This window comes from Tenacibaculum sp. M341 (genome assembly GCF_004337695.1).
GTDB lineage: Bacteria > Bacteroidota > Bacteroidia > Flavobacteriales > Flavobacteriaceae > Polaribacter.
This window is the reverse complement of sequence record NZ_SJXJ01000024.1, coordinates 1-57,671: the sequence shown is the minus strand read 5'-3', so window position 1 is coordinate 57,671 and position 57,671 is coordinate 1. Positions and strand designations below refer to the sequence as shown.

The 57,671-nt window shown below is 28.7% G+C and carries 62 protein-coding genes and 1 pseudogene (1 of these 63 running past the window's edge); 16 read left to right on the top strand and 47 right to left on the bottom strand.

The window, feature by feature from the left end; genetic code table 11:
* Together EYW44_RS19425 and EYW44_RS19420 are read left to right on the top strand one after the other, a co-directional pair.
* Positions 1–89 carry the 3' portion of a 2-hydroxyacid dehydrogenase gene (locus EYW44_RS19425; protein WP_132726671.1) on the top strand. 868 nt of this gene lie to the left of the window's left edge, so 89 of the gene's 957 nt are visible here — the last part of the coding sequence; its start codon lies beyond the left edge, outside the window; it ends in the stop codon at positions 87–89.
* A 45-nt stretch (positions 90–134) separates the two neighbouring features.
* On the top strand, positions 135–1,229 hold the full coding sequence (locus EYW44_RS19420) for a hypothetical protein (RefSeq protein WP_132726669.1): 1,095 nt from the start codon (positions 135–137) through the stop codon (positions 1,227–1,229).
* A gap of 57 nt (positions 1,230–1,286) precedes the next feature.
* On the opposite strand, the gene EYW44_RS19415 is transcribed toward EYW44_RS19420, so the two are convergent.
* A complete protein-coding gene (locus tag EYW44_RS19415; protein WP_132726666.1) occupies positions 1,287–1,469 on the bottom strand; it encodes a hypothetical protein in 183 nt (60 codons plus the stop codon).
* Positions 1,470–1,749: 280 nt separating this feature from the next.
* Between EYW44_RS19415 and EYW44_RS19410 the strand changes: the two genes are divergently transcribed.
* From EYW44_RS19410 to EYW44_RS19390, 5 genes are all read left to right on the top strand, one after another.
* On the top strand, positions 1,750–2,160 hold the full coding sequence (locus tag EYW44_RS19410) for a hypothetical protein (protein ID WP_132726663.1): 411 nt from the start codon (positions 1,750–1,752) through the stop codon (positions 2,158–2,160).
* A gap of 31 nt (positions 2,161–2,191) precedes the next feature.
* Positions 2,192–2,836 (top strand): hypothetical protein, encoded by a 645-nt coding sequence (locus EYW44_RS19405; protein ID WP_132726660.1) that lies wholly within the window; start codon positions 2,192–2,194, stop codon positions 2,834–2,836.
* Between the two features lie 43 nt (positions 2,837–2,879).
* Positions 2,880–3,356, top strand: a complete 477-nt coding sequence (locus EYW44_RS19400) for an OsmC family protein (RefSeq protein ID WP_132726657.1) — start codon at positions 2,880–2,882, stop codon at positions 3,354–3,356.
* A gap of 118 nt (positions 3,357–3,474) precedes the next feature.
* On the top strand, positions 3,475–4,875 hold the full coding sequence (locus EYW44_RS19395; RefSeq protein ID WP_132726654.1) for a right-handed parallel beta-helix repeat-containing protein: 1,401 nt from the start codon (positions 3,475–3,477) through the stop codon (positions 4,873–4,875).
* Between the two features lie 17 nt (positions 4,876–4,892).
* Positions 4,893–5,348, top strand: a complete 456-nt coding sequence (locus EYW44_RS19390; RefSeq protein ID WP_132726651.1) for a DUF1801 domain-containing protein — start codon at positions 4,893–4,895, stop codon at positions 5,346–5,348.
* A gap of 101 nt (positions 5,349–5,449) precedes the next feature.
* Here the strand turns inward: EYW44_RS19390 and EYW44_RS19385 are convergent, their stop codons facing one another.
* Positions 5,450–5,785 (bottom strand): single-stranded DNA-binding protein, encoded by a 336-nt coding sequence (locus tag EYW44_RS19385; protein WP_132726649.1) that lies wholly within the window; start codon positions 5,783–5,785, stop codon positions 5,450–5,452.
* Between the two features lie 165 nt (positions 5,786–5,950).
* On the opposite strand from EYW44_RS19385, the gene EYW44_RS19380 reads away from it, so the two are divergent.
* Genes EYW44_RS19380 through EYW44_RS19370 form a run of 3 tightly spaced genes read left to right on the top strand, consistent with a single transcriptional unit; the run spans position 5,951 to position 7,564 of the window.
* Positions 5,951–6,493 (top strand): GNAT family N-acetyltransferase, encoded by a 543-nt coding sequence (locus tag EYW44_RS19380; protein ID WP_132726646.1) that lies wholly within the window; start codon positions 5,951–5,953, stop codon positions 6,491–6,493.
* Positions 6,483–6,833 carry a hypothetical protein gene (locus EYW44_RS19375; protein ID WP_132726643.1) on the top strand — a complete coding sequence of 117 codons (351 nt, stop codon included), beginning with the start codon at positions 6,483–6,485 and terminating at the stop codon, positions 6,831–6,833. Before EYW44_RS19380 ends, EYW44_RS19375 begins: the two co-directional genes overlap by 11 nt.
* A 50-nt stretch (positions 6,834–6,883) precedes the next feature.
* Positions 6,884–7,564, top strand: coding sequence for a hypothetical protein (locus EYW44_RS19370; protein ID WP_132726640.1), 681 nt, complete (start codon positions 6,884–6,886; stop codon positions 7,562–7,564).
* A gap of 101 nt (positions 7,565–7,665) precedes the next feature.
* Here the strand turns inward: EYW44_RS19370 and EYW44_RS19365 are convergent, their stop codons facing one another.
* The 7 genes from EYW44_RS19365 to EYW44_RS19335 form a co-directional block, all read right to left on the bottom strand.
* A complete protein-coding gene (locus tag EYW44_RS19365; protein ID WP_132726638.1) occupies positions 7,666–8,133 on the bottom strand; it encodes a CBS domain-containing protein in 468 nt (155 codons plus the stop codon).
* A gap of 196 nt (positions 8,134–8,329) precedes the next feature.
* Positions 8,330–8,998, bottom strand: a complete 669-nt coding sequence (locus EYW44_RS19360) for a response regulator (protein ID WP_132726635.1) — start codon at positions 8,996–8,998, stop codon at positions 8,330–8,332.
* Between the two features lie 57 nt (positions 8,999–9,055).
* Positions 9,056–10,873: an ATP-binding protein gene (locus EYW44_RS19355; RefSeq protein WP_132726632.1), complete on the bottom strand. Its 1,818-nt coding sequence runs from the start codon at positions 10,871–10,873 to the stop codon at positions 9,056–9,058.
* Positions 10,874–10,888: 15 nt separating this feature from the next.
* A complete protein-coding gene (locus EYW44_RS19350; RefSeq protein ID WP_132726630.1) occupies positions 10,889–11,473 on the bottom strand; it encodes a DUF4202 domain-containing protein in 585 nt (194 codons plus the stop codon).
* 9 nt (positions 11,474–11,482) lie between these two features.
* A complete protein-coding gene (gene nirD, locus EYW44_RS19345; RefSeq protein WP_132726627.1) occupies positions 11,483–11,860 on the bottom strand; it encodes a nitrite reductase small subunit NirD in 378 nt (125 codons plus the stop codon).
* A gap of 192 nt (positions 11,861–12,052) precedes the next feature.
* The gene (nirB, locus tag EYW44_RS19340; RefSeq protein WP_132726624.1) at positions 12,053–14,572 is read right to left on the bottom strand and encodes a nitrite reductase large subunit NirB; all 2,520 of its coding nucleotides are present in this window, start codon (positions 14,570–14,572) and stop codon (positions 12,053–12,055) included.
* Between the two features lie 733 nt (positions 14,573–15,305).
* Positions 15,306–18,092 (bottom strand): Ig-like domain-containing protein, encoded by a 2,787-nt coding sequence (locus EYW44_RS19335; protein WP_132726621.1) that lies wholly within the window; start codon positions 18,090–18,092, stop codon positions 15,306–15,308.
* Between the two features lie 418 nt (positions 18,093–18,510).
* Between EYW44_RS19335 and EYW44_RS19330 the strand changes: the two genes are divergently transcribed.
* Genes EYW44_RS19330 through EYW44_RS19315 form a run of 4 tightly spaced genes read left to right on the top strand, consistent with a single transcriptional unit; the run spans position 18,511 to position 22,512 of the window.
* On the top strand, positions 18,511–19,743 hold the full coding sequence (locus EYW44_RS19330) for an FG-GAP repeat domain-containing protein (protein WP_132726618.1): 1,233 nt from the start codon (positions 18,511–18,513) through the stop codon (positions 19,741–19,743).
* Between the two features lie 3 nt (positions 19,744–19,746).
* Positions 19,747–20,952 (top strand): hypothetical protein, encoded by a 1,206-nt coding sequence (locus EYW44_RS19325; protein WP_132726614.1) that lies wholly within the window; start codon positions 19,747–19,749, stop codon positions 20,950–20,952.
* 8 nt (positions 20,953–20,960) lie between these two features.
* Positions 20,961–21,749 carry an alpha-ketoglutarate-dependent dioxygenase AlkB gene (locus EYW44_RS19320; RefSeq protein ID WP_132726611.1) on the top strand — a complete coding sequence of 263 codons (789 nt, stop codon included), beginning with the start codon at positions 20,961–20,963 and terminating at the stop codon, positions 21,747–21,749.
* 1 nt (position 21,750) lies between these two features.
* Positions 21,751–22,512: a hypothetical protein gene (locus tag EYW44_RS19315; protein ID WP_132726608.1), complete on the top strand. Its 762-nt coding sequence runs from the start codon at positions 21,751–21,753 to the stop codon at positions 22,510–22,512.
* 37 nt (positions 22,513–22,549) lie between these two features.
* Here the strand turns inward: EYW44_RS19315 and EYW44_RS19310 are convergent, their stop codons facing one another.
* The 21 genes from EYW44_RS19310 to EYW44_RS19215 all read right to left on the bottom strand — a co-directional run bounded on the left by EYW44_RS19310 (position 22,550) and on the right by EYW44_RS19215 (position 43,941).
* Positions 22,550–23,572 carry a cytochrome d ubiquinol oxidase subunit II gene (locus EYW44_RS19310; RefSeq protein WP_132726605.1) on the bottom strand — a complete coding sequence of 341 codons (1,023 nt, stop codon included), beginning with the start codon at positions 23,570–23,572 and terminating at the stop codon, positions 22,550–22,552.
* A complete protein-coding gene (locus EYW44_RS19305) occupies positions 23,569–24,882 on the bottom strand; it encodes a cytochrome ubiquinol oxidase subunit I (RefSeq protein ID WP_132726602.1) in 1,314 nt (437 codons plus the stop codon). Before EYW44_RS19305 ends, EYW44_RS19310 begins: the two co-directional genes overlap by 4 nt.
* Before the next feature lie 166 nt (positions 24,883–25,048).
* Positions 25,049–27,340, bottom strand: coding sequence for a T9SS type A sorting domain-containing protein (locus tag EYW44_RS19300; protein WP_132726599.1), 2,292 nt, complete (start codon positions 27,338–27,340; stop codon positions 25,049–25,051).
* A 16-nt stretch (positions 27,341–27,356) separates the two neighbouring features.
* A complete protein-coding gene (locus EYW44_RS19295) occupies positions 27,357–28,406 on the bottom strand; it encodes a T9SS type A sorting domain-containing protein (RefSeq protein WP_132726596.1) in 1,050 nt (349 codons plus the stop codon).
* 127 nt (positions 28,407–28,533) lie between these two features.
* Entirely contained in the window at positions 28,534–28,734 is a 201-nt protein-coding gene (locus tag EYW44_RS19290; protein ID WP_132726593.1) for a hypothetical protein, read from the bottom strand.
* 165 nt (positions 28,735–28,899) lie between these two features.
* A complete protein-coding gene (locus tag EYW44_RS19285) occupies positions 28,900–29,655 on the bottom strand; it encodes a LytR/AlgR family response regulator transcription factor (RefSeq protein ID WP_132726590.1) in 756 nt (251 codons plus the stop codon).
* Positions 29,652–32,552: a sensor histidine kinase gene (locus tag EYW44_RS19280; RefSeq protein ID WP_165872277.1), complete on the bottom strand. Its 2,901-nt coding sequence runs from the start codon at positions 32,550–32,552 to the stop codon at positions 29,652–29,654. The genes EYW44_RS19285 and EYW44_RS19280 overlap by 4 nt, the downstream gene beginning before the upstream one ends.
* A 222-nt stretch (positions 32,553–32,774) precedes the next feature.
* Positions 32,775–33,173: a hypothetical protein gene (locus EYW44_RS19275; RefSeq protein WP_132726584.1), complete on the bottom strand. Its 399-nt coding sequence runs from the start codon at positions 33,171–33,173 to the stop codon at positions 32,775–32,777.
* A gap of 15 nt (positions 33,174–33,188) precedes the next feature.
* The gene (locus EYW44_RS19270; protein ID WP_132726580.1) at positions 33,189–33,635 is read right to left on the bottom strand and encodes a DinB family protein; all 447 of its coding nucleotides are present in this window, start codon (positions 33,633–33,635) and stop codon (positions 33,189–33,191) included.
* Positions 33,636–33,659: 24 nt separating this feature from the next.
* Positions 33,660–34,184, bottom strand: a complete 525-nt coding sequence (locus EYW44_RS19265) for a hypothetical protein (protein ID WP_132726577.1) — start codon at positions 34,182–34,184, stop codon at positions 33,660–33,662.
* Positions 34,185–34,311: 127 nt separating this feature from the next.
* Positions 34,312–35,517 carry an IPT/TIG domain-containing protein gene (locus EYW44_RS19260; RefSeq protein ID WP_132726574.1) on the bottom strand — a complete coding sequence of 402 codons (1,206 nt, stop codon included), beginning with the start codon at positions 35,515–35,517 and terminating at the stop codon, positions 34,312–34,314.
* Positions 35,518–35,701: 184 nt separating this feature from the next.
* Positions 35,702–36,187: a DUF2938 domain-containing protein gene (locus tag EYW44_RS19255; RefSeq protein WP_132726571.1), complete on the bottom strand. Its 486-nt coding sequence runs from the start codon at positions 36,185–36,187 to the stop codon at positions 35,702–35,704.
* A gap of 80 nt (positions 36,188–36,267) precedes the next feature.
* A complete protein-coding gene (locus EYW44_RS19250) occupies positions 36,268–37,119 on the bottom strand; it encodes a helix-turn-helix domain-containing protein (protein ID WP_132726568.1) in 852 nt (283 codons plus the stop codon).
* The gene (locus EYW44_RS19245; protein ID WP_132726566.1) at positions 37,116–37,529 is read right to left on the bottom strand and encodes a MafI family immunity protein; all 414 of its coding nucleotides are present in this window, start codon (positions 37,527–37,529) and stop codon (positions 37,116–37,118) included. Before EYW44_RS19245 ends, EYW44_RS19250 begins: the two co-directional genes overlap by 4 nt.
* A gap of 46 nt (positions 37,530–37,575) precedes the next feature.
* Positions 37,576–37,713, bottom strand: a complete 138-nt coding sequence (locus EYW44_RS22345) for a hypothetical protein (RefSeq protein ID WP_165872276.1) — start codon at positions 37,711–37,713, stop codon at positions 37,576–37,578.
* 807 nt (positions 37,714–38,520) lie between these two features.
* Positions 38,521–39,399, bottom strand: coding sequence for an SH3 domain-containing protein (locus tag EYW44_RS19240; RefSeq protein ID WP_132726563.1), 879 nt, complete (start codon positions 39,397–39,399; stop codon positions 38,521–38,523).
* A gap of 51 nt (positions 39,400–39,450) precedes the next feature.
* The gene (locus EYW44_RS19235; protein WP_132726560.1) at positions 39,451–40,098 is read right to left on the bottom strand and encodes a DUF2306 domain-containing protein; all 648 of its coding nucleotides are present in this window, start codon (positions 40,096–40,098) and stop codon (positions 39,451–39,453) included.
* Positions 40,099–40,663: 565 nt separating this feature from the next.
* Entirely contained in the window at positions 40,664–40,957 is a 294-nt protein-coding gene (locus EYW44_RS19230) for a hypothetical protein (protein ID WP_132726557.1), read from the bottom strand.
* Positions 40,958–41,148: 191 nt separating this feature from the next.
* Positions 41,149–42,318 (bottom strand): alpha/beta hydrolase-fold protein, encoded by a 1,170-nt coding sequence (locus EYW44_RS19225; protein WP_132726555.1) that lies wholly within the window; start codon positions 42,316–42,318, stop codon positions 41,149–41,151.
* A 283-nt stretch (positions 42,319–42,601) separates the two neighbouring features.
* A complete protein-coding gene (locus EYW44_RS19220; RefSeq protein ID WP_132726552.1) occupies positions 42,602–43,009 on the bottom strand; it encodes a VOC family protein in 408 nt (135 codons plus the stop codon).
* Positions 43,010–43,011: 2 nt separating this feature from the next.
* Positions 43,012–43,941, bottom strand: a complete 930-nt coding sequence (locus EYW44_RS19215; protein ID WP_132726549.1) for a 2-hydroxyacid dehydrogenase — start codon at positions 43,939–43,941, stop codon at positions 43,012–43,014.
* Between the two features lie 106 nt (positions 43,942–44,047).
* Between EYW44_RS19215 and EYW44_RS19210 the strand changes: the two genes are divergently transcribed.
* On the top strand, positions 44,048–44,476 hold the full coding sequence (locus EYW44_RS19210; RefSeq protein WP_132726546.1) for an Lrp/AsnC family transcriptional regulator: 429 nt from the start codon (positions 44,048–44,050) through the stop codon (positions 44,474–44,476).
* Between the two features lie 15 nt (positions 44,477–44,491).
* Here EYW44_RS19210 and EYW44_RS19205 read toward each other — a convergent pair whose 3' ends face one another.
* The 5 genes from EYW44_RS19205 to EYW44_RS19185 form a co-directional block, all read right to left on the bottom strand.
* A complete protein-coding gene (locus tag EYW44_RS19205; RefSeq protein ID WP_132726544.1) occupies positions 44,492–44,857 on the bottom strand; it encodes a hypothetical protein in 366 nt (121 codons plus the stop codon).
* Between the two features lie 20 nt (positions 44,858–44,877).
* Positions 44,878–45,345: an ASCH domain-containing protein gene (locus tag EYW44_RS19200; protein WP_132726541.1), complete on the bottom strand. Its 468-nt coding sequence runs from the start codon at positions 45,343–45,345 to the stop codon at positions 44,878–44,880.
* A 45-nt stretch (positions 45,346–45,390) separates the two neighbouring features.
* Positions 45,391–46,299, bottom strand: a complete 909-nt coding sequence (locus tag EYW44_RS19195) for a hypothetical protein (RefSeq protein WP_132726539.1) — start codon at positions 46,297–46,299, stop codon at positions 45,391–45,393.
* Positions 46,299–47,249 (bottom strand): hypothetical protein, encoded by a 951-nt coding sequence (locus EYW44_RS19190; protein ID WP_165872275.1) that lies wholly within the window; start codon positions 47,247–47,249, stop codon positions 46,299–46,301. The genes EYW44_RS19195 and EYW44_RS19190 overlap by 1 nt, the downstream gene beginning before the upstream one ends.
* Before the next feature lie 74 nt (positions 47,250–47,323).
* On the bottom strand, positions 47,324–47,707 hold the full coding sequence (locus EYW44_RS19185; RefSeq protein WP_132726534.1) for a nuclear transport factor 2 family protein: 384 nt from the start codon (positions 47,705–47,707) through the stop codon (positions 47,324–47,326).
* 132 nt (positions 47,708–47,839) lie between these two features.
* Here EYW44_RS19185 and EYW44_RS19180 point away from each other — a divergent pair, with 132 nt between their 5' ends.
* Positions 47,840–48,730: a LysR family transcriptional regulator gene (locus EYW44_RS19180; RefSeq protein ID WP_132726531.1), complete on the top strand. Its 891-nt coding sequence runs from the start codon at positions 47,840–47,842 to the stop codon at positions 48,728–48,730.
* A gap of 16 nt (positions 48,731–48,746) precedes the next feature.
* Here the strand turns inward: EYW44_RS19180 and EYW44_RS19175 are convergent, their stop codons facing one another.
* From EYW44_RS19175 to EYW44_RS22810, 12 genes and pseudogenes are all read right to left on the bottom strand, one after another.
* Positions 48,747–49,529, bottom strand: a complete 783-nt coding sequence (locus tag EYW44_RS19175; RefSeq protein WP_132726529.1) for a hypothetical protein — start codon at positions 49,527–49,529, stop codon at positions 48,747–48,749.
* Between the two features lie 72 nt (positions 49,530–49,601).
* Positions 49,602–50,186 carry a hypothetical protein gene (locus tag EYW44_RS19170; RefSeq protein WP_132726526.1) on the bottom strand — a complete coding sequence of 195 codons (585 nt, stop codon included), beginning with the start codon at positions 50,184–50,186 and terminating at the stop codon, positions 49,602–49,604.
* 17 nt (positions 50,187–50,203) lie between these two features.
* Positions 50,204–50,761 carry a hypothetical protein gene (locus EYW44_RS19165; protein ID WP_132726524.1) on the bottom strand — a complete coding sequence of 186 codons (558 nt, stop codon included), beginning with the start codon at positions 50,759–50,761 and terminating at the stop codon, positions 50,204–50,206.
* The gene (locus EYW44_RS19160; protein ID WP_132726521.1) at positions 50,761–51,195 is read right to left on the bottom strand and encodes a hypothetical protein; all 435 of its coding nucleotides are present in this window, start codon (positions 51,193–51,195) and stop codon (positions 50,761–50,763) included. The genes EYW44_RS19165 and EYW44_RS19160 overlap by 1 nt, the downstream gene beginning before the upstream one ends.
* Positions 51,180–52,955, bottom strand: coding sequence for a TPR end-of-group domain-containing protein (locus EYW44_RS19155; protein WP_132726518.1), 1,776 nt, complete (start codon positions 52,953–52,955; stop codon positions 51,180–51,182). The genes EYW44_RS19160 and EYW44_RS19155 overlap by 16 nt, the downstream gene beginning before the upstream one ends.
* 4 nt (positions 52,956–52,959) lie before the next feature.
* On the bottom strand, positions 52,960–53,973 hold the full coding sequence (locus EYW44_RS19150) for a hypothetical protein (protein ID WP_132726516.1): 1,014 nt from the start codon (positions 53,971–53,973) through the stop codon (positions 52,960–52,962).
* A gap of 34 nt (positions 53,974–54,007) precedes the next feature.
* Positions 54,008–55,633 (bottom strand): HEAT repeat domain-containing protein, encoded by a 1,626-nt coding sequence (locus tag EYW44_RS19145; RefSeq protein ID WP_132726513.1) that lies wholly within the window; start codon positions 55,631–55,633, stop codon positions 54,008–54,010.
* Positions 55,634–55,655: 22 nt separating this feature from the next.
* Complete coding sequence (locus tag EYW44_RS19140) at positions 55,656–55,931, bottom strand: hypothetical protein (RefSeq protein WP_132726511.1); 276 nt, start codon at positions 55,929–55,931, stop codon at positions 55,656–55,658.
* A 288-nt stretch (positions 55,932–56,219) separates the two neighbouring features.
* Positions 56,220–56,594 (bottom strand): hypothetical protein, encoded by a 375-nt coding sequence (locus tag EYW44_RS19135; RefSeq protein WP_132726508.1) that lies wholly within the window; start codon positions 56,592–56,594, stop codon positions 56,220–56,222.
* Positions 56,595–56,702: 108 nt separating this feature from the next.
* Complete coding sequence (locus EYW44_RS19130) at positions 56,703–56,981, bottom strand: hypothetical protein (protein WP_132726505.1); 279 nt, start codon at positions 56,979–56,981, stop codon at positions 56,703–56,705.
* Between the two features lie 37 nt (positions 56,982–57,018).
* On the bottom strand, positions 57,019–57,387 hold the full coding sequence (locus tag EYW44_RS19125; protein ID WP_132726503.1) for a hypothetical protein: 369 nt from the start codon (positions 57,385–57,387) through the stop codon (positions 57,019–57,021).
* A gap of 167 nt (positions 57,388–57,554) precedes the next feature.
* Positions 57,555–57,671: pseudogene (locus EYW44_RS22810) on the bottom strand (IS5/IS1182 family transposase); the annotation flags it as partial.

The window sequence follows — 57,671 nt, the reverse complement described above, 5'->3', positions numbered from 1 at the left end:
TATCTCCGCACGTTGCTGGTTGGACGGTTGAGAGTAAAGAAAAATTAGCACAAACTATTGTTGATAAAGTAAAAGCTGCTTTTAGTTAAGTAATTTGTCTATATTGTAACAACAATAAAACCAAATAAATTATTATGAATAAAGATACCATCCTTATTCCAACGTTAAGTACTTTTGTTGATGATCTATGGGAAAGAACAAAAGGAATAACGACACCAAGATTTTCTGGTGTATTCGAATTAATACCGAATCAAGAATTTCAAGCTTTAATTTTATTAGGAAAGTATACTATTAAAGATAGTAAGATTAACCTTAAAATAAAATGCTTTTTACAACACACTGAAACAAGTAAGGTGTTACCAAATACTTTTGAAACAACATTGGTAGGAGATTTAGAAAAGGAAATTGGATTTATTTTATTTCCAGAGCTTCCTAAGTTTAAGTTTACCGAAGAGGATGAAGAAGGAGAGTACAAGTTTATTTTACAAGTACATGATACCAACTCTGGAGAAGATAAAGAAGTGGAACAAACATTAACTTTCAGTAAAAAGGAAATAGACTTTTTTCAAAAGAGAGAAGGTGAAATAGAAGATTGGAGACAGAATTATTATCTAGATCCGAAACCAACAGAGCTAATTTCAAATTACTTTAAAAGTTTAGAAGAAAACGATATTTTAAATCAAGATCAAAGTATTATTTTTTATGTAGAAGCATTAAACAATTCACCTTTTTTAGTAGAAGAAATTAAAAAACTATTATCTAAAGGAGAATGCTCTCAATTGCAAAGAAATGGTTTAAATATTGTATTTGCTCGATCTAAGTATGAAGAGGTTGATTCTTTAGGCTTTTCTGAGCAAGAATTGAAAATTCTTCATGAGTTTAGAAGCGAATTTCAAAGTCCTTTAGAGTTAGAAATTACGCATCCAACCGAATTGGATATGTTATGGAGTATGTTTTTTGCCAATGGTAAATATGAAAATGTAGAAAAAATTATTTCTGTATTGTATTATAAAAAGGATATTACTGAAGAACAAGCCAAAAGTTTGCCCCAAGACGAATTGTTGAAATATGCTATTGGAAGTGCAGCAGATTGGTCTTTAGAAACTATAGGGAGGTATCATCCAATGGTACAGGTGTATATGATTAATAAACTAAATCACCCTACAACTTCAGACTATATTAAAAGTCAATTAGCAGATATTCTAAATCGATTTAAAAAAGAAGAATAGTTTAAAAAACACAAAACATCCGAAGCATATTCGGATGTTTTTTTTAATACTTATATTTTAGCAAGAGCAGTGAGACCAGTCAATTCCATACTGTTCTAACTGAATTTGAATGTAATACTCTCTGTCTCTCCAACTAGATCTACAAAAGTCATTGCAATCAAAAAATATTCTACCACCTTTAATTACTTCTTGCTCCTCTTTTTTTAGTTTTTTTCCTAAGTTTAAAATTTGTTTTTTCATAAAAATAATGATTTAATTAAATTGATTAAACTCTTGAACAATTTAAAGACACTCAAGAGATATGTCTATTCCTCGCGAAAGAATTTTGTTAAATTTAAAAGTACAATTTTTTTGTCGTGTTTGTAAGATTTAATTTGTTGTAGTTTAGTTGTTTGTGTTTGTTTTTACACGATCAAATAAGCATTTTAACGAGTAATGTTGTTAAGTATATATTTTTATGTATGAAACATGAAGTGGCATTAAGTTTGATACGTTTTCGGTCATAAAAATTAGATGAACTATGAAAACTACTTTTGCTATAACAATTTGTTTATTTTCAATACTACTTTCTGGATGTTCTGTTATTTTTCATGGATATAGTACTGATGTGTCTTACACTGAATTATCTAAGCCAGATTGTTTGGTGGAAAATATCAAAGAAACAACCCTTTTTTTTAACGGTGAGCCTATTCATTTTTCATATAAGAAGAAAGGATTGATAGAAGTAACAGGAAGCAATAGCGATACAGACAATGAAATTTTACAAAAGCTAAAAGAAGAAGCAAAATTAAAATGTGCTGATGCCGTGATAGCTATCCAAAGCGGATATATAGATAGGAAATCTGGAATTATTTTTGATTTTGATGAAGAAAATAAAACGACTTATACCGCAAGATTCTATAAAGGTATTGCAGTAAAAATGCTACCATAATAATTTTCAGTCTATTTAATTATAAATAATCATGTTTAAAATAGCGTTGAATAAAAGATTCACTTACTACAGTTTTCTATTACTGACCTCAAGTATTTTTTGTGCGTGCAATCTTTTTTCTACTAGAAATATTCACAACGATTTTAGATGGAAAAATAAAAAGTTTGATACTCCTTTAGCTGTAGAATTAGAATATACACCTGAATTAGTTACAGACATTGCAAATGCGGCTTTTTTCTTTGAAGATATCTCAGAAGAGAATATTGATAAAACGTTTAATGTTCAAAGCTTTTTAATAGAGAAGTTTAAGAATCGTAACATATTTTGTAATGCAGGTTCTAATGATTTAAAAATAAGAATTGATAAATTAATATTTAAAGGCTTTTCCGAATCTGTAGCGGTTTACAGTAATGATCAAACAGAGTATTTAGGAAACGATCATAAAGATTTTTTCATTTTCGAAATAAGAGGGAGTCTGTTTTTAAATGGAGTTTATTATTCTGAAGTATCAACAAATATTTCTCATAATACAGAACCAAGAGAATCGTATGTGTTTTCTGGACATATAGCTTATGGAGGCATTAATGCAGAACCCAAAATAATGGTTGAAAATGCGATTAATGAATTTAGTTTTAGAACATATTTAAAGATAAAAGAAGCCTTGAAAAACAAATAAAATATTAAGTTTACTCTTTAGTGTTTCAACATAAATAATTAACATGAAAAAACATAACTACCAAGTAAAAGTAGAGTGGACAGGCAATGAAGGTAAGGGAACTTTAAATTATAAATCGTACAATAGGAATCATACAATTACAACAGAAGGGAAGTACGATGCAATAAAAGGTTCATCTGATCCTTCTTTTTTAGGAGATAAAACAAGATATAATCCAGAAGATTTTTTTTTATCCTCTTTATCATCTTGTCACATGCTTTGGTATTTACACTTATGTTCTGTACATAAAATTATAGTAACTGAATATGTAGATAACGCAACAGGAGTAATGGAAGAAATGGATAATGGAAGTGGAAAATTCACTGAAGTAACTTTACATCCAATAGTAAAAATTACAGATAAAAATATGATTGAGAAAGCAAATGAATTACATGAAGAAGCTAATAAAATGTGTTTTATAGCTAACTCTTGTAATTTTAAAATAGGGCATAGTCCGCAGATAATTGTAGATAAAAGTTAGTCTACAAAGAGTGTATTTCAGTACAAAACCAACGTATTTATAATAAAAACAGCGAATTGAAGTTAAAAGAGTAACAGGTAACGTTAAAAAACGTAAATTGTAACCAAAAATTTCAATCATGAATCTAAAAAACATCCCCATAATTGTTTTTACACTTTCATTATTAATGACATCGTGCGGAGAAGATCCAGCAATTAGTTTAAACGACAATACACCAATTGTACTTTCAGATACAGATCCAAACAATCCAAATCCTTTCAACGGAGTTATGGATCCAGTAACTACAATTCCATATCCAGAAATTTCTTCAAACGAATATATTATAGAATTAGATCGTTGGGATATTCCTAATGACCGACAAGATCCAGTAAAAACCACCAATAATTTACAAGCTGCCATTGATTGGGCAATTGGAGAAGGTTATGGAATTATAAGACTTCCAGCAGGTAATTATTTAATAGGTAAAGAAGGAAATGATATTTATTATGCCGGAATTACTTTAGACAGTAATGTGGCTTTTTTATTAGACAAAGAAGCTGTTATTGAAATGACAGCAAATGATAAATGGAACTATTGTGCAATTGCTATTCGTAATAAATCGAATGTAGTTGTTTCGGGTGGTATGATTTTAGGAGATAGAGATAAGCATGTTTATACCCCAAGAGAATCTGACGGAAGTATTGTACATGATGAAGGGCATTTAATTTGTATTGAAGGAGAAAGTAAATTAATTACGTTAGAAAACTTAACATTGGCAAAAGCGAATGGAGATGGTGTTTTATTAGTTGGAAGCCCAAAAGGAGAAGAACAAAAGCTGACTGATATTGTTATTAGACGTTCAAATTTTTCAGATAATAGAAGACAAGGAGTTTCTTTAGTAGGAAGCGCGAATGTTTTAATTGAGAAAAATGAAATTCATCATACAAATGGAACTTCACCTCAGTTTGGAGTAGATTTAGAAGGAGCAGGAAGAACCAATGAAAATATTGAAATAAGAGATAATTATTTTCACAATAATAGGGGAGGAGATATTGTAAATACTGATGGTAAAAATGTATTAGTAGCTAATAATATACTTCTTCAAGGAGAAGATAGCCAGTACATTGATGGACCATTAGTTTATTGGAAAAATGCAGATATGACTGTAGAAAATAATAGCATTACCATGAGAACGGTATCTGTAAATAATTGGAATGGTATTATTATGTATTCTAACGATAATGCAAAAACAAATCCTGCCACTACGTACATTTTAAATAATACACTAAATAACTGTGGAATGTATATGTACAAGGGAGCTGATTTAGTTATAAAAGAGAATTTTATGGATAATGGACATTTGGCTTTCAAAGAAATGGAGAATCTTACTTTAGAAAATAATAAAGTAGTACATGATAATGAATGTTGGGCGTATCGTTTTTTACAAGTAAGCGGAACAGCTTCTGGAAATACATATAATAACCAAGCTTTTGATATTCCATTATCAAACACACCTTGGGATGGTTGTTGGATAAATTAAAATATTTGAAATTTTAAATGAAATACGAAGCAAATACACCAGAAGAGTATATTTCTCAACTTCCAGAAGAAAGAAAAGAAGTAGTAGAAAAGTTACGTAAGGTCATAAAAAGTAATTTGCCAGATGGTTTTGAGGAAGGTATCAATTATAATATGATCGGTTATTATGTACCGCATTCTGTGTATTCCAAAGGGTATCATTGTGATCCAAAACTACCATTACCTTTTATGAATATTGCTTCTCAAAAGAATTCAGTAAACTTATATCATAGCGGAATTTATGCTAAAAAAGAATTATTAGATTGGTTTGTAGCAGCATATCCAAAACATTGCAAACGAAAGTTAGATATGGGAAAAAGTTGTATTCGATTTAAAAAAATGGACGATATTCCTTATGAATTAATTGCAGAATTATGCACTAAAATGAGTGTTGAGGATTGGATTCAGGTTTACGAAGAAAATATTAAGAGATAATTTAGCGTAAAAAATCAAAATCCCAGTGAATTAGCATTTTCACTGGGATTATCTTTTTCTTCTTTTAATTTCTTTTTGGTTGACTTTAGCAATTCTCCCCTCTATTTATTTCCTAACATTAAAATTTCATTACAAACGATTTCTGTGATATAGCGTTTTTCTCCTTCGTTTGTTTCATAGCTTCTCGATGTTAATTTTCCTTCAATAGCAACTTCATCGCCTCTATTTACATAGCTTTCAATAATATCGGCGGTTTTGTTCCAGGCAATTACATTATGCCATTGTGTGTCTGTTATTTTTTCTCCTCGATTGTTTTTGTACGTTTCATTGGTGGCTAGTGAAAATTTAGCCAATTTTTTACCAGAATCTAATATTCTAATTTCTGGTTTGTTTCCTAGATTCCCAATTAACTGTACCTTGTTTTTAAGTGCATTCATAAGTATTATTTTTTCGTTAAACAGTTAAGACATTGCCATTAAATAATGACACTGCAAAGATCGGAACCAAAGCAAGTTATTTTCGGTTGTTAAACGTTTGTTTTCGTTTGTAAACGAATGTAATTGATTATTTTTACTATTTTTAGGCTTTAAAAAATTGAAATCATGGAATTATATTTAGAAACTGAACGGTTGATTTTAAAGGAGTTTACAGATAATGATGTAGATCATATTTTTCAATTAGATTCAAACAAAGAAGTACACGAGTATTTAGGTAAAAAAACAATTACAACTCAAAAACAAGCAGAAGAGATTATAGAGTTCTTTAAAAAACAGTACCAAGAAAATGGAATTGGAAGATTTGCTGCCTTTGAAAAAGATTCGGGTAATTTTATTGGCTGGTCTGGATTAAAGTTTAACAAAGGGGCGAAAGAAGAGTTAAACGGATTTACAAATTTTATTGATATTGGATATCGTTTATTACCTTCTTTTTGGAGAAAAGGATATGCTTCTGAATCGGCTATTGCTTGTTTAGAATTCGGATTTAAACAAATGAATTACGATATAATTTATGGAGCAGCGGAAACTGATAATATTGGATCAAACAAAATTTTACAGAAAATAGGGCTCAAGTATGTAAATAACTTTGATATTGAGGGTACAGATGCAAAATGGTATGAGTTGAGTAAAGCAGATTATGGAAGTTAAAAAATGTTTAGAGTGTGGAGATAAAGTAGTTGGTAGAGTTGATAAAAAATTCTGCTCTGATTATTGTAGAAATGCTTTTAATAATAAGGTAAATAAAGAGAGTAAAAACCTTATTAGAAATACTAATAATCGATTAAGAAAAAACTATAAAATTCTATGCGATTTAAATGCTGGAGGTAAAACTAAAGTAACACGACGCAAATTATTTGACAGAGGTTTTGATTTTAAGTTCATCACATCTCGTTATGTAACTAAAACGAATAACACTTATTTTTATGTCTACGATCAAGGTTATTTAGAGTTAGATAACGAAGTGTTTTTATTGGTGAAGCAAGATTAATTGTAACAATTTAAATAAATAACCTACATATAAGCAATTAAAAAAATGTTATGTATTTGTTTTTCTTCATTTCAATTGTTATTGCTTTTGTGCTATTTATTGTTTTTTATTTCAATAGTAAACAGATTATTAAAAGAACATTAAGAAAAATTCCGAATACAAGATCAATCATTAGTATTAGGAAAAATGAGCTTACTAAAATAACAGGAAAAGCATTACATGTTCAAGAGCCTTTAATAGCTCCTTTTAGTAAACGTAAATGTGTGTTTTATAATATTGTAATAGAAGAAAAAAGACGTTCAAATAATAATAGTTCTCGTTGGGTTACTATTTTAGATAGAGACGAAATACAACCGTTTTTTATAGAAAAAAATGGAGATCAATTAATTGTAAATCCAACTAAAAGACCTAAAAATTATAAACGTTATTTAGTTAAAGATAGTACAGTATCATCAGGGACTTTTAATGATCCTACTCCTGAGTTTGAAGCTTTATTAAAAAGATACAATATTAAAGGAACTAACTTTTTTGGTTTTAATAAATCGTTACGTTACTCAGAAGGAATTATAGAGGTAGGAGAGGAGATAACTGTAGCAGGAATTGCAAATTGGAAAGAGTTAAATGAGTCTATTGAAGGGTATTCTTATTCTAAAATAGCTACTTTAGAAAGTAGAGATAAACAAAAGTTAATTATTACAGATTTGTCTAGTCATTTAGTGAATAAAGTTTAGGCAATAGTATTAGAAGTCTGAAGTTGGAGCTTCGAAGATTCCTTTTAACTTCTGGCGTCCAGCTTCAAACAAAGAAACTTTAAATTGATGGTAAAGCGATCTTATTTCCAAGTGTTTCCTTTTAATGTCATAGCAGCTTTTAAAACATCTTTTTGACTTATTTGTCCAACTAATTTTCCGTTTTCTACTATTGGAAACCGTCTTCTTTTTGATTCTAGAAATTTATTGGCAGCATCAAAAATATTCATAGTTCCGTCTATAGTTTCTACCTGGCGTACCATTGCTTTTCCTACGGTGTTATTACTATCTACAGGAAGGTTGTAATACCTGCTTTCAGAAATTTGTTTCATGCAATCTCCTTCAGATATAATTCCGATAAGTTCATTTTTATCATTTACAACAGGTCCTCCTGAAATCTTATTACGAATTAAAGTATCAATAACCTCCTCAATAGGTTGATTTTCTTTAAACGTAATTAATTTTGTACTCATGTAATCAGAAACTAAAATAGGTGCCGATTCACTTTTAGTGGCGGTGGTTCTTCTACCTTGAAAACTTTTAAAACTCATAATTTATTGATTTTAAGACAACTAAATATAGTGAATTTTTAATAACATCAACAAAATGAGTAGGTTGACCTATTTTTTATAACAATGAATGGTGCTTGTTAGGAAGCAAAAACAAAGATTTATCTCAGAAATACTAACTTACATTAAGTAGAATAATATGTTGTTTGATATATAAAATAATTACGGAGTCAAATTCTTACAAATTATAAGCACTTGCCTTGTGGCTAAGTTCAAGTATGTTTTTAACTTCTAGTTTTTTCATTAAGTTAAAACGATGCACTTCTACAGTTCTTTTACTAATATTTAATTCTTCAGCAATGTCTTTATTGTTTTTTAATTGAAGTACTAAATCTAAAATTTGTTTTTCTCTTTTAGTAAGCTTGAAAGGATTTTCACTAGCATCTTTTTTAGTTGAAGTTGCTATGGCATTTCTATTCACAAAATTACTCATAATTACACCAGAAACATCCCCAGAGAAATATTTACCACCTTCAGCAATTTTCTGTAAAGCTTTTAAAAACTCTTCTTTGCTTGATCCTTTTAAAAGATAACCATCGGCACCAGCCTGAATAGATTTTACAACATACTCTTCAGAATCGTGCATAGAAAGCATTAATGTTTTAATAGGTTTATTTCCATAAGAGTTGTTAATGGTTGATACTACTTCAATGCCACTCATTTCAGGCATTCTAATATCAACAATAAAAACAGTATCAGAAATTATTGATTTTACAATTTCAAGAGCATCCATTCCATTAGAGGCTTCATTAACAACTTCAATTGTGTTTTGATCTTCTAAAAGAGCCTTAATTCCATCTCTTACCAAAACATGGTCATCTACTAAAACAACATTGATCATTTTCATAAACTATACGATATACTTAACAAAAATACATAAAACAGTGTAATCTAACATAAGAGGCTATTGTAGGGCTTTATTTAAAGGAATATTTAAGGTAACTCTGGTACCTTGTCCTTTTTCAGAATTTAAAAATATACGTCCATTTACATATTTAATACGCTCTTTCATAAAAGTGAGTCCCATACCACCAACACCTTTTTTCTTTTTTTCTGAATCAAATCCTACACCATTATCATCAATTACAACACTTAAAATGGTATCGCTATGTGAAATTGAAAGTAAAATATGAGAAGAGTTAGCGTATTTAATAGCATTATTAATAGCTTCTTGGGTAATTCTATAAATATTAATTTCAACCAAACTATCTAAACGATCATTAAAATTTGTTTTATTAAAAAACACAATGTTTTTACCAGTTAGTTTGGTCAGTTCTTTTGTCAATTTAGATAAAGCAGGAACCAATCCATGATCAGATAATTCAGAAGGCATTAAGTTGAAAGTAGAGGTTCTAACACCTTTAATAATATCAGAAGTTTGATCTTTAAGTTGTTGAACTTTTAAGTTGGTTTTTTCAATGTCATTCGGATTGATACTTTCTAGATTAAATTTCAATCCAGTCAACATTTGTCCAATACCATCATGAATATCTTTGGCTATTCTGCTTTGTTCTTTTTCTTGATTTTCAATAATTTTTCGAGAAATGATTTTTTGCTGATTCATTCGTTCTTCAAATCCCTCTTGTTTTAATTTATCAATTTCTAATTGAGCAATTTTTTTATCAGAAATATCAGAAGCAATAATTAAAAGTTCCGATTTTTCTTGAGTAGCATTGTATGGGATAATAGCCATTTCTAGCCAAATATCTTGATTATTATAATTTGTAGCCTTTACTTCACCTTGCCAACCTGTTTTTTTATGCTTGTTAATTAAGTTTTCAATAATTAGTTGCTCATTTTTATCTTTAGAAAGCAGGTTCCAGAATAATGTTGTGGTGTTATGCTTTGAGTGTTTAAAAAGTTTAGAAAAACGATTTCCAATATGTACTATAGTTCCGTTAGGTAAAATTCGTGCAGATAATAAAGTTTCGTCCATAGCTCGATTCAAGGCTTTTAGTTCTTTCACCGATTTTTCTTTCATAATACTTAATTCATCTGCATCAAAAGCCATTTTTTTAGCACATTTTTCAGCTAAAAGTAATTCAGCCAAGGTTGCTCTAACTGATTTAGCTGTGGGCCAAAAAATAAATAAAAACTCTCCAATTAAAATAATTAAGGAAAGAAGCATTAAAAAAAGCTCTAAGGTTTTTAAATTGTTAACCTTTTTACTAGCTTCTTCATTGTATTGGTTTACAATAGCATCCATGAGCTTTAAAAATTGTTGCTCATTATTTTTAACAGCTTTTAAACTGTTAGCATACTCTTCTGTAGTAGCATTTGGGTTTTCTTCAATAGCAGCAATAATATCTTTGGAAGCTGTATCAATAATTTCAAAAATAGGATTTAAGCGATTGAATTGCTCAGTAATAATAGCACTATTATTACCGGGTAAGCCTAAGCTATCGTTCCCTTCTTGTAAAGCTTTATGCGATTGAATCCATAAATTTTGAGTGCTTTTCAGCTGTTCTTTTAAAGCAGTTTTTTTTTCTGCTAAAGGCTCAATGGCGAGTAGAACAACTTCTTTAGTTAATTTCTGACTCAGCATTCGTTGCCTACCAGCAATGTTAATAATAGTAGAATCACTTTGTTGATCTCTTAAATGATTTCTAATTAATAACTGACTTACAATTACAGAAATAGCAATGGTACTTAATGCTAAAACATATAAGTTACTTAATTTTTTAAAGGTTCGTTGATCTAATGAATGAGAGTTTTTGGTCATTCTTATAAAGCGATTCTAAGCAATAGCCTGCTGTATTAACGATAAACTTTTTTCTGAAAATTGTATTTTCATAGCTTCTTGTTTTCCTTCTTCAGACATTTTTTTCATAGTCTTTTTAAGAATGTCGATTACTTTTTCATCAGTATGTTTTTGAGCAAACTCTTCAAAGTAAAAATCTAAAAAAACCAAACAAATAATATCTTCTAAAGTTTGAGATTCTTCATTTTTTTTTAGTTGTTTCTTTAAAATTAGTGAAGCAACTCTTTTAACAAAAACTTCATCGTATCCAATTTTTTCTAAAATTTCAGAAGTGATTTTAGCATGAGATTTTTTTAATTCTTCTCTCCATTTTAAATAACCAACTCTATCCATTGGATACGAATCTCTAGGAATAGACCATCTGCAAATATGTTGAGCTCTGGCAGCTATTTGTAAAGCTCTAGAAGCATTAGGTTTAAATTGCAAAAGCTTTCGTGTCATTCTTTGTGAGTACAAAAGTTCCTTTGGAAACGTTATTCCATGAGCTTCTTGTATATTCGGATCTTTAGCATTCTCATTGTCAATTAAAGCAATTGCCGCTTCAAAACGTGTTGGTTTCATAAAAATTAATTAATCAGAAAAACCAATATACACATTTCCATCTTTAATTTTAACTGGATATACGGCAATGTGTAAACTTTCATCAGTTAAACCAGCTCCATTTTCTAATGAAAAGTTTTTTTTATGCAAAGGGCAAGCAACAACAGGAGTTCCTTTTTTATCTCCAATAAGTCCTAAAGACAGTACCATTTCCATTTTATGCGGACATAAATTTTGACAAGCATACCATTTACCTGTTCTAGTAAAATTGAAAACAGCAATTTGTTTGTTTTTATATTTTACGCAAGCGCCACTATTTTGAGGAAATAAAGAAGTACTTCCTGCTTTAAACCAAACGTTTGTGTTTGTTTCTTCTACGGTGGTGTATTTATCTAATAATTCTTCCATGTTTTTAAAATTTTGTTAGTTAAATCAATTACGAATTTGAAATTAGGAATTACGAATTATATTTCACTCAAGCCTTTTACCCGAGCTCCTCTATTCAAACACATGTGATTTCTACCATGATATTTATAAAATCTCGTCTCTCTTTTCTCGTTTCTCTTCTCTAAACACTTGAAATCAAGTGTTATCCAGAGATTAACTCCAAGCTTTCGGCATTTTTTGTTCTCTCATAGGAACAAATACTAACTCATCATTTGTATCATCTGTATTCACAAAATGCTTGAATCGTTTCATCATTTCAGGATTTTCAATGGCTTGTTTCCATTCACATTCATATTTATTAATTAATGCTTGCATTTCATGTTCTAAAGTTTCAGCAATACCAAGTACATCATCAATAATAACTTGCTTTAAATATTCAATTCCGCCGTCCAATTTGTCTAACCAAGGAGCAGTTCTCACTAAAGGTTCAGCAGTTCTTATGTAAAACATTAAAAATCGATCTAAATATTTAATAGCAGTTTCATCGGTAAGTTGTTCTGCAAGTAAAATAGCATGTTTAGGGTTGGCACCACCATTACCACATACATATAAATTCCATCCACCATCAACAGCAATTAAACCAAAATCTTTACCACGAGCTTCGGCACATTCTCTGATACATCCAGAAACTCCTCCTTTTAATTTGTGTGGCGCACGCAGACCTCTATATCTATTTTCAATTTCAATGGCAAAAGTGACACTTTCATGCATTCCAAATCGACACCATGTAGAACCTACACAACTTTTTACGGCTCTTAATGATTTACCGTAAGCATGACCACTTTCAAAACCAGCATCAATTAATTCTTTCCAAATAAGAGGTAATTCATGAATTTGAGCACCAAATAAATCGATACGTTGCGCTCCTGTAATTTTGGTATATAAATCATATTTTTCGCCAATTTTTCCAATGGTAATTAACTGATGAGGTGTAATTTCTCCACCAGCAACTCTTGGTACTACAGAATAAGTTCCGTTACGTTGAATATTGGCAAGAAAACGATCGTTTGTATCTTGAATTGTTACTTGTTTATTGGCTGTTTCCATAGTAGTTGTAGCAAAAATAGAAGCCAAAGCAGGTTTACAAACTTCACAACCATGACCATGACCAAATTTGTCTAAAGCCTCTTCATACGTCTCAATTTTATTCACCTTAATCAAATCAAAAAGTTCTTGTCTGCTGTAGTGAAAATGTTCACAAATCACTTGTTTCACCTCTTGCCCTAACGATTTAAGTGTTTCGTTTACTAAATCTTTCACCATTGGTTTACAACCACCGCAACCAGTGGTCACTTTTGTAGCATCAACAACATCACTCAACGAGCTACAACCACCTTCTGTAATAGCAGTACAGATAGCACCTTTAGAGATACTCTCGCAAGAACAAACTTGAGCTTCATCTGGCAAATCTAATACGCTACCAAAAGCACTGCTATTTTGACCCCTGCTTCCAACGATTAATTCTTCGGGGTCTTCAGGAATAGGAAGTCCATTTAAATAAATTTGATGTAGCATATTATAATCAGCAGCATCGCCAACTAAAATACCACCTAGTAATTTTTTTCTATCTAAACTTACATTAATACGTTTGTAAGTGCTTTTTGTTTTATTCTCAAAAATTACAGAATACCCTTTTTCTACAGGCATAAATGGTTCACCAAAACTAGCTACATCTACACCAATTAATTTAAGTTTGGTAGACATATCAATTTCATCTTGCATTAATACATCAGTTTCTCCTAAAATTTGATGTACTGCAACATGTGCCATATCGTATCCTGGAGCAACCAAACCATAAATCATATTATTAAACAACGCACACTCACCAATAGCGTAAATATGCTCATTAGAAGTTTGCATTTTGTTGTTTACCCAAATTCCACCACGAGTTCCGGTTTTTAAATTGCAAGTTTTAGCTAGTTCATCTCTAGGACGAATTCCTGCAGAAACAATTAGCATTTCTACATCTAGCTTATCATCTTCGCCAAATTGCATTCCTGAGATAGCATAATCACCTAAAATTTTACTTGTAATTTTTGATAAGTAAACACTAATACCCATCGATTCAATTTTTTCCTGTAATACATTACTACTACGTCTATCTAATTGTCTGGGCATTAATTTAGGGGCAAATTCAACAACATGAGGCTCAAATCCCATGTCCATAACAGCTTTGGCAGCCTCTAAACCTAATAAACCACCACCTAAAACAGCTGCTTTTACTTTATCTTTTCTTCCTTTTTGAATGATATCAGCATAAGACAATGTATTTTCTAAATCCTCAATAGTTCTGTAAACAAAAACACCATCTTTTTCTATTCCTTCAATATTAGGAACAAATGGAGATGATCCAGTTGCTAAAACTAAGTAGTCGTACGAGTATTCTTCACCATGAATGGTTTCAATTGTTTTTGATTTTTTATCAATACTATTAACACGTGTATTTACAATAAGTTCAATATTATTGTTAGCATACCATTCTAACGGAGCCATTTCTAGTTTTTGTGCGTTTTTATTTTCAAAAAACTCACTTAAATGTACTCTGTCGTAAGCAGGTCTTGGTTCTTCTCCAAAAACGGTAATTTGGTATTCTTTACTGTTAGATTTTTCTATGAACTTTTCACAGAATTTATAGCCTACCATTCCGTTTCCTACTACAATAATTTGCTTCATAATACACGTTGTTTAGTTTGTGTAATTATTTTTTAATATTAAATCAGATAAACTTTACTGGTGAAAAATCAGTTAGTTGAAATGTTTGGATAATAAATAATTACGCTGTCATAGAAACAAAAATAAGTATTAATACGTAATTTTATCTGTAATACTTAATAAAAATTACGTAGTTATTTTTGTTTTTCAATAAAATTTAAAGCGAATTATTTTGAATATATTAGTTTGAAGCTAAAACACTTGTTTTTTTAGTGAGCAGTATGCAATGTTTTAGTAAGCAGATTTCAACAGCTTTATTATAATATCTTTTAATTTAAAATTACAGATGTCTCATTTCTTTTTTCTCGTTTCTTTCTTCTAAAAACCTTGTATATAAAGTCAATTAAGTATTCTTTTAGCAACTATATTAATAATCAACTTCAAGCTTCTAACTTCAGACTTCAAGCAAAACTCTACTTTTAATATCTCATATCTAAAATTACAGAAGCCCATTTCTTTCCTCTAAAAAACATAGTTGTATTACTACATAAATAAGCTGAGTTTTATTTGAGAAAGTAAAAAGAGAGTTTATGAAAAGTACAATTGAACCTGTAAATATTAATAATGAAGTAGATTAAGATATTCAACTAACTGGTTTATGAAGAATGAAATAGTTTTTAGTATTGCTACGTGTTTTATTTTTATAAAAAAAGACCAACCAATTAAGGTTAGTCTTTTTTGATTTTTTAAATTCTTATTTTTTAATAATTGTTGATTTTAAACCGTTAGATAAAATTAAATAGTATGTGCCTGAAGGTAAGGTTGAAATATCAATTTTCTCTGTATTACCAGATAATAACTCTTCTGAAAGAACGTTGACTAACTTCCAAGTTATGTGGTTAGATTGTAATTTAGAAATATAAATTTCATTATCTGCAGGATTAGGATAAACAACAAGTTCAAGATCATCTTTCTTATTGTTTGTAATAGAAGATGAACGGAAAAAGTTGTTGTTACCTACAAGGATTCTCACCGACTTTTCAGTTGTTTTTCCTTGATTGTCAAAAGCTACAATTTTAATTGTTCTATTTCCTGCCGGAGCGGTTCTATATGAAAATGCGTAAGGAGCAACAGTTCTACTATGAATTAATTGTGCGCCATCGTAAAATTCAACTTTCGAAATACTTCCATCACTATCAGAAGGGTTTGCTAACATATATACATTTTGTCCTAGTGCATATTTCTGATTATTTTTAGGGAATGTAATAGTTAAACTAGGTGGAATATTATTATTTTCTACAAGAATTCTCACTGACTTTTCAGTTGTTTTTCCTTTATCATCAAAAGCAACAATTCTAATAGTTCTGTTTCCTGCTGGAGCAGTTCTGTATGGAAATTCATAAGGAGCAGTAGTTCTACTATGCAATAACTGTGCGCCATCGTAAAATTCAACTTTCGAAATGCTTCCATCGCTATCAGAAGGGTTTGCTAACATATATACATTTTGTCCTAATGTATATTTCTGATTATTTTTAGGATATGTGATCGCTAAACTTGGTGGATTATTATTTCCTCCTGTATTAGGAGTAGTATCTAAATTAAAAGCATTCGAATTAAAATTAGCTCCAGCTTTAGGAAAGTTTTTACCAAATTCAACAGCACCAACATCAGGTGCAGAACCTACGTGACCTTCAGTAATTCCAAAAATGTTTCTTCCTTTATTTATTGGAGAACTACCAGGCTTAAGGCTAAAGTTTCCTTTTGATGGATCAACAAAAATATTATTTGCTTGGTTATGTGCATATCTTATTTCATTTTGCTTGTTAATAGATCTGAGAATGCCTGCTCCAGGAGTATTTTCAGAGTCTTTAGCACCAGCATCTAAAAGATTATTCCACATTCTTACATTAGTAAACCTACCTGTACCTTCATTTCCTATTCTTTGCCAAGCAGTAACACCTCTATCACAATTAAACATAGTGTTATTATAATAATATGCATTTTCAACATGCGTAAAACGCGGACCTAAATATACAAATGTACCTTCTGGGTCTATGTCTGTTTTAAAATTGTAAACAATATTATGGTGTACTGTATAATTAGAACATCCTTCTAAATAAAAAGCTAAAACAAATTGTTTGTTTCTTCTCCATGGAAGAGTAGTGCTATCGTGAATTAAATTATAAGCAAATTCAGAACCTTTTAAGTCTAGAACATTACCCCAGTCACCTCCATTAGTAGCTTGAATAGAGCCTGCATCTTGCCCCATTTTCATACAATCATAAATATCATTATGTGTTACTTTCATGCTGCCATTAGTACGAATATGAAACCTACCTGTTGAACCTAAAGTACTTCTAGTTACAATAGTATTATCTCCAAAGTTTTGTATAGAAGATGTAAACTGACCAATCCATCCTAAGTCTTCGAGTCTACAATTTTCAATTTTATTATTTCTTCCTTTGTTAACAAAAATACCATGTCCCCAGCTATGTGCTATATAACTATCTTTAAAAAGGTTATTACTACCTTCTATAAAAATACCGCCTTGTTCTCTTTTAGAAACAGCATATCCTGTTCTAGTAAAAAAAGGCCATAAGTATTGAACTGACGATTTTAATATTTTACAGCTATTTGTATTTACCATTTCTAAAGATGCCGCATGTATATTAATTCCTTGAATAGTTACTGAACTTCTGTTTGTTAAATCAAAGGCAAACTTTCTCTTTTTAGCAGTAATATTCATATTATTTGGATTTCTACCACCTGGAGGTTTAAAATAAATTTTGTTATTACTTTCAAACCATTCACCTTCCATATCTAATGCGTTTAAATGAAATATGTAACCATATCCTGTATCATCAGTAACAACTGGTTGCGCATTTACCCATTCTTTTGTAATTGCATCTACTTGAAGCTCTTTTCCATTAGAAGAAACAATTGTACCCATTGGGTTCATCCATTTTTTACCAGTAATACCTCTAAATACTCCTCCTTTAAAATGATCTCTTGGAAAACCAGATAGATTTGGAAACACAACTTTTTTTCTTTTTCGTCCTTTAAGTCCTGGAAAAGCTTCACAAGCTTCATATCCAGTTTGTTTATTTCTAGGATTCATCATTTCATCAGTAGTGTTGTTAGGCCATCTTGCCATTTTCTGACGTTTGTTATTAAGAAATAACATAGAAAACTGAGTTTCTCTACCGCTAAAAGGAGCCTCATATATTCCTGGCCCTTGTTTACTAGCAATCCAATTTTTTATCGGACTAGCACCAGACACAATTACTTTTTCATTGTTATAATTTTTAAAGATTACGTTATTATCTTTTACAATAACTTTTTCATAATAAACACCTCCTCTTATAATACAAACATCGCCAGAGTTCATTATGTCTGCCGCTTTTTGTATTGTTCTAAAGGGGTTGTTTAAAGTTCCAGGGTTTGAGTCATTTCCTGTTTTTGAGGAAACATAGTAGTCTTTTGCATTTAAATTAAAAGTAAATAAAATAAACACAAATGTTAAAATTGAGTTAGGGAACATAATTTTAAATTTAAGATTAATATTAGTTTAAATTTTTATTTGTCAATGATATGAAAAGGTTAAAGATGTTGATTAGATTAATGTTAACCTGTAGTAAGTCAATATTACCTTATAGATGTTTGGTACTCTAAAGCGGAATTAGTTTAACTTTTTAGAATAAAAGGAGCTTTAAGGCTTTAGAGTAAATAAATATTTATATTGATAGTACAGAGTGATTTAGTATTCAGAATACACGTTTTGACTTACTTTTCTCTATTAAAAAACTGTTAGTAGTTTTAAAAAGAATTTTACTCTTTTTAAATTAAAAAATCGAATACTAATTCCTCAATGTTAGCTATTAGATAAGTCTTATCTTTTCGATAGTTGTATTACTACATAAATTAGCTTAGTTTTATTGGGTAAAGTAAAAAGAGAATTCATGAGAGGTACAATTACCCTATTATTCGTATTGATGATTGCTTTTTCCCCAGCCCAAAGCAATAAGTCAAAAAAAGGAAAATACGTTTTCGAGTTAAAAGAAACAAAGATTGTTCAGGTTGGAAGTGCTGATAATCTGTTTTTTGATTATGATAATGATGGCGATCAAGATTTATTGATTGGTGGTTATAATGATCAAGTGTTAAACGGATCTAAAACACATACATTACTCTATAACAATGATGGAAAAGGAAATTTTTCAGTAGATAAAAGATCTACTTTTATGGGAGTAGAGTATGGAAGTATGGATATTGCTGACATGGATAATGATGGCGATTTAGATTTAGTGATTACTGGACAAGATTTAAAAAGAGGTGCAAAATTTGGAGTTGTTATTTATAAAAACGATAAAGGTGTTTTTAAAAAAATCAAGACAATTCATCCATTAGACAGTTATTCATATCCTACTTATGCTGGTTTTATTAATGCAAATAATGATAAGCATATTGATTTGGTTATTGAAAAGGATAATAATGTAGAAATCTACTTTAATAATAAGCGTGGCGATTTTTTAATGAAAAGTAAATTGCGTGGTATTGAAAAGGCTTTTGCTTATGGTATAGTGCCTTTTGATATTGATAAAGATGGTGATGATGATATTTTAGTTCAAGGTGAAGATGAAAATTATGAATTCACCACAAAAGTGTATCAAAATAAATTAGGAAGGTTTAGTTCAGTACCACATACATTTAGAAATACGTATCAGGGTATTATTGAGTTAGTAGATTTAAATGGAGATGAGAAAGAGGATGTTTTTATGAGTAACATAGGAAATAGTTTAGAAGAAGTTACAGGTAATAAAGGCGCAAAAAACTCTTTCTTTTATATAAGTAAAGAAGACAATTCTTTTACTGAGGTTCCTTCAAATATTCATAAATATAATTTAGGTAGTTCTTGCTTTGTTGATTTAGATAGTGATGGAGATAAGGATTTAATTATTATGGGAAGTAGAAGGAACTTAAAAAGACCAAACGAATCTGTTGATGCTGTAGATATTTATGTAAATCATAACGGAACATTTAAATTATTTAGACAAAATGCTTTTCAGTTTTTAAGACAAGCAACCATTAGAGCTACAGATATTGATGGAGACGGCGATAATGATGTATTAATAACAGGTTTTAAAGACGGAGATGTGCCAAGAACAATGTTATATTTTAATAAAGTGAAATAGAAAATGGAAAACAAAATTACTAAAAGTAAAAGTGTATTGATTGTATTAGGAAATCATAATCAATCAGAAGAATTAAGCTATTTAAAAGAAAATTTTTGCGGACAAATTGTAGACATTATACCTGATGTTTATACTGATAAAAGAGTCTACATTTGTGGAAATTTAGAGGAAGTAAATGAGCTAGACGGATTTTTTTATTTAATTGAAGATCTGTCTGAAAATTATGTGCAATTATTAGCGCATGAAAATTGTAATGTAATAGGATCTGGTGCAGTACCAGTTGTTGTAAATGATTCGGGAGTTTTTATAAGAAAGTTGTTTGATGGTGATGATTTCTTTAATAGAATTGAGTCTGAGCATGATTTTCAAGAACTAACAGAGTCAAACAAAAATTCTATAGCGCTTAGAAAAGGAGTGTATATTACAGAGGTTTTTAAAGAAGAAAACTTAGATAAAGAAGAAGTATTGAACTTTAATTTGTTAAGGTGTTCTAGTAATTTAACAGGTCCGTCAGAAAATTTTAGAGAAACAGATAAAACAGTTATAAATGCGTTAAATGATATTGTAAAATATTCATTTGAAGCACCTGTAAAAATGAATCATGTGCTGGCACAGATATATTTAAATAAGAAAAAGCCAGATGGAGTAAAAGAAGCAAAAGCTAGAATTAAAGCGCATTCCGATAAAACAAAAGATATGCCTGAAGAAGGAATTATTGCTTTTTGTACGTTTTATGATCAGTTAGATACAAAAGAGCTGCTTCCTTCTAAAACAGACAGATTTGATTGGTGTTATAAAACTACAAGTGGTTTAACTAAATTACATTTTAAGTTGAAAAGTAATGTTAGTGACGATTCTTTAAAAAAGGAATTTACAATTACCTTGTATCCAAATTCAATTTTTTTAATTCCACTTTCTACTAACAGGTTGTATACACATGAAATTAGACCTTCTACATTAAATATTGAGCGTATACCAGTAAGAATGGGATATGTTGCTCGATGTTCTAATTTAAATGCTGTTTACAAGAATAATCAAACTTTTATAGAGGAGAATGGAGCGTTGATTAAATTGGAAGAAATGACAGAAGAAACAATGAATAGTCTTAGAGATTCTTATTATAAAGAGAATGTAACTGCCGATATGGTTGCATATGACAAAGTTCATTTTAGTATGAATTCTGGAGATTATAAGAAGCCAGTTTTTTAGATTTATTGATGAAAATAGCTGGTTTTTTTAAAATTGAACTTCCATTAAAAAAGAACTTATTCGAAGAATTATCTAACACTGTTACTTTCAAAAAAACAGGAAAAGGTAGATTTGGGAATCATTTGGTATGTGTTTCTGAGAAAGGAATTCCAATGGTTAGAACAACTTCTGCTTTTGATATACCTGCGGTGCAGTTTTCTGAAATACATCATCAATTGATAGCGGATATTAATAACTTTTTGAGAGCAAACGATTTAGAGTTTTCTCAATTAGATTTTAATAATGCATTAATAGAGCTTTATGAAAGTAATTACAGAAAGATGAAATACCATTCTGATCAAAGTTTAGATTTAGATGCACAATCGTATGTAGCTCTTTTTTCATGTTATGAAAATCCTGAAGATTTAAACGAGCATACTATCAGGAAATTAAAAATTCAGGATAAAATAACAGGAGAAGAATCAGAGATGTTGTTATCGCACAATTCTGTGGTTCTTTTTTCTGTTGCAACAAATAAAAAATACTATCATAAAATAGTTCTAGATTCTTCACATACCAATTATCAAAACAGATGGTTAGGGGTAACGTTTAGAAAGTCAAAAACGTTTATAAATATTAAAAATGAAGCGGCTTACTTTGAAAATGGAACATTGTTAAAATTAGCAACTGAGGAAGAAAGGCGAACTTTTTTTCAACTTAGAGGAGAAGAAAACAGGTCTTTAAATTTTGAATACCCTGACTTAAATTATACGATAAGCGAAGGAGATTTGATGTTTCCTGTTGTGAAAAAGATGTAAAATGAAAAAAATATTCACCCTCTTTTTATTCATAGTAACCATCGTTTCTTGTTCAAAAAAAGAAGAAGAGATGAATGCTTTTTTGAAAACGAATTTTGATTTTAATGAAAGAGCATTAAACCATTTTAAGGAGATTTATTATGTTAAATCCTCTGAACAATCTTATGTGAAAAACGAAAAGCTAGATATTTTAGATATAATGTATAAACAATTAATATCTGAAATAGATATAGCTACTTTAAACAAGACTTCTAATGTAAAAGATTTAATACATAGAGGAAATGAAATTTTGAACAAATTAAAAGGAATTGTAGATAATAATGAAGAGTTTTTCATACATGAATTATTTAACGAGAAGAGTTACAATGATTCTTTTCAATTAAATATAATGAAGAATAAGTTGGTAATGTCTATGTCTTATGCTTTTGAATACGCAAGTAGAGAAAGATTTGCGATTGGCGGTTTTAGAAAGTTAGATAGTGTTGATACTGATGTTGTGAGAAATAATAATAAAGTTCAAATTAACTTATCATCAGATATAATTCAACAATTACCAAGTAAAAGAGTTGTTAAAGTAGATCAAATACTTTTTGAAGGCAAACAAAGAGAAATTAATTATGAATTGGTCAAAGATTATACCTTTTCTAATATTTTATTAGATTCTCTAAGTCAAGGGAAATATGAAATTAAAGGTAAGGTAAAAATATACGATAGAGCAGGAGAGTTTGATATACCTTTTAAAGAAAAATTTGAAGTTAAATAAAGTGTAATAAAACACTTTATTTAACTTCAAATTATATTTAATTTTTCTCTAAAATTTTAATCAATTTAAAAGATTTCAATAAATGAAATAAGCCTGGTAAAATTATGGCTCCACCAATAATTAAAGAAATTCCCAATACACGAATTACGGCATCAGGAGCTTTATTTTCTAAAATACTTAACGTACTTTCTTTTACAATTAAAAGATTAGGAAAGTGTGGAACAATTGCTACAGCAATAATTAAGATTACTTGTAAACCAGCAAAAACTCGACTATTAATTCTGTTTCCTTTTCTAATAAAAAACCATAAGGGAAGTAAGCACAAGGCAGATAATACAATTAATAGAATGCTAAGTGTATTATTTAAAATACCTTTTACAAAATAACTATCAGATAAAAATCCGTAAGAAATAACAATAAAACCAAATACAACAACTACAACAGTTGCAATAGTGGCTTTTCTAACATATACTGGGTATCCTTCTTCGTCGGCTTCACCAATTAATAAAACAGCAGAAAGAAAGGTGCATAAACTGGCAAAAAAACATCCTACTAAAACAGAAAAAATATTCAACCACGGATTGATAAAAACTTGAGCAAAACTCATAGTTGAAACATCATCTTTTAAAATAATATTTCCACTTACCATAGCTCCGAAAATCATTCCTAAAAAAATAGGAGTAATAAAACTAGATACTCTAAATAACCAATTGTATACATGTTGAGATTTATCTTCAAAGGCATCGTAATGTCTAAATACAAAAGCTACACCTCTTAAAGTAATACCTAATAACATTAGCGTGATTGGAATGTGTAAATAGGTAACCATAATTTTATAATAAGTAGGAAAAGCTACCCAAAGAATTACAATTAAAATAATTACCCAAATATGGTTTGCTTCCCATACAGGTCCCATTACTCTATAAATTGTTTTTTTAGTAATGTCTTGATTCTCTTTTGAAGAAAACAATTCAAGAATACCTGCTCCAAAATCTGCACCACCTAATAATACATATAGCAATAACGAAAAGGTTAAAAAGAAAAGAACTACTGAAATCATATTTTTTCAATTGTAGAGTTATTTAATGATTTTATTTGTCGTGCTAATAACCAAGCAACAGCAATAGTTAATACAGAGTATACAAAAACATACAAGTAAAAACTAAATACAATTCCAGGCATTGGAGTTACAGCATCTTTTGTTCTCATAATTTTATGAATAATCCATGGTTGCCTTCCTACTTCAGTAACAATCCAACCAGCTTCAAGAGCTAAAAATCCAGCAGGCGTTAAAAACACAAAGAGTTTCCAAAAGAATTTTTTGTCCATCCATTGTTTTCTTTTTTTATTAGAAAAGAAGAAAAACAATCCGGCAAGCATTAAAATTCCGCCCAAACCTACCATAATCTGAAAAGCATAGTGTACAATGGCTACATTTGGAATTTCATCTTCTGGAAAATCATTCAAGCCTTTTACTTCAGCATTAAAATCGCCAAAAGCTAAAAAAGATAAAGCGTTTGGGATTTCAATTTTGTATTTGACTTCTTTTTTCTCCTTATCAACAATACCTCCAATGTATAAAGGAACTCCTTTAGCAGTTTCATAATGCGCTTCCATAGCGGCTAATTTTACAGGCTGACGTTTGGCTACATCTTTAGCAGAAATATCTCCACTTATAGGTTGTAAAATTGCAGCAATAGCCCCAAAAGTAATGGCTATTTTAAAAGCTTTTTTATGAAGCTCTTTTTGCTTGTTTTTTAAAATTTGATAAGCATGTATACCTGCAACAGCAAATCCTGTAGCAGTAAAAGCGGCAAGTACCATGTGTAAGGCTTGTGTAAACCAAGCAGGATTTAAAAGTGCTTTTACAGGATCAATATTTAAAAACTGACCATCAACATAATCAAATCCAGAAGGAGCATTCATCCATCCATTGGCGGATACTACTAAAATTCCAGAAGCTACACCGGCAATACCTACAATAACACCTGTGAACCAATGAAATTTAGGGTTGATTTTATTCCAACCGTATAAATAAAAACCAAGGGCAATTGCTTCTACAAAAAATGCGGCACCCTCTAAAGAAAAAGGCATTCCAATGATAGGACCTGCGTGTTCCATAAAACCGGGCCAAAGTAGCCCTAACTCAAAAGATAATGCGGTACCAGAAACGGCACCTGTAACAAAAAAGATTGCAACGCCCTTCTGCCAGGCTTTTGTAAGTTTTAAATATATTGGATCTCCTGTATTTAGCCATTTTTTGTGAGAAACAACCATGAAAAAAGGCATCACCATTCCTATACAGGCAAAAACAATATGAAAAATTAGCGTAAAAGCCATTTGAAGACGTGCGGCATCCAAATTTTCCATAACAAAAAGTGTTTAGTGTGTGTGCTAACAAATTTACGGAATTATTGATGGTTTCTTATGGTGTTTGGAGGTTTAATTAACTATTTATTTTAAATGATAATAGGTTTCATTTAAAGATAAAAAGAAACCTATTATTTAAGTGTTTTGTGTGGGAAGTAAGTTTATTTTATCTATAAATAAGTCTTTTAGTTTCTATGACTTTATTGCCTTCAAAAACTTTAATAAAATAAATTCCTTTAGAAAAGTTTGAAATATTTATTTGTTGATTGTTTTTATTTAGAGGTTTGGTTAATAAAACTTTTCCTGATACATCGAAAATAGATATTTGAGTGTTTTTACCCATAATCTTATTTTTTATAGAAACATTAAATTTTCCTGACGAACTTGGATTAGGATATATAGTAACAATATCTTTTTTATTAGTTAAAAGAGATTCATTATTTTCTTTTGCTTCTGATAAGGGAGCTACATACAAATCAAGTAAATAATTACCTTTAAAAGCATTAAATATTTCTTTACTTTCTTCTTTTTGAACTAGTATTGATTCGGCTAATTTCAAATTGTTGTTCAATAATGCTTTTTCGAAAGCAGTAATTTTATTAGTTGAAGTACCATTTTCTCTTTGAGAAGTGCCGTTTGAATGTAAAGAGTTACATTTATTCGTTATGTTAGTGTTACAATTACTCTGTAGAGTAACGGCAGGGTCGTCGGTACAAGGGTTTCTTAGACTGATAGCATCAGTATCAATATATGTAAAAGAAGGAGATCCATTTAGATTAATATACCTGTGTGTGTAGAAACTTGGACCACGGTTATCATAGCATTCTCCGAATACATAAAGAAAATCTAAATTAAATTTATTACCGGCTCCGTTTCCAGCTGAACAACTACCTATATTCCCCATTCTCCCATTATGAATAGTACCTGCATATGAATAGTTTCCTATGTTAATACCATATTGATTGTCTTTAATAAAATCATTACAAGAAATTTGAGTACCTACATTTGGACCTTGTATTTGAATGGCTACTAAAGTATTTTCAAAACTGTTAAGGTATAGTTTGCCACTAGGAGCAGGTTGGTATACAGGAGGAAGATTTCCTGCTTGAGAATTTATAATTCCATAATTTTTAGAATTACCAATAAATTTATTTTCATCAATAATATGATCTACACACCTGTTTGTATGTACACCCCATCCTGGAGAAGTAGAGATTAATTGTCCATTAGTCTCAACAACATCTATAATATTAAATTCATTAAGTGTTATTCTATCTCCTTTGCTACCAGAAGAAGAAACACATTTGTTTACATTAACAAATTTATTTTCTTTAATGTTTAAAAGGGTAGACGATCCATTAGAACCATAATTATCTATGCCTTTGTATAGGTTTTCAAAAATACTTGGAATTTTTGATGAGTTAAGTGGGTGAGGACCTGGATAAACATCTAGATTAGAGTAATAACTAACAATACCGACACCATAGTCTTTTCCATTGCCTCCTAATGGTTTTTTATTGATGAACTTATTACCTCTAAAAAGTGCTCTAGTAGTGTTTAAGTAAGCAAAGTATTTCATTTTTCCAAACAAAATGTCATCATTTGTTTCAAAGAAACAATTTGTAAATGAAATAGAAGCATCTATTCTTGTTGTAGCATGTACAGCAATTTCATTGTTAATAAAATAACTATTGGATGCCCAAACAATACCACCATCACTTGCTTGAATAGCTCTTTTGGCATTTTTAATAATACTTCTTTTCTTTACTATTAAATGACCTTGTTTATACGGGTGTGTATTTACATTAACTGGTATAGATGGATTTCCGTGAACAACAATACCGTCCCAAGGAGAGTTACATACGCCTTCTATAGTTGAATTATCAAGTATTAGTGTACCTCCTTCTTCTATAATAATACCTGTATTTAATCCTTTAAATTTTATAGTAGAATTTTTAATAGTAACTATTTTTCCATCTGGAACGTATTTAGTATGATTATATGTAACTGTATCATTATTATGATTACTTAATGTAATTGTATTACTATTTGATGGATCAAAAGAAGAAATATAGGTTACTGTTTTAGTAGTATGAATTCTGTTGCCACTATTAGAATCTATGTAAGATAATGTTATTATATATTCTCTACATTCTTCCCATTGAAAACCAAATAGATTACTAAGATCTGTGTCTGTTTGATTAGATGAGACACTAATAGGAGCATATGAAATAACTCCAGTTATTGTAACCTGCCACTCCATAGTGGTAGCATTAATGGAAGTATTGTTTCCAGTAGAACCAAGCCAGTTACCTCCATTGGGTAAAAGACTAAAGTTGAAAAAATTATTAGGAGGTGTTGTTGCATTAGTAATTGAATTTAATAATGGAGTGTCTTTTTGAGAAAATATAGAGAAATAACTCAGAAAGAGTAATAAAAGAGTAATTGTGTTTTTCATAATTAAGAGGTTTAATTTATTTAGTAATTAGTTTAAGTTGTTTAGTTGTTATACCATCATTAACATGAATAGCATAAATCCCTTTTTTATAAGAAGAAAGGTCAATAGTGGTTTCAGAGTCGTATAATTTAAAATTCAGGATACTTTGTCCGTTAAGATTGATTACTTGAATTGTTTTATTGGTGTTAAAACCAGATGTTTTTAATTTAAATATTCCAGATTTTGATGGATTTGGATATGATAGTACACTAATAGAATGCTTTTTGTTTGTTTCAGTATTTTTATTGATGTTTAAGCGAGAGTTTATTTGTGTTAAAGGAGAAGAATCTTCATAAATAAAATATGAATTTCTATATTTTTCATCTCCAGTAGCAACAATAGGATAGCTATTGGTAAAAGATCCGCAACCAGCTCCAATATGCCCTTTTACAACGACACGATATACATGACCAGAAGTAAGATAACCAGCAATTCGATCATTAATTCTTAGATATCGAAAATTAAGATCACCTAGCACTCTTCTGTCAGTAAAAACATTTATAGGAAATGTTTGATTATTAGTTGAAACATCTTCTATATACCATTCAAATACATCTACTTCAGAATTTGGTACATTTGTTACTAAAGATTCACCTAATGTGCGTGGTTCTGGATTTGTTATATCGTGAGATAAATACCTTACCCATTGTTTAGCATAATCTCTAGTAGAAAACTTTCGTGGTTTACTCCAAGAAGAGCAACTATTGTCTCTAGTTTGAATATAGTAAGTAGTTTTATAGCATAAAGAAAGTTCCAATGTAGGAAATTCTCTAACATTTGTATTATTTTGAGGGACTTTATTATAAGTAGTAAATGTAGAATCTTTACTTATTCTTACTTCAGTAGCTTGTGTAGCATTTGAAACTAAAATAATAGGAAAAGTTCCTGTTTCGTACCCATTGGTAGGAAAAGAAAAACTAGCGTTTTTTGAAGGAGTACACGCATTATTAATGGGATTTTTATGTGAGTTTTTAGCAAAAATAAGTCCGCTTATAAATAAACATATTAAGAGTAATATTTTTTTCATTTTTTAGTGATGTATTTGTTGTTGAGATAAAATTTTAGACTCTTTTGTATGTAAACAGGTAACTCTTATCTTGAAATAAGAGTTACCTGTTTAAGCAATCTATTAAAGTAGTTGTTATAAACTTCAATTATACACTTGGAAAACGAAGGCATCTTGTCCCTCTTGAAGTTTGTCTACATACTCTACCAGCCCAACAATCACTGGTTGTTCTACATCTATCACGATCTTGAGGAGATATTTCTTCTCCAGATGAATCAGCCCCACCATGAATATTTTTTTGCTCCTTTTTACTTAATACTTTTCCTTTACTTAAAATTAAATTTTTCATATTATTTGATGATTTAAATAATGATTATTTATTGTTATTGAAGTAAAGTTAAATACTCTCTTGAGTCTTTTTTTTAGAAATGCGAATATGGTCAATTACCCTTAAAAATTGGATTGGTTAAGGTTGTATTTGGTAAATGAAGAAGTTTTTGATGAAGTAGTATGTTTATTGAATTTGTAGAGTTTCTAAAAACGCTTTCCTACTTCTTCTAGGAACAGAAACTTTAATGTTGTTTTCTAGTATAATTGTTCCTTCATTATAATATTTAGAAATATAGTTAAGATTAATGATACCCGATTTTCCGATTTCATAAAAATCAGGATGATTTTTTAATAGACTACAAAAATGTTTTAAAGCTTTAGAAGAGGTTATTTTAGAACCATTTTTACAATAAATATCTGTATAACCATAATCAGATTTTAAGCAAATAATTTCTGAAGTTTGTAAAATGGTTAATCCACCTATTTCAGGAACTGTAATTCGCTCTGTTTTATTAGGAGTATTAATTTTTTCTAATAAAGACTTTACTTGTCCATACTGAAATAATGGATTGTTTTTTTTCTTTAAATAATATCTGTGTATAGTATTTTGTAGTTCATTAACATTAATAGGTTTTAACAGATAATCAAAGGCATTTACTTTAAAAGCTTCAATTGCATAATTATTATAAGCAGTAGTAAAAATAATATCAAAGTTAATTTCTTCAAAAGATTTAAGGAGTTCAAATCCATTTAAAATAGGCATTTGAATATCTAAAAAAATTAAATCAGGTTTAAGTTTAGATATGATTTCTTTAGCATCATTAGGTTTATTTATAACAGATAGTATATTTAAATTAGGAGTATATTCTTCAATATAACTTTTAAGTGTTTCGCTAACTATAAATTCATCATCAATAATAACAACATTAATAGTATTCATAGAGTTAGTTTTACTTTAGTACCACAACTATTTTGGTTTTCATTTAGAAGATCTGTTATTTTAACAGTCTGTTTTATAGTTTTAGTATTGTTAATTAAATATAATCTTTCCTCAAGTAAATTCATACCAAAAGATTCTTTGTCTACTTGTTTTAGCATAGTAGATGCTAGCCTGCCAACACCATTATCAATAATTTCACAAATGAGCCTATTATTTTCTAAATAAATATTTAATGAAATAATTCCATTACTAGAGTTTTTATGCATTATACCATGCCATATAGCATTTTCTACGTAAGGTTGTAGTAACATAGGGGCTATTTGCGTTGTTTTAACATCTATATCATCATCAATATTTACAATAAAAGAAAAAGAATTTTTTAAGCGTTCTTGTTCTATTGTAACATAAAGTTTTAAAGCCTCTAATTCTTGTTCTAAGAAAATGGTATCTTTTTGTGTATGTTCAAGAATTAACCGAATTAGTGTTGAAAACCTATGAACAAAATGAAGCGCTTTTTTAGTATTGTTATTTTGAATATAATATTGAATGCTACTCATAGCATTAAATGTAAAATGAGGATTCATTTGAGAGCGCAATAATTTTAATTCAGTTGAAATGATTCGTTGTTTTAAATATGCTCTTTTTTTTACTCTTCTTATACGTACATAAATCAATATGTTTATTAAAAAGAATGAAATAATAATAAAAGGAATTATAAAGTATAAGGTTTCCCAAAAATATGGCTGTTTAGTTATTTTTATGGACTTTGTTTCTTTACTAGAAATGCCTTGATGATTTACCGCTTTAATTTCAAAAGTGTAATTACCAGTAGGAAGTGTGGAGTATTGTACAGATCTGTTTTTTGTAGTATACCAAGTAGAATCCAAACCCTTAAGTCGATACTTATATTGCAAATCACCATGTTCTCTATAAGAAAGACCTAAGAAGTCTATTTTTAGTAGGTTGTTTGTTGGAGGTATTGTTATGTGTTTATTATCTATTAAGTTGTTGTTATCAATGCTAATTTTTTCTATATATATTTTAGGGAAGTATGTTTTTTTTGAGTAATTAACATCTAAATACGATAAGCCTTTATCTGAAGCTACCCAAACTTTATTATCGTATTCATTTATATCATTAATTTGATTAGAAATAAGCCCATCCTTTTGAGTAAAATTATCAATATCATTATAATCATTTAAATTAATACCAGACAATCCTTTTTCAGTAGCAATCCAAACACGTTTTTTTCCAATAAACAAGCCTGTACAAATATTACCTAGTAAACCATTATTAGTTGTGATATTAATTACTTGATCATTGTCAATAATAATAACTCCTTTTTCTTTTGTTATCATCCAAAATCGTCCATTCTTATCTCGATTAATTTGATCAATACGAGTTTTAAAAATAGGATTTTGATCTCCCATAAAAATAATATTCCCAATATCATTCATTTCAAAAAGCCCTTGACGAGAAGCGATATAAATAGTATTTGAATTTTTGTAACAAATACTTTTGATGGCTACTTTATCTTTAGAAAAATTAAATGAAAAAAGGAGTTGTTTATTTTTTGTGTACATGTGTACATTAGACCAAGAATATAAAGTGAATTCATTATTGTTAAATGAAGAAATGAAAGGGGGCTTTTTGGAGATTTCATTAAAGAATGGTTTATGATTTATGGTTTTTATTTGTTTATCAATAATATCATTATAAACAATAGTATCTCTAAAGTTGTATAATTTTCCATTGAGTCTACCTAATGGAGAATTCTTTATTTTTTTTAAGGTAAGGTTGTTTGTAAACTTGAAAATTTTACTATTCTTAGATCTCAAAAAAAAAGAAGAATCATTACTTATCATACTAACAATAGCTTCATTTTCAAACTTATTAGAAGATATGTTTTTAATTATTGTTTTTGGTTCATAAAAAACACCTTTATCATGAGTGGAAGTCCAAGTACCTTCTTGATTGTCAGTGATAATACTTGTTAAAAAATTGTTTGAAGATTTGATAGCTTTAATGTACGGAGGGAATTTGGTAATAGCATATAATTTATTCTGACTAAGATTATAAAACACATATTGATTTTTAAATTTCATAATACGAGTTCCAGTGGGTCTATCTTTGAATTTGAATTTAATACTTTTTGTTTTCTTTGATTTTAAATTAAAAATTAAAGCTTGATAAGAATTTGAATTGTAAATAACATTGTTATGAATTAGCCAATTGATACCAATACCATTTTTCCTTTTTAAATTGTTTATGTTTTTAGAAGGTAAAATAATGGAGTTCTCAGAATAGTTTAATAAATATGTAGTGTTAATTAGCTTAACTTTATAGTTAATTATATTATTATTTAAATAATAGTTTCCAGAAAAGATGTATCCTTTGTCATCAATTTGTCTAAAAGAGTATTGTTCTTTTGTAGGGGTTACTTTTAAATTGGTTTTATTAATGAAACTGGCTTTAAATTCCCCTTGAGTACTACCAATCCAAAGTGTGTTATTTGTATCTACATATAAAGATAAAATGTGTCCTATATCATTATAAGAAATGCTATAAGTAACAAGATTTATTTTACCATTTAGATAATAAGAAAGTTTACCATTAAAAGATAAAAACCATAGTCTACCTTTATAATCTTCATAAAAATTAAAAATAGTGTTGCCTCCTAAACCATTTTCAGTAGTATAGTTTATAAAATCATAGCCGTTATATTTACTAACTCCTTTATCAGTAGCAATCCAGATAAACGACTCAGAATCTTCATAAATACTGTAGGTTTCATTACTAGGTAAACCATTTTCGGTTGAAAAATGGTATTTATTTGTACTTTGTGCTGTTATTAATAGGATACTAAAAAGCAACAAACTTGATACAAATTTTTTCACAAAATTTGTATCATAATAAAGATGATATTTACACAACATTTAAGGGGATGTCAGGTTAATTAACCTGAAAATAAAAAAAAACACATAGAGTATGTGTTAAAATATGTAAGAAAATCTTTTAATTTTTATTCATTCATTTAAGTTGTTGGTTTTTAGTCTTATTTTATAATGTGTTTATGAATGTTATCTTGTATACTTTGTCAAGTTTCTTTTCTAAATAAGTCACAGATTTCTAAATTCGGTTATGATTTTTCTTTTTCTTCTTTTGGTAAGAGTTTTAACCCAATAAGTAATGATGGCATTATATCCGCCAGAGGCAGTTTGTTCTTTTTTGTTTAGAGGTATAAGCCAAGTAGCAATTGTATCATTTTTTCTACTTTTTATTTGTTTAAAATAAGCTGATTTTGTTCCGAGTAAATTTCCAGAGTTACCTGTAACAAAGATTATTTTTTTATCAGTTAAATCATAATCTTTGTGTTTTTCATTATTTATATATTCATTTAAAAATACAGCTTCGTTCTTTGTTAGTTTTGGATTGTCATCAATTCCACATTCAGAAAGTTGTTGTCCGAATAGGTTGGTAGAAATTACTATCAATAGTATTGCTAAATTTTTATTCATATACTAATAACTCTTTTACTTAGTAATTATTTGATTTATGTGATGTTCCATATGATTTACATAGTCTATAATTAAAAATTGAAGATCTGCTGTATGCTCTTTTTCAATTTCTATGGTATAACTTAATGTTATTTCTGTTTGATTTTTGATTACCATTAGAATTCGATTATTGATAGCCAACCAAAAATTTATAAGTTCCTTGATTTCTGAGTGCTGATAATTATTCGCTTTTACGAGCTCATTCTGATGGTACTTTCTAATTTTATAAGGTTTCTCTTCAAACTGTATTTCAGTAAAACGTTGTAAGTTATTAATTCCTGAATCAATTAGATGCCCCAGTAATTCTTTTTTAGACCATTTTTCAGGATTTGCTTTGTAAGTGATTTCAGAATCAGAGGCTTTTGTTAAATAAGTTGACCCTAGTTTTAATAATTCTTCTAGTTTATCTGTAGTTGTTTTCATTTTATTTACAATTAGTTATAAATATTACTTGATGTTAGTTTTATTTTTCAGCAAGAATACTATTCCGTAAACAAGACCAATAACACCTCCAAGGTAACTAAAGTTATGAATAGTGGCAGCAACTAAAAAACTATTTCGATTTAGTAAACCTTCAGGAAGATTCCACTGAATATCTAGTTTAGTGATGATAAATATTCCAACTAAAAGACCGATGAATCCTGTTATAATAGCAATAATTAAGGTTTTTAATACAGCATTGATTCCGTTCTTCCACATTGTTTTAGTATCTGATTGAATTAAAGCAATAATTCCTAATACGAAACCAATTAAAAGTCCAAACCACCAAGTAGTAATAATTCCAACGATAGCAATAGCAATTCTTTCATTAGTTATTTGGAATAACCATTTTCCAATTTGATAAAAAGTAAATTTGGTGAAATACTTAGAAGAAATAGAATAAGAAATTTGATTATGCAAAATTCCATAGACAGAAGCTAGTAGGGTAGAGGTAATAACTAGAATAATTAGAGTAGCAATTTTTTTAGACATTGTAGTTTAGGATTGTATTGTAGAATAAAATTAAACTTTTTAGAGAATTAGTAGTTTGTTTTTAGGAAGTAAATAAAAAAATAAACCCCGTTTAAAAACGAGGTTTACTTTATACTGTGATTGTATATTAGTTTCTAGTAATAATTAAGTCACTGAAATCTGTACCATTTGTTAAAAAAGAACTAGGAATAGTTACAGTAGAAGTAGCTCCGTCAGTAATATTTATAGTTACTAATTTTGCACTTGTAGCATCATTTTCAAGTCCTAAGTACTCATTATTTGAACTATTATAAATAGCTCCAATTGAATTAGCTCCATAGCTTATATTGCTTCCAATATAAGTTAATTCACCGCTATTTACATCTATTTTAGCTAGCTTGTTTTCAGAGTTATGGAAAATATATACATTATCGTCATTATCTATGACTAAGTCAGAAAAATCAGCACCATTAGTTAAGAAAGAACTAGGAATTGTTACTGAAGAAGTAGTTCCATCTGTTAAGTTAATACGAACTAATTTAGGACTCGTAAAATCATTTTCAAAACCAATGTATTCATTGTTTGTTTTGTGGTAAACAGCGCCTCTAGTATTAGCACCATAGTTGATGTTTTCTCCTATATACGTAAGATTTCCTGTCTCTAAATCTATTTTAGCAAGTTTGTTTTCAGAGTCGTGAAAGATATATACATTATCGTCATTATCAATAATTAAATCGCTAAAATCAGCACCATTTGTTAAAAAAGAATCTGGTATTGTTACAGTGTTTGCACTTCCATCAGCTATACTAATACGAACTATCTCAACAGTTGTAAAACCGTTTTCAAAACCAATATATTCATTGTTAGTTTTATGAAAAACAGCCCCTCTAGTATTAGCTCCATAACTAATGTTTTCTCCTAAATACGTAAGATTTCCTGTTTCTAAATCTATTTTAGCAAGTTTGTTTTCAGAGTCATGAAAAACATACACATCATTTACCACAGGAATTGGCTCAATAACAATATCAATACTACCAATTACTTTTGTTTCGTTGTTTACAGTTAGTTTGATATCACCTGAAACAGCATTTTCAGGAATTTCTACTTTTAGGTAATTGGTGTTTACTTCTTTAATGGTTCCAACTTCGTTTTCGGCAAATGTTACTACATAAGTTTCGTTTGTTGAAAAAACAGATCCGTTGATCGTCAATATTTCTCCAGCTTTAGCTGATTGAGCATCAGGAATGGTGATGTTGCTAGGGAATTCTTGTTGTACTGGTGGTTCTATTGTATCTTTTTCAGAACAAGATACTAGTATAACAAATGCAACTAATAGACTTAACGTTTTTCTCATTTTTATTTAGTTTTGATGTTTTAAAATTTTTGGATGTGGGAAAAATAAATAAGCAATATTATTGTAATTCATAGCAGAGAATTTTTTCATACTCAAATTTAAATAAAAAAACGTTTCCTTAAAATATCTATTCAAATAAATTTTTCTTTTAGAAAAACAGCTATGGTTGTACTTCATTATTAAACTAGTTTTTTAACTTATTTAAAATTACAGCAGAAAAAAATAAACCAATACCATAAACAAAATGAATAATAATACTCATTAACCTAGCTTTATTAGGATCAGGTAAATGTGTTGCAGCAATACCAAAACCAAAAGCTGGTTGTAAAATAAAAAAAGGGGCAAAAACTGTGACCAATCCAATTATTAAAGCAGGAAAAATAGAGGGAGTTTCTAACCATTTTTTACCAAAAACAAGTACAAGTAAAAAAGAGAAAATAATTCCTATGGCATAATGTGCTATCTGACCTAATATTTGTTCGTGTTTAATAGCTTCTGAATCAAATATTTTATTGTGAAAAAACTTTCCGTAAAATAAATGTCCAATCCATCTGCCTAAAAACTTATAATCAAGTCCATGAATACCAAAAAGTTTTAGGATAAAACTATATAAGTCCATTGTAGCAGTTGCGCCAATACCAATAATAAAGGTTTTAATGATAAAATTCATCTGTTATATTTTAAAATTCTTTACAAAATTCTGGGAAAGTTGTACTTTTTTGATAGGACAAATTTTAAAAAGGACAGTACTTATGTAAAGTTTTGGCGAAATATAAGAGGAGTAAAACTTGTATGTTTTTTAAAGAATCTAATGAAATAGGCAGGATCTTGATATCCTAATTTAAATGCTATTTCATTTATTTGATTTGGAGTTGCAAGAAGTAATCTTTTAGCTTCTAAAATTATTTGTTCGTTAATTAATTGAGAAGCTGTTTTTTCTAATAAAGCTTTTGTAGTTGTATTTAATTTATATGTAGTGATATTTAAAACTTCAGCATATTTTGTTACTTGTTTGTTATAATAAATTTGAGATTCTAACAAGTGCATAAACTTATCTAAAAGCTTTTGTTCATGAGAATAGAAAGCATTTTTATAGCTTTTGTTTTCAAGATTATGTCGTATTAGTTCTGTAAAAAGTATGTTTAGATTGTATTTGATTATTTCTTCAAAGCCGAATTTTTGGACAGTATGTTCTTTGAATATTTGATGGGCAATGCATAAAATATTATTGAAAGATTCATTGTTTAGTTTGTAATAGTTTTTCTGAAAAACATTCCAAAATATTTCTTTCTGTTTGGTTTGGTAAGACGAATAAAAGGAAGAATCAAAATTAATAAGATAGCCTTTAGTTCCTTGTTCGAGTATTAAATTGTGTACCTGTCCAGGACGAATTAAGAAAATTGAATTTGAAGTTACAGGATAAGTGTTAAAATCGATATGATGTTTACCATTCGATTGTTCTAAAATTAAAAGGAAAAAGAAATCATGCCTATGTAAGCCTTCTTCCATATTCTTATCCACAAGTACATCACTTAAATTAAGAATATTAAAGTTATTTGAAAACTGAGTTTTTGTTATTTTACGAACAGTAATTTCTTTCATTCAATACTATTTATTTCTTCAATAGTCATATGTGTTTTAGAAATCCATTCTTTTCGGGTAGGATTGTTAATTAATTCTCTTTTAAGATAAGAGTGTACATTTTTAAGTTGCTCTTTTGGGAAAACCGTAAATTCAGAATCATCCAAGATGGGTAATAATTCTATCCATAAATCATTCTTATTTACTAGCTGACTAACTTCTTTAATTTTTAATACTTCATGTGTTGTTAGTGTTATTGGTGGCTCTTCATCTGTACACCAGTCAGAAATAAACTCTAAAGCAAGTCCGCATTCACCAATATTTACATATTCCATAGTATTTTCTACGGATGTTAATTTGGGTTTTAAAAGTTGACAAAGCTCTTTAAAAATGAGTTCTTTATCAATATGTTTTTTGAAATGTGTACTCATAAAATTAAAATGAAAAATAAAGGATTAGTAAAGAATTAGAGAGTAATTAAATTACATCAAAATCATCATCTTTAAAATAATCATCAATAAACTCTTTGGCTTCCTCTTCAGTCATATTTAAAATGTTATAAGTAAATATAACAATGAAACATAGTAGTAAAATAATAGCAATGTAAATAATCATAGTAATTGTTTGTCTAATAAATATAACGAAAAAAACAGTTGAATATAAAAAATTTAAAAACAAACAATGAAACTGTAGGTTTAGTTTTCTTCATTTATATAAGTCATTCCTAAGGAAATTACAATAGAGCATGCTAAGTATATTAACGATGGTGTATATTCCATAAAAACTAGTGAACCTAGGAGTAAAGTCATCAAAAATAATCTGAAATATTTTTTCATAGAATGAATTTTTAAAGATTCCAAAACTAGTAAAAACAAATCAAACACAAAGTGTATCTACATCGATATAGTATAATTAAAAAATTATAAAAAGAAGTCGGAAATAATGGCACAAATAACAGAGATAATCATAGCTATCCTTACCCATAATTTATACTCGTCTTTGTCTTTTTTGTAGAATATATTTCGAGCGTAAAAAGGTCCTAATAAAAATAACAACATGACTATGTGTATGATTTCTTTCATAGATGATTTTTGGTAAAAACAATAAAAGCAAAGTAAATTAAAACAGTAGTGTAAATAAGCATTTTTTAAGTGAAAATATAAGATAGTTGTATTTTTTTTAAGTAAATGATTTAGTGGTGTTTAACTCCGTAAGTTCATGTATTAGAAAGAACCACCACGTTCCAAACTAATTTTTAAATCATTTTACATATGAAAAAATAATCAAAAAAGAATTCACTTTATAATTAAAATTATAATCAAACTAATTGAAATCTATTTAAAAATAAATTTCTCTTAAACTCAATTTACATTAAAAAGCAAAAGTAGAATAATAAATTAAGAGCAACTTCTTTACAGTAAATTACTCTTTAAACTCAATAAGTTTATCGTTAGCAATATCATACTCGTATAACTTTTCAGTTCTATTATTATAATATAACCATTGAACCGTATTCACTCTGTAATTATTTGAATGTCCAATTCCGAAGGTTATGAAATCTTCATTATTTCTTTTTGTTTGTTCAATCAAGAATTCAATTTGTTTGTTGGTTTTAATAAGTTCTTTGATCAATTTATTTTTTGAGTGCACAAGATAATATTCAACAATTAAATAGAGGTCATCTAGGAATGATTGAGAGAATCCATAAGTATCATAGTATCCAATTTTATTAGTGTAATTCTTTCGGAAGTTAGACACATTTCCATCCTTGATTTTTTGGGTAGAGATAATCCATTCGGCAATTTCTTTTGTTTCGCCATCACCAGCAATATAAATAATATCTTCTTTCCATTTTATCTCAATAATATCACCTCTTACATAACTTCTATCAGTTATTTTATCATTAATAAAGTAATAAACTTTTTCTTTTTTAGCTTTTAAAAAAGTGTAGTCACCATCATCATTGTAGCTAATGAATTCAAATGTATTGGTTTGTGGAGAGTTGCTTAAAAAGCCACTAAAAACATAACCAGTAATATTATTGTTTGTAGTAGATCTTCCTTTTACTTTAAACCATGCACCTTTAATAGTTGTATTGTTGTCAATTATTTCAAAATTTTGATTTGTTTTTTCGAGTACTGTTACTTTTTCAGCATAATTGAATTTTCCTAATTTCTCTGAAGTCAAATTTGGTGCGACTCGAATATTTAAACCATTTTTAGCAGTAACCAACAATTCATTTTGTGCAAGTAGCTGAATTGAAAATAAGAGAAGAGCAAAAAGGCATGTTATTTTTTTCATAGTTTAGGTATACTCTTTTAATACTAACCTAAACGAAATATATAACAATTTTTATAATTGCGAATTTGAAACTCTTTTGTTGTTTAATTTCTTCATCCAATAAGCAATTAAAAAACTACCAATAATGCTTGGGATAAACCAACCATAAAAACTTGGAAAAAAGTTATTCACTACTATGAAAGCCGTACTAGCAGAAATATATCCGCCAATCATTTTTCCTAAATGCAATTTTAGCCAACTCTTTTTAAGTTGCTTGGGTTTGGTGTACAATATTAAATCTCTGATAGAAAAAACAATTCCAATAATTGCAAAAACTACCAATACGATGTTAATACTATTGCTCACTAGTATAGGTAAGAAAATCATTAAAATACCAGTTATGATCATTGTAATAGAAATGTATTTATCAATACTCAGATTCAAGTTTTTATTTTTAAAATTCAAAACTCTGTTACCTGTTAACACAAAATACGAACTAAAAATTCCAATAGCGAATAAAAATGGATTTTCATGATTAGGCAAAACCGCAATAATCATTGCAGAAATACCACATAACATCATTGAATAGTAAAAAAGTAATCCAGATTTTTTATGCATTTTTTCTCCTTTTTTAGCAATCATAGATATCAAGCCACTAACCAAAGCAATCCCACCAAAACTTGCATGAATAATTATTAAAGTCTGTATAAAAGTTTCCATTTTTGTTGTTTTATGGTGTAAAAATGAAACTTAAAATACATTTATATAAAATTAGTTTACCCAACTGTTCTTTTTTAATGATGAGTTGGTAAAACAGAGGATAATTAGATTTTTTTCTCATAAAAGCCAATTTTACTCAAAGAACCTTTTGGGTTTGCTTTGTCAAATGCAAAAATAAAGTGAACATTATTATCAAGCCTAATACATAGTTGGTCGCTGAAAGTTAAGTTTTGATTGAATTCCCATTGGATGTTTTTTTTGAAAAGAATTTTAAGAAAGCTATTAAGTTTCATCGAACTTAGGTTGACTTTTTTCAAGTTGAAATACAAGAATGATGTATCTGGAGAAATTGTCCACATGTAAAGTGAATTCTGTTTAAAGAAAAGTTGAAAATCATTTTCAGAAATAATTATGCTATCATTATTTTTTAAGAGAAATGAATAGATTACAATTTGTTTTTTCTTCTATTTGATGAATAGTTTCTCCAATAAAAATTTTCTGATCATATATTTTTATATAATCTTTATTTAAAATATAATCAACATTCATGGTGTAAAAGCAAGTTTTATTTATTCTTTTTGAGTTCTATTTCCTTACCTATAAACCATCCAGAGGTTAATCCATGAATAGCACCGATTACTAAAAATAGAGGTAAAGAGACTATCCACATTAATAAGCCAATACCAAGGAGTTTCAAATTTAAATTATAATTAATAGTGTTGATAACTAATTCAAAAAGCATATTCATTATAAATATTCCAAACCATAACTTTATAAATCCAATATAAGTAGTCCAAAAAGGCTTTTCATTTCTATTAATAATGGTTTCACCTACTTTTCCGAAGATCAAGTAAGACATTATACAACTTATAATAAATTGAATCAAGTAATAAAGAGAATTTCTTAATATGGGATTCAGATATTTAGAAAGAATGTAGTTTTTTATATTAATATTGAAATAGGAAAAAATAAAAGTAACTACAGTTATAATTAAAAAATTAATTCCTAGGTATTTGAAAAATACTTTTCGACCAATGTTTTTTGCGTTCATTACTTTTCCTCTAACTTTTTTATTTGATCTTCTATATAAGGATTGTACTTTAAAGAAAGTGCTTTTTTATAATGTTTTAGAGCTTTTACTTTATCATTTGTTTTATCATAATAATCACCTAAAGATTCGTAAGAGTAAGAACTACTTGGATAATTTTTTAGATTCCATTGAAACAATTGTAAAGCTCTTTTTAGCTGACCTTTTCTTAATAATTCATAACCAATATCACTTACAAACTTTTCATCGGGGATCATTTTAGTGTCAAATCCTTTTGATAATGCTCGATAGTAATTTTCTATTTTATTAAGAATATTAATTTCAGGATTCAAATAATCATTATTTGTAAGTTTAAAATCATAAAAGCTAAAAATAAAACGTAAAGCATCGTAGGTTGTAATTAAAGGCATGGATCCATGATCATCATTAGGATAATATGTTGCTTTAAAAGATAGTTTTGTATTAGAACCATTTTCTAAATAATCTTTAAGTTCTAAAATAGCTTTGGAATGTTTTATAGCATTACTAGAATCACTATTTTTAATATTTGCATACCCTAAGAAAAGTGTTTTATTGGTGTAGCGATTGCCAAATTCAGTTTGCCTAATTTTTTTCAATAAGTTCTTCTCATTCCAAAACATAGACGGATCAATAGCTACATATGAATTAAATAATTCAGGTTTTTTGAGCAAAGCATTCATTACGGTTAATCCACCAAGAGAATGTCCTATAAACATTCGGTATGGTTGCGTTGGGTATTTTGAATCTACATACGGAATCAATTCTTTTTCGATAAAAGACATAAACTGATCGCCTCCTCCAGAGCCGACAATTTCTCCTTTAGTAGGAGATAGGTCTCTCGATCTAAATGTGTTGGGAATGCCAATAACAATCATTTTAGGGCATAGTGTATTTCCATTTACAGTGCTAAACTGTTTGAGCAGAGCCACCACAGAGTCAAAATGAGCATTGCCATCTAAAACATACACTACAGGAAATATTTCTTTATTGTTAGGATTAGTTTTGGGAACATGCACAAAAATTTTTCGCTGTTCATTTAAAATTTTAGAATGTAAACCATCAATTTTTCCAATAACAATATCATCGCTTTTTTGTCCGTTTATACATAAGAAACAAAAAAATAGAAAGGTAATTAAGCCTGTTTTTTTCATAGTTTTTAGTGGAATTTCTACAAATTTAATCTAAAAACAAACAATTACAAACGTTAATCTGTTTAGGATAAAGAAATAAAACAGTTGGTATTCATTTAATATAAGGTGAATCTTGGATAAGAATCCATGTCAGTTCGAGTGATTTTTTATGAAGTAAAACGTAATAAAAAATTGTATCGAGAACAATTCGTATTACGAAAGCTTCTCTATACAAAATTATGTTGAATTCCATTACAAATAATTTCACTCGAAGTGACACTTTTACTCTTAAACGAGATTCACGTTAAAATATCTCTGTTTCATTTTTAAAGCTCTTAAATTCAATAGGATTATTACTAAAATCTAAAACAAACATTGTTTGTTGTTCACCTTTCTTTCCTTTGTATCGCACTTGAGGAGTTACTATAAAAGTGATGTCGTTTTTTTGTAAATTCCTTTTAACTGTTTCAAATTCTTGCTCATTTAAAATACAACCAAAGTGCGGAATAGGAACTTTAATATTGTCTACTTTTCCACAATAGTCTAATTCAGGAATATTATCAGAAACATGTGCAGATAATTGATGACCAAAAAAATCAAAATCTATCCAATTTTCAGTTTGTCTTCCAATATGACAATTTAATATTTCATGATAAAAACGATAAGTACTCGCTATATCTTTAACCTTAAAAGCAAAATGAAATCTATTCATGTTTAGTATCCTTTTTTTAATGAAACAATATGAAGTAATTCGGTACCATTTACAAGGTTTTGGTAATTGATAACCACAGTATCAGCAGCAGTATTTATATTGGTAATGGCTGCAATATGCGGAGTTATAGTAATAGCATTGTGTTGCCAAAATGGGTGTGTTGAAGGCAAAGGTTCTGTTCTAAAAACATCTAACAATGCTCCAGATAAGTGTTGACTTTCTAGTAGTGTTAATAAATCAGTTTCTACCAAATGTTCTCCTCTTCCTACATTTATTACATACCCATTTTTATTGAGTTTTTCTAAGTTTTGTAAGTTTAAGATGTTTTCAGTTGCGTTAGTTAGTGGTAAAATATTGATTAAAATATCAGTGTTTTTTAAAACAGAGATTAATCCGCTTTCACCATAAAAACAAGATACATTTTCTAATTTTTTTTCTGATGCAGACCAAGCTTTTACTTGAAATCCTAGTTGAACCAATTTTTCTGAAACTGTAGTGCCAATTTTTCCTAAACCTAAAACACCAATGGTTGTATTATTTATGTTTTTATAAGGTTTTGGATTCCATTGTTGTTGTTGCTGATCTATATGATATTCAGAAAATCTTTTTAAATGTGATAAAATTCCTGTGAGTAAAAACTCAAACATATCATTAGATAATTGATTGTCTACAATTCTTGAAATGATACAGCTTGAAGGAAGGTTTTGAGTTTGAATAATATGCTCTACAGAAGCACCAACAGATTGTACTACTTTTAAATTTTTAAACTGAGCTAAAATATTTTTATCTGGTTTCCAGCATAAGGCAAACGTTACTTTATCAGGATTTTTTACCTGCGGATAAATTTCAATAGTAACATCTTTTAATTTAGCTTGTAAAGCTTCTTGCCATGGTTTTGGATCTTTATTATTAAAGCAAATGACTATACTCATCTTTTTTTTATACAAATTTCTATTTTTTTTAAATGAATTAAAAACAGAATCGTTTGTGTTTCTGTAAATTTACCTTTGAAAGATTTGTATTAATAGTGTTTTACCAATGATTGACGATATAGATACCCGTATTTTAAAAGCATTAGAAAAAGATGCTAGACTCTCATTTGCTGAAATAGGTAGAATGATTCATCTTTCTGCTTCGGCAGCTAGAGAGCGTATTTTAAAAATGGAAGATATGGGACTGATTAAAAAATATAGCATAGAAATAGATCATTCAAAACTAGGATACGACTTAGAGGTTTTTATTTTGGTGAAAGTATTTCACGGAAAATTAAAATCATTTTTAGAAGTAATTCCAACAATATCAGAAATAAAAAAAGCACATCGAATTACCGGAAATCAGAATGTGCATTTAAAAGCAATGCTTAAAAATCAATTACACCTGCAACAACTTATTGATAAGTTAATGCCTTTTGGTGATACACATACATTGTTAGTTTTATCAGATGTTTTGGATAATACAGAAGAGTAATATTCCTTTTAATAATCAGTATTGCCTAGTATGATAAGGATATTTCATATTCCATTTGATGTACTTATTGTAAACTACTGATTTTAGGTTTTCAAGTTTTTGAGATGTTTTCAATTCAGGATGTACACTTTCAAGATTATGAATTAATCTAGACATTTCTTTGAGTTTCTCCATAGTAAAATGTTCGTTCCAAACTACTTTATTACCAAACTTAACAATACCATCTATGTGTTTATTAGTGATCGCTTGTTTAAAATTAACCCAATCAGCATCAATAGTAGAAAGATGTTCTTTTTTTCGTTTATGAAGCCAGCCATAAAAGAATATTATAACTACAAGACATAAGAAAAAAGTAACAAAAAGAACAACTCCGTTCTCCATAATTTTTTAATTTAAATATACTAAAAAATCTTTTTAAAATACTCACAAACAATCATCATATTTTCATCAAATTGCTCGCCATAAGGTTCCATTTCTCTTGAATAATATGCCTTGTGAACTTTTTTCCAATAAGTTAATGATTTATCTCCTTCACCTTCTGTAGCAGCAAATTCAGGAGTAATTTTATTGTAAGGAACTAATTCTATTTTAGTAGTTTCTATAATAGCTTTAGCATTGCCATTCCAATCTGTAACTATGTATTGATCTCCAATTTTTGGTAATGCTTCATTATTTTTTTCAAACCACCAAATAGAGGTAGCTGTAGCTTGTTTAATTCCTTTTACAACCAATTCAGCACATTCATTAGCATCTTTTTCATTATCACAAAAGTAGAACGATTCAGGTAATTTTTGTGTTGTATTGTCAGGATATTTTTCTAAGAAATTTTTCCATAAAATAGTTACAGATTTATCAATTTGCTTTTTCATTTTTTGTATGTATTTTGATTAGTTAATTCGGTGTTTTAAAGGTTTTTATTTAGAAATTAATCGTATTTCAAGATTTATTTTAGTATTGACTGGTTGACCATTTTTTACTCCAGGAATTAAAATGTTTTCAAAATCTAAAATACTACTAACAATTTCCTTTTCTTGATCTGAAAATGAAACTTTCCTATTAGTTTTTTTCATATCTTCAGGAGAACCATAATATACTTTAGCTGTTTTTCTTAAACCTTTAGTAGGCTTATTTTTTTTAGATTTAATATTTAAGTTGCTAATTTCTCCTTCCGTATCAATTATAAAATCAATAAAAAAACTAGTGTCTTTATCAACTTTAGAAAAATCAATAAAATAATGCATATTAGAGTTGAAAGAGTTGTATAAACAATCGATTAGACAATTCTCATCAAATTCAGCAATTTTTAATTTCGGAGGAGTGTCTAGTCTTTCAATGTCGTATACAGTTTCATAATCTCTTGGTTCTTGACTAAGAAACTCAGTAACATCATTATGTTTAACAGGTAGTTTTTTAAGCTTTATTTTACCTCCGTTATAGTCTTTTATTTTTTCAACTTGTAACATTACATTACTAAATAGAAAGTAATATTTGTTGTCTCTTATTATAAAGGAGTAATACTGATGATCAATGATAACCTCATTAAATTCATTTACAGTATATTGTTTGTCTTGTAAATTGTCCAACATTTCAGGTTTGTTCGTTGAAAAAGTTTGATTTAACTTAAATTCTAAGGTTAAATCATTCATCATTTCATTCATTCCTTTTCTTTCACTGTTATCAAGACTCCTTCTTCCAAAATTTATGTATGTCCAATCAACTACTTTCCATTTACCTTCTAGTGTAGTATTGTTTGTTCCTTTAGCTGAGCAAGAGAAAATTAAGAATAAGTTTAATGAGATTAAAAAATATAGTTTTGATTGCATTATTTAATGTTTTGTTTTTTTATTGAGCGTATAAAACTATTAAAGATTCTTTTATAAAAAAGAATGTTGAATATAGAATAATTAGGAATTAAATTGAGGAGTAATTTTTGATGTTTTTCTGAGTCAAATTCAGTATCATGATTAAAAGTTAACAAAGGTATTTTATGAGTGAAAAATTTAGCTTTCTCAGGAAATTCGCCAAACGGATTTTCTACAATATTATTTGCTCTACCTTCATAAACCAATTTACAAACTTCTTTAAATTGTTCACCATTACAGGTATAAGTAACAAAAGCTAAACCTTTTTCTGAATCGGAAATAAGTTGGAAATCATTACAGTTATTAACAATTCTAATACCAGATTGTTCCAATTCATCTAGTAAAAAATCATCCGCAATAAAAGTAGCATCAGGATTGTAAATTGTAACGTCATTTTTACTGAGATGAGCATTTAATGCTTGGTTTGCAGACCAACTTCCATTTCCGTACACACCAGTTTTTTGATGTTTATAAAAATATGAATCACTCCAAGCACATGCAGACCATTCAAAAGATTGTACCTTTTTTGAAGTGAGTGGATAAGTATCGGTTTTTGTAATAATGTTAGGCGCATAAACGATTTTTTTAGCCACTATTGTACTCTCATAACAATGTACTGTAAAAGTATCAGAAGCTTTATCATAGTCAATACCACTATCAATATAAATATTGAGTTTTGTACTAACTCCTAATTTATTTAAACGAGAAAAAATCATGTCGTCGAAAGTATGTCCTTCTATAGGCACATCATTTAAACTTGTTTTTCCAATTTTATAAAAACCTCTTACAGGATGTTCTTGAAGAATTTCAGTGATTAAAACTTCTTTTTTGGCTTTTCCTAATTGAAGAGCTAAAGAAAGTGCGTACAGACTATTTCCTATAATTAAAATGTCGGTTGTTGTATTTTCCACTTCAGAAAAATACATAAATTAAATAAAAAACGGTTTAGAGAATACTAAACCGTAATTATAACATTTTAAATTGTCTATGATTTTGTAGCCTCTAAATGCCAAATTTTCGAAACAATTTGCCAACCATTTTCACCGTTTACAAATCCTAAATGATCTACAAAAATATTGTTGTGTGCTCTAATTCTTATTTTAACAGTAGCACAGTTTGAAGAAAGCCAATCAATCATTAAAATTTCGGATTCAGGTTCTTGCCCTTTACTAGCAGGAGATATTCGTCCGCTAACATCGTTACTAAAACTTTCAATAGATTCAACAAAAACAGTACCTTCATCAACATCAAATAAACTGGCACTTTTATGAAAAACTTTGTTTAATAATTGAGTATCGCAATAATAAAGAGCATCAAAATAGGTTTGTACAGCATTTATTAAGTCGGTGTAAGTAGCTTTCTGTTGCATAATTTTAATTTTTATTACCGCAAAACTAGAAGCTATTCAGCCTGTTTACATGACTTTTAGTTGAAGCTTTCTAAACGAAAATTGAATTTTTTTCAAATAGAGAAATCCAGCTAATGATTAACTTTGTTAATTATGGAAATTAAATATTTTAGATTGATAAAAACGATTGAAGAGGAGGGAAGTATAGCCAATTCTGCTAATAAATTGTTTTTAACACAGTCAGCTTTAAGTCACCAATTAAGAGAATTAGAAGAACGTTTAGGGTTTAAAGTTTTTCATAGAAAACGAAATAAATGGCAGTTAACAGAAGAGGGAGTAGCACTTTATAAATTAGGAAATAAGGTACTTGATAGCATTGAAAAAGGATTTCAAAATATTGAACAACTTCGTTTAGGAGCTTCTGGAACTATTAAAGTAAGTACTGAATGTTATAGTTTTTATCAAGGATTACCTGCATTTATACAAAAAATGGGACTTTTATATCCAGAAATTAAGGTAGATTTAATTCTTGAAGCCACACACCAGCCTATTTCAAAAATTTTAGCTAATGAAATTGATATTGCTATGGTAACCCAAAAACCTACACACGAAAAATTATCTAGCATTCCGGTATATGAAGATGAAATTTTTGCAGTTATGCATGAAGAAAATCCGCTCAGTAATACTAAGTTTTTACAAGCAACCGATTTCTCAAATGTACAGTTAATCATACATTCTTTTCCGTTAGAAACAGTTTCTGTGTACAATCAATTTTTAAAGCCTAATAATATTACCCCAATAAAAATAGTTGCAATTCCTTTAACCGAAGTAGCCTTAGAAATGGTGGTAGCTAATATGGGAATTATCTGTATGCCAAAATGGACGTTAAAATCATTCAAACTATCGGAATCTTTAAAATTTAAGCAGATAGGTGCAAATGGATTAAAAAGAACTCATTATTTGGTTTTCAGAACATCAGATCGCAAAAAAAAATACATCAACGATTTTATTTTAAATTTCGAAGATGATTTTTCAAAGTTGTAATTTAATAAGGAATTAATTATTCCTTATCAAATTCAACATTAACATCAAAAAACTTAGGATTATTAGTCATTTCATATGCATTTCCTGAAATTTCTATTCCCTTAAAGTTAGATAACACTTTTGCATTTTCATTATCTAATTTTTTAATTCTGTACGGAAAAATATATTTCGATTTAAAACGAATTAAATCCACCATAGGATTATCTTTAGTTAATGTTGTGTCTTTGTTTTTTTCAGCTTCTTTTAACCCTAGTTCATTAATTTTTACTGAAAATTTATCACGGCTAAAAGTTGTATTGTATGATTTATTAAAATCAGGAATCACTTCTTTCTCACCATTTTCATCTCCATCTTTTTTACTAATACTTTTAGTTTTATTAGATAATAAACTAAGTTCTTTAATATTTTGTCCCTTAAGTTTTTCTCCAAATAGCTTTAATTCTGCAACGTCTTTAAAGTTATAACTAACTTTCATTTCGAATTTTTTAGCTACAGAATCAGTATTTATGTACAAACTATAGTTTTCTAATTGCTTTATTTTGTTTTGCTTTTCTTTACTTAATTTAGAAATACTGTCCTTTTTATTTTTTATAAATTCAGAAAAAACAATGGTAGTATCTAATTGTACATTATCTTTTCCTGATTGACTTTTCGGACCAATTTTCATCATTTCAGAAAGATCAAATCCAATACTATACACTCCACTTCCGTCAGTTTCAAATTTTGTTTCCTGAACAATTTCACAACTGCTAAGAAGTAACGATAAAATAATAAATGAGATGAATGTAAGATTTTTCATAAGATGTTTTTGTTAGCTTATTTTGCGTTAAATGTAGGTAATTAAATAGTTACAAACAAAAAGATGGTGGTGTTATTCTTTGATTTCAATTAAGGGATCTTTATCTAATAATTTTATATCATCAGGTATTGGTGCATAACTTCCTTCAATAGATGCTAAACATTCTTTACCAGTAGTTTTATCAATGTAATATTGACCAAAAGCTACTTCATTATCTAAATAAATAGCATACATAGTTGGTTCTTCTACAATTTTAGTGTCAAATTCAGAGTGAGGTAAATTGAAAGCTTTTACCACAAAATCAATTTTCTTTTCATCTTCAGTGTTTGGATGATATAATTTTTCAACACCAAAAAAGTCAAAAGGAGTAACACTTTTAGAAGTTAGATTTACTTCAAAGTCATATGTTAAGTCTTGTTCTTTGTTACCAAGAGGAACAAATTTGATGATTCGTTTATAGTAAACAACCATCTTTTGAGAATTTCTCCATGCAGAAATTTCATACAATGAAGCATTGAAACGAAAGCTTGGATATTTAGTAGCCAAAATTGTATTCGCTTGAATGATAAGTTGATCTTTATCCAACGTCATTTTATTGTTTTGAGCAAAGTTTGAGAGACTAAAAATAAAAATTAAAGGTATAACTAGTCGTTTCATGATGCTTCATGGTATTTTTACATTAAGTAATTAAATTCTTCAGTAGGAATCATTCGTATTGCAACCATTTCTTTTTCAATTAAAAAATCTCTTAATTTTTGATTGATAATGATCAAATTAGGTTGTTCTTTCAACCTGAATATAGGTAGGTTATCTGTTTTTGTTGCATCAATTTTAAACTGTTCTAAAAAGGTAGGTCTATCCCATGGTTTTGCACTCCAATCATACCCCTCAACACAAGCTTTTAATCCAATAATATTTGTTAAATGATAGCCGTATTCTATTTCATTCGTTGCTGGATCTAACATTTTTGTGGGTTGATACTGATAATTTTCTACCCCAAATTCATCAAACGCATCTAATAGTTCATCCCTGAATAATGGAAGAATTCCTCCCATTATATCTCCTCTGAAATCTCCACTACCTAAAGACAATTCTAGTTGAATTTCTTTTTTACTGTAATTAGGTTGTTTCTCTCCAGTCATGGTATTCATTATCTCAATTCCTTCAGGAGCAGACATAACCGTAGCCAATCCCTTAACCCTTAAATCGGCGAATAGTACGTAATAGTTCATTAAGAATAATATTTAGCGGTAAATAAAACATTAATTAAGTCATTATTTTCTAAAGTCTCAGCATATTGTTTTACAAAGGCATCAATAATAGTTTGTTCCTCTTCATTAGGATATTTTAAACGAGCATAATCTCCATCTCTTTCAAGAATGTTTCTGAATGCCGTAATATCTTCTGTATCTGTATTTACAAGTACTTCTTTACATTGATTTATGATTTCTTCATTAAGATTATCCGTAGTGTTTCTGATGATAGTATTAAACATTAAAACGAAATTTCTTCCTCCAATGTTTCTAGAATTAAACGTATCTAAACCAATAGCAAGTAAATCTGGAAATATTGTTTGGGTTCCTTTTTGAGCAATAGCTTTAGTTATGTGTACGTAAGCTTCATTTTCTTTGTTTGTTTTTAGAAGCGCTATTAAATCAGTATCCATTCCTTTATATTGAAGTATGGGAGAGCTCTAGTTGCCCAACGCGGGCTTTTTTGGACTCTAGCCATAACTATATCAAAGTTGCTTCTTTTTTCTAGTTCTAAATGTGCAATTCCTCCTATGTCATTCAATGCTTGTGCAGCAGCAGAAACGCACTGTGGATACCCACTTTTAAACTGATTGATAATTTTAGGAATAGCCTTTTCTGCTTTTTGTGTTCCTAAACCTTTTAAAGCTTCTCTTGCTACAAGCTCTCTTTCGTAATCTAAAAAGTTTAAAAGTATATCTGTAATACGTTCGTCTTTAAACCAACGCAAAGCAACAATAACATCATGAAGTTCGTACGCATCTATATCTTCAATTTGAGTACTTGCAATCAAATAATCGACTGCTTCAGAAGCTTCTTCTGCTACGATTTCATGTTTATAAAAAAGTTGACCAACAGTTTTTAAAAGTTGATACGATTTATCTTGTAAACAAGGAGACAATAAAGCAATCTCTTCTTTGCTTCCTATTTTGGCTAAAACTTCGGAAATAGCCTCTAATCTTAATTCAGGAGACAGTATATTTAGGTTAGCAAGATTAGCTATTTCTGGTAATCTAGGTTTTACTAAATGAATAAAATCGTAGTGTCTTGCTAATCCAGCTGCTCCGTTAATAATGTGATATGGATGATCTTGTTTAAATCGGAATTGTAATTTATCTCTTAAATCCTCGATACCTTCCGGGTATTTTAATGGAGGAGGAGCCATGCTTAAAACAAGTCGTTGTTTTTTATCGCTGATGTTTTCATCTTGATATTGATTGTCATGCATCAGAGTGTCAATAATGTTAATTAGAGTATCGTGAGTCTCATGATTTTCAGGTAAATCTTGTAGTGCGATGGCACAAAGTTCTTCATAATCTTCTAAAGCATCTTTTCCATGGGAATTCAACGCCCATACTATAACATCCGCAATTATTTCTACAGGAAGCTCAGCAATTAAGGTTAAAAATTTTCTGTCTAAACGACTTAGATGCTTCGCATCCATGTAGCTATACTTTTTTTTCCATGCTTCAATAATAAAGTTATTGTAGTTGGCAGGAATTCTATTTTTTATGGCGTGACATAATGGGACAAGTCCAGTAAAATCTTCAGCGTCTAGGTTTTGAGAGACTATTTTAAATACATGAAACAAAGCCTCTTTGCTAATTTTATCCCATTTAGACTTTAATAAGTAGGGAAGTGTTGTTTCATCATCACCGTAATAATCTTCCCATTCAATTATTGATACAGGAATTTCACGTTCTATTTTTAGTAATAGATTGGAAATAGCTTCGTAGTCTTCTCCAGATAAAGTAGCAATCAAAAGATTTTCTTTCTCGTTATTAGCATTTACAATAGCTAAAAAATCATCATCTTTCCTATATTCACGAAAATCTCTATCATCTTTAGCCATTTGATGATAATCTGTATACTCTTCTAAAGCGATAGCTTGATTTAAGTGATGCAACATTTTATCCTTGTCTTCTTGCTGTGCATAAAAACAAGCAAGATTATAATGTGCGCTGGAAAATTCTGGATAAAACTCTAGCGATTTGTGCATACTAGCTATTGCCTCTTCTTTTTTATCAGTATACCAAAGACATAAGCTTAATCTTTTATGTGCCAAGAAACTTTTTGGGTCTTTAGCTAATGCTTGTTCTGCAAAATCTAAAGCTTTGTTCCATTGTTTTCTTAGGGAATAAAATAAAGATCTATCTATTAATTCGCTTGTATTCATAGTTTTAATTATTAGCTGTTGTTGGTTTTTTTATTGAAATTTTATGGATTTCTCCATTACCTTGAATTAGAATTAAACTCTCACCAGTACGATAACAACCATAAATAGTTGAACTATCTTCACCATATACTTCTATAATTGGTAATTCTTTGGTGTAATTTATGGTTGGATTTCCGCTTACATCAATACTACTGATATACGTTTTGTATTTCCTTTCGTTATTGATTCTTTTGAAATCTAAATGAATAATGTATAGTGTTTGGTCTATTAATTCCCAACCTCTAATACAGTGGTTTTTTAATATTCCTTTTGATATTTTTTTGATGTTGTTATTAGAAATGTCAAAATGATTTACACCCATCCAAGTATCGCCTCCAATTTCTAAAACTAGCATTCGGTTATCAGTAAGTAATACAGGATATCCAATACCATTATCTACAATCTTTTTTACTACTATTTTTTGTGGATCATCCGGATTCGTAATGTCCATAACAAAAATTGAATTTTGATTCATCCAGTATATTGTGTCTTTTACAACCTGAGTATAAAATGCACCATTGTAAAAATCATCTTCAGTTACAGGAATTACATAGTTAATCTCTGGATTTGGATTTTCTAAAGAAGGAATATCTGAGACTTGAAAATTGAAATGAATTTTATCCTTATGCGTTTCTGATATTTGAATGTATAATTTATTTCGAGCAATACAAGCTCCTTTTATAAATCCATTTTCTGTTTTTTGTAGTACTACAGTTGGATTTTTAAGATTCTTAAAATTTATAATTGCAATTCTATTTCCTCTTTTGGCTATTAATACTAATTTTTGATCTACAAATTGAAAACTAGGTTTGTAAAATCGTCCACCTAGTTCTATTGAGGCTATTTTTTTGAAGTTAGCATTCCAAATATCTAAAATAGTATCTTCTTGTATACTAAATAATAGATTTTGATACCATTGTATAAAATGTATCCACTCTCTATTATAATCTGTATTTAAAATGTTTGCTTTTGTAGTCATGCTTTGTTGGGTGATAATGAATAGAACATTGGTTTTAGTTCCAATAATCAAAAACTAATTGATTCATTCCTTTTATTGTGTTTTCGTAATTATCAAACTTCTTGATGTCTTTAGGAACTAAATTAAAAGACCACAACATTTCTATATAAAATTCATGAAAGTCTACAGTAGTATATGTTTTAAAATCAGTAGTATCTTTTATCTTAATTCCGTAATACATTAGTGCACTCTCCTTTATTTTATTCCGGATAAATGTTTTTTTGAAGGGTATTAAAAATGCTGAAACTTCAGGAATGTTTAAGTTAGAGAATTTTATAAGTATATGTTTCATAATATCTTCATTATCATTTTCTAAAAGAAGTTTTTCTATATAAGGTAAGCTAGCAACCGCATTTTTCTGATGCGTTAAACCTGTTGTAGCATGCATAACAACTGCAGAATTACTATGATTTAAAAGATCGATAAAAACTTTGTGTACTTCTGGACTCTTAAAATAGGTAAGACGTTTTACAATTTGTACTGCCGATGCAGTATCTTGAGTAATAGAATCAATGATATGTTGTCTGACATTTTCATGTTCTAGTATAAAATGAAACTCTCTTTCTAAAAAATAATCAATGTAAGTTATTACTTCAGAAACAACTTTTTTTTTAGCTAATTCTGTTGATATACAGTTCTTTAATTTATGATTGTGTTGAGGCATCTTTTCAACAATATCAATGATGTAATTGAAACCAGATATATTTTCAGCAGTATTTAAAAGTTGTTTTCCATGTTTCATTAAAATTTTGGCAACTTCCTCAGAGTCGTACGTATTAGTTTTAGCTTTGGAAAGTTCAATACGAACAGAAATTTCAGGTATGTTTTCAAATTGTTCTAATGATGTATAAAAACTATTGGAAATTAGATCTTGATATTTTATCGGAGTATTCCAATAAATATCTGAAAGAAAAGAAAGATGTTTTTCGTAAGAATAGTTTGTAAATGAAATTTTTTTACTTTTTATTGTTGAAGCTGTTGCATTAGCAGTGTAAGCTAACTCGTGTTCTTTTATTACTTCGTTTTTCTTTGTTTTTTCTAGAAGTTGTTTATAGTGTTCTTGATAATTCCAGAGTTCATCATAGCAAGGTTCTTGTGGATTTGTTGGTTGAAAATATTGATTGTAATTTTCAGTATCGTGTTCTTCAATATCATTTTCAATATACTGTAATGCTCTTAAAATTAGTTCTAAGCTAGCGAGTTTGTATTTACTTTTAGGTAAAGACTTTTTAATTTCTAAAAAAACTTCGTACGGATTTTTATCAACTATTGTTTTAAGTGACGTAAGGTTGGTTTCAATCTCTGCTGTTTTATTTTTTTCGTAAGTATAATTTAGTAGTAAGTCATTGCTAAATTTAATGACTTGATGGTGTAAACTTTCATCAGTTTTCCATAAAGCAGCACAGATAAAAGGAATATAATTCCAAGATTCTACAGAAGAAAAAGTCCATAGCTGATTTATAACACTTTTTAATTTATTTGGATCATCAGCAATTCTTTTTGCAAGTTGTTTATAGAGCTTTTGACCTTTTTTATGATTATTCCCAAAAGTATTATGTTTCTGATTAAAGTTTTCTAAGAAGACTTCAAGAGTGTGTAAATCAGTATCTTTTAATTTCATAGATTTTTCAATTTAGCAAATATTACAACTCATATTTAAGTTCTGTATTATACCAATCTTCTGTGTAGTATGCCTGTTCAGAAGTAGCGATTAAATCTATAAAACATAGTAAAGCTTCAGTTTTATTAGCATTATAATGCTCTTTAAAAATAGAGTTATACTCTTGCATCAATGCTAGATATTCCCATTCATAATCTTCTATATTTACCACAGGAATATTGTCAAGCACTATGGTTAAATTTTCATTTAACAATGCTTGTTTTAATAGTGGTATTTGATCAAAAGTATATCCAGACATCTTTTGTGGAATTATTCAATAGTCTGATTATAATATAGTTATTTTGAACTATTTTATAATGCTTTAACAAGCAAATATCTTTCTTTTAACCGAGGTGCTTTCCCCTGTTTTCAGTGAAAATAAAAGTAATATTTGAAATACTAATATAAAATTGTTGTCAGATTTATGGAAGCTTTAATTTTAGTGTTTCGTTTACAGTTCTGTCTTTAGTTTTTGAAAATTGTTTTAATTTATTGTTCAAAGTAAAGTCATCAATTATTCTTATTTATAATCTTAGTTTTAGCTGTTTTATAATTTTTTTCTTCTCAATTTATTAATTTGATCTAAAAAATAGTTTAATTGAATTTCATATTTTTTTGCATCAAAAGTTATTGAAGCTAATTCATCAATTGAAGTGTTGTTTATGTTTTGTAGAGTTACAATCACTTCATCTACTCCGTCATACAAACCATTGTATTTATAAAACGTAAGATCTAAAGTAAAACCATAGTTTTCACGTCTGGATTCAATAATCCATTTTTGATCAAATGCCCAGTAGTAGTTATCAGAATGACAATCGTAACTAATTTCAATAACTTCCCAATCATTATGTCTTAATAAATGTAATAAGTTTTTTCTTTTTGGAGGTAATTGTTTTTCTATTGATTCTATGCTTTTTTCCAATTTATTCTAATATTTCTTCTATTAATTTTTTTCAAAGATCATTTATGATTACGTAATCTTTTTGCGTATTTTTTTGATAAGAAGAAATATTAGAATTTGTATAGTAAATTATTCGAAAAAACTAGAAATAGTGATGACAGCACATGCAATTAGTAATACCAAACTAATTGTTGTGATCGTTTTTTTAGGATTTTTAATAATAAAAACGATTCCTATAATTGAAAATGCAATTTGAGCGATTAAAAAAGGAATGGTTAATAATTCTCTAAAAACACCAATTAAAATAGCATCTATTTGTAAAGTGTTTATAACCCAAATTAATAAAAAGTATGATACGATTACAAAATTTATGATAGTTAAATTTTTATCTGTGGCTAATTTTTTCATTCAATTTAATTTTAAGTTTCTTTTTGTTGATTATTTTTTAATAATCTCTATTCATTTTAGCTTTACCAGCAATTACAGTTAGTAAGCCACCTGCTATTGGTCCGTAAGCTATAATACCAACTCCATTTAGGTCAATTAAACCTGTTAGTGTACCTATTGTAAAAATAAGACCTAAGCCAGATAATATTAGTCCACCATAGAACATGTTTTTCCCTTTAGCTCTGTCTGCTTTAATTTCAGAAGCTCTAATTAATTTTCTGTCGATTAGCGGAACAATAATATTAATTTCATCTTTTTCTATATTTTCTTTTTCAAGAGTTTTTCTCAGTTTAGAAAATTCTAAATTACCAGTCTCTATTTTTTCAAAATAAGTATCAATGGTATTCGCTCTGTTATAATCTTTCATATAGTTACAATTTTTTAGAAGTGACGTTTAGTGTACATTTCTTTTCAAAAGTATCATTTTTTTATTGCTGAGATGCAAAAAATAAAGGTACCATTAATTAAAGTTAGTATTAAGATGATAGAATAAACGGCTTATATGTGAACATTTTTATCATTTTATAATGGAAGTCATCTTGACTTTTCAATTTTATGAAATTTCTTTAATCCGATTACAATAAATGCTAGGAAATTAAAGCCTTTCCAACTAGTAATTGTGGTGTCAAATCTATTCAATAAAGAACGAAA

What these genes read in the sequence shown, in the direction of transcription:
- EYW44_RS19420 (WP_132726669.1), top strand. Translation starts at nt 135, where the DNA reads ATGAATAAAGATACCATCCTTATTCCAACGTTAAGTACTTTTGTTGAT.
- EYW44_RS19415 (WP_132726666.1), bottom strand. Translation starts at nt 1,469, where the DNA reads ATGAAAAAACAAATTTTAAACTTAGGAAAAAAACTAAAAAAAGAGGAG.
- EYW44_RS19410 (WP_132726663.1), top strand. Translation starts at nt 1,750, where the DNA reads ATGAAAACTACTTTTGCTATAACAATTTGTTTATTTTCAATACTACTT.
- EYW44_RS19405 (WP_132726660.1), top strand. Translation starts at nt 2,192, where the DNA reads ATGTTTAAAATAGCGTTGAATAAAAGATTCACTTACTACAGTTTTCTA.
- EYW44_RS19400 (WP_132726657.1), top strand. Translation starts at nt 2,880, where the DNA reads ATGAAAAAACATAACTACCAAGTAAAAGTAGAGTGGACAGGCAATGAA.
- EYW44_RS19395 (WP_132726654.1), top strand. Translation starts at nt 3,475, where the DNA reads ATGAATCTAAAAAACATCCCCATAATTGTTTTTACACTTTCATTATTA.
- EYW44_RS19390 (WP_132726651.1), top strand. Translation starts at nt 4,893, where the DNA reads ATGAAATACGAAGCAAATACACCAGAAGAGTATATTTCTCAACTTCCA.
- EYW44_RS19385 (WP_132726649.1), bottom strand. Translation starts at nt 5,785, where the DNA reads ATGAATGCACTTAAAAACAAGGTACAGTTAATTGGGAATCTAGGAAAC.
- EYW44_RS19380 (WP_132726646.1), top strand. Translation starts at nt 5,951, where the DNA reads ATGGAATTATATTTAGAAACTGAACGGTTGATTTTAAAGGAGTTTACA.
- EYW44_RS19375 (WP_132726643.1), top strand. Translation starts at nt 6,483, where the DNA reads ATGGAAGTTAAAAAATGTTTAGAGTGTGGAGATAAAGTAGTTGGTAGA.
- EYW44_RS19370 (WP_132726640.1), top strand. Translation starts at nt 6,884, where the DNA reads ATGTATTTGTTTTTCTTCATTTCAATTGTTATTGCTTTTGTGCTATTT.
- EYW44_RS19365 (WP_132726638.1), bottom strand. Translation starts at nt 8,133, where the DNA reads ATGAGTTTTAAAAGTTTTCAAGGTAGAAGAACCACCGCCACTAAAAGT.
- EYW44_RS19360 (WP_132726635.1), bottom strand. Translation starts at nt 8,998, where the DNA reads ATGAAAATGATCAATGTTGTTTTAGTAGATGACCATGTTTTGGTAAGA.
- EYW44_RS19355 (WP_132726632.1), bottom strand. Translation starts at nt 10,873, where the DNA reads ATGACCAAAAACTCTCATTCATTAGATCAACGAACCTTTAAAAAATTA.
- EYW44_RS19350 (WP_132726630.1), bottom strand. Translation starts at nt 11,473, where the DNA reads ATGAAACCAACACGTTTTGAAGCGGCAATTGCTTTAATTGACAATGAG.
- nirD (WP_132726627.1), bottom strand. Translation starts at nt 11,860, where the DNA reads ATGGAAGAATTATTAGATAAATACACCACCGTAGAAGAAACAAACACA.
- nirB (WP_132726624.1), bottom strand. Translation starts at nt 14,572, where the DNA reads ATGAAGCAAATTATTGTAGTAGGAAACGGAATGGTAGGCTATAAATTC.
- EYW44_RS19335 (WP_132726621.1), bottom strand. Translation starts at nt 18,092, where the DNA reads ATGTTCCCTAACTCAATTTTAACATTTGTGTTTATTTTATTTACTTTT.
- EYW44_RS19330 (WP_132726618.1), top strand. Translation starts at nt 18,511, where the DNA reads ATGAGAGGTACAATTACCCTATTATTCGTATTGATGATTGCTTTTTCC.
- EYW44_RS19325 (WP_132726614.1), top strand. Translation starts at nt 19,747, where the DNA reads ATGGAAAACAAAATTACTAAAAGTAAAAGTGTATTGATTGTATTAGGA.
- EYW44_RS19320 (WP_132726611.1), top strand. Translation starts at nt 20,961, where the DNA reads ATGAAAATAGCTGGTTTTTTTAAAATTGAACTTCCATTAAAAAAGAAC.
- EYW44_RS19315 (WP_132726608.1), top strand. Translation starts at nt 21,751, where the DNA reads ATGAAAAAAATATTCACCCTCTTTTTATTCATAGTAACCATCGTTTCT.
- EYW44_RS19310 (WP_132726605.1), bottom strand. Translation starts at nt 23,572, where the DNA reads ATGATTTCAGTAGTTCTTTTCTTTTTAACCTTTTCGTTATTGCTATAT.
- EYW44_RS19305 (WP_132726602.1), bottom strand. Translation starts at nt 24,882, where the DNA reads ATGGAAAATTTGGATGCCGCACGTCTTCAAATGGCTTTTACGCTAATT.
- EYW44_RS19300 (WP_132726599.1), bottom strand. Translation starts at nt 27,340, where the DNA reads ATGAAAAACACAATTACTCTTTTATTACTCTTTCTGAGTTATTTCTCT.
- EYW44_RS19295 (WP_132726596.1), bottom strand. Translation starts at nt 28,406, where the DNA reads ATGAAAAAAATATTACTCTTAATATGTTTATTTATAAGCGGACTTATT.
- EYW44_RS19290 (WP_132726593.1), bottom strand. Translation starts at nt 28,734, where the DNA reads ATGAAAAATTTAATTTTAAGTAAAGGAAAAGTATTAAGTAAAAAGGAG.
- EYW44_RS19285 (WP_132726590.1), bottom strand. Translation starts at nt 29,655, where the DNA reads ATGAATACTATTAATGTTGTTATTATTGATGATGAATTTATAGTTAGC.
- EYW44_RS19275 (WP_132726584.1), bottom strand. Translation starts at nt 33,173, where the DNA reads ATGAATAAAAATTTAGCAATACTATTGATAGTAATTTCTACCAACCTA.
- EYW44_RS19270 (WP_132726580.1), bottom strand. Translation starts at nt 33,635, where the DNA reads ATGAAAACAACTACAGATAAACTAGAAGAATTATTAAAACTAGGGTCA.
- EYW44_RS19265 (WP_132726577.1), bottom strand. Translation starts at nt 34,184, where the DNA reads ATGTCTAAAAAAATTGCTACTCTAATTATTCTAGTTATTACCTCTACC.
- EYW44_RS19260 (WP_132726574.1), bottom strand. Translation starts at nt 35,517, where the DNA reads ATGAGAAAAACGTTAAGTCTATTAGTTGCATTTGTTATACTAGTATCT.
- EYW44_RS19255 (WP_132726571.1), bottom strand. Translation starts at nt 36,187, where the DNA reads ATGAATTTTATCATTAAAACCTTTATTATTGGTATTGGCGCAACTGCT.
- EYW44_RS19250 (WP_132726568.1), bottom strand. Translation starts at nt 37,119, where the DNA reads ATGAAAGAAATTACTGTTCGTAAAATAACAAAAACTCAGTTTTCAAAT.
- EYW44_RS19245 (WP_132726566.1), bottom strand. Translation starts at nt 37,529, where the DNA reads ATGAGTACACATTTCAAAAAACATATTGATAAAGAACTCATTTTTAAA.
- EYW44_RS22345 (WP_165872276.1), bottom strand. Translation starts at nt 37,713, where the DNA reads ATGATTATTTACATTGCTATTATTTTACTACTATGTTTCATTGTTATA.
- EYW44_RS19240 (WP_132726563.1), bottom strand. Translation starts at nt 39,399, where the DNA reads ATGAAAAAAATAACATGCCTTTTTGCTCTTCTCTTATTTTCAATTCAG.
- EYW44_RS19235 (WP_132726560.1), bottom strand. Translation starts at nt 40,098, where the DNA reads ATGGAAACTTTTATACAGACTTTAATAATTATTCATGCAAGTTTTGGT.
- EYW44_RS19230 (WP_132726557.1), bottom strand. Translation starts at nt 40,957, where the DNA reads ATGTCTTACTTGATCTTCGGAAAAGTAGGTGAAACCATTATTAATAGA.
- EYW44_RS19225 (WP_132726555.1), bottom strand. Translation starts at nt 42,318, where the DNA reads ATGAAAAAAACAGGCTTAATTACCTTTCTATTTTTTTGTTTCTTATGT.
- EYW44_RS19220 (WP_132726552.1), bottom strand. Translation starts at nt 43,009, where the DNA reads ATGAATAGATTTCATTTTGCTTTTAAGGTTAAAGATATAGCGAGTACT.
- EYW44_RS19215 (WP_132726549.1), bottom strand. Translation starts at nt 43,941, where the DNA reads ATGAGTATAGTCATTTGCTTTAATAATAAAGATCCAAAACCATGGCAA.
- EYW44_RS19210 (WP_132726546.1), top strand. Translation starts at nt 44,048, where the DNA reads ATGATTGACGATATAGATACCCGTATTTTAAAAGCATTAGAAAAAGAT.
- EYW44_RS19205 (WP_132726544.1), bottom strand. Translation starts at nt 44,857, where the DNA reads ATGGAGAACGGAGTTGTTCTTTTTGTTACTTTTTTCTTATGTCTTGTA.
- EYW44_RS19200 (WP_132726541.1), bottom strand. Translation starts at nt 45,345, where the DNA reads ATGAAAAAGCAAATTGATAAATCTGTAACTATTTTATGGAAAAATTTC.
- EYW44_RS19195 (WP_132726539.1), bottom strand. Translation starts at nt 46,299, where the DNA reads ATGCAATCAAAACTATATTTTTTAATCTCATTAAACTTATTCTTAATT.
- EYW44_RS19185 (WP_132726534.1), bottom strand. Translation starts at nt 47,707, where the DNA reads ATGCAACAGAAAGCTACTTACACCGACTTAATAAATGCTGTACAAACC.
- EYW44_RS19180 (WP_132726531.1), top strand. Translation starts at nt 47,840, where the DNA reads ATGGAAATTAAATATTTTAGATTGATAAAAACGATTGAAGAGGAGGGA.
- EYW44_RS19175 (WP_132726529.1), bottom strand. Translation starts at nt 49,529, where the DNA reads ATGAAAAATCTTACATTCATCTCATTTATTATTTTATCGTTACTTCTT.
- EYW44_RS19170 (WP_132726526.1), bottom strand. Translation starts at nt 50,186, where the DNA reads ATGAAACGACTAGTTATACCTTTAATTTTTATTTTTAGTCTCTCAAAC.
- EYW44_RS19165 (WP_132726524.1), bottom strand. Translation starts at nt 50,761, where the DNA reads ATGAACTATTACGTACTATTCGCCGATTTAAGGGTTAAGGGATTGGCT.
- EYW44_RS19160 (WP_132726521.1), bottom strand. Translation starts at nt 51,195, where the DNA reads ATGGATACTGATTTAATAGCGCTTCTAAAAACAAACAAAGAAAATGAA.
- EYW44_RS19155 (WP_132726518.1), bottom strand. Translation starts at nt 52,955, where the DNA reads ATGAATACAAGCGAATTAATAGATAGATCTTTATTTTATTCCCTAAGA.
- EYW44_RS19150 (WP_132726516.1), bottom strand. Translation starts at nt 53,973, where the DNA reads ATGACTACAAAAGCAAACATTTTAAATACAGATTATAATAGAGAGTGG.
- EYW44_RS19145 (WP_132726513.1), bottom strand. Translation starts at nt 55,633, where the DNA reads ATGAAATTAAAAGATACTGATTTACACACTCTTGAAGTCTTCTTAGAA.
- EYW44_RS19140 (WP_132726511.1), bottom strand. Translation starts at nt 55,931, where the DNA reads ATGTCTGGATATACTTTTGATCAAATACCACTATTAAAACAAGCATTG.
- EYW44_RS19130 (WP_132726505.1), bottom strand. Translation starts at nt 56,981, where the DNA reads ATGAAAAAATTAGCCACAGATAAAAATTTAACTATCATAAATTTTGTA.
- EYW44_RS19125 (WP_132726503.1), bottom strand. Translation starts at nt 57,387, where the DNA reads ATGAAAGATTATAACAGAGCGAATACCATTGATACTTATTTTGAAAAA.